This window comes from Ruegeria sp. SCSIO 43209, assembly GCF_019904295.1.
Lineage (GTDB): Bacteria > Pseudomonadota > Alphaproteobacteria > Rhodobacterales > Rhodobacteraceae > Ruegeria.
Map to the genome: position 1 here is coordinate 3,008,072 of NZ_CP065359.1, position 54,921 is coordinate 3,062,992.

General features: G+C 57.6%; 65 protein-coding genes (2 of these 65 only partly in view). 34 read left to right on the forward strand and 31 right to left on the reverse strand.

Features of this window, described 5'->3' with window-relative positions:
- The 6 genes from I5192_RS15075 to I5192_RS15100 form a co-directional block, all read right to left on the reverse strand.
- A protein-coding gene (locus tag I5192_RS15075; RefSeq protein WP_223117189.1) for a pitrilysin family protein crosses the window boundary here: on the reverse strand, positions 1-760 show its 5' portion. The gene continues 581 nt to the left of window position 1, outside the view; 760 of the gene's 1,341 nt are visible here — the first part of the coding sequence; its start codon is at positions 758-760; its stop codon lies off the left edge, out of view.
- Between the two features lie 85 nt (positions 761-845).
- Entirely contained in the window at positions 846-1,361 is a 516-nt protein-coding gene (locus I5192_RS15080) for a DUF3035 domain-containing protein (protein ID WP_170466572.1), read from the reverse strand.
- 50 nt (positions 1,362-1,411) lie between these two features.
- Entirely contained in the window at positions 1,412-1,882 is a 471-nt protein-coding gene (gene lspA, locus I5192_RS15085) for a signal peptidase II (RefSeq protein ID WP_170566969.1), read from the reverse strand.
- On the reverse strand, positions 1,882-3,471 hold the full coding sequence (gene purH / locus I5192_RS15090; protein ID WP_223117190.1) for a bifunctional phosphoribosylaminoimidazolecarboxamide formyltransferase/IMP cyclohydrolase: 1,590 nt from the start codon (positions 3,469-3,471) through the stop codon (positions 1,882-1,884). The genes lspA and purH overlap by 1 nt, the downstream gene beginning before the upstream one ends.
- A 22-nt stretch (positions 3,472-3,493) precedes the next feature.
- On the reverse strand, positions 3,494-5,233 hold the full coding sequence (locus tag I5192_RS15095; RefSeq protein WP_223117191.1) for a heparinase II/III family protein: 1,740 nt from the start codon (positions 5,231-5,233) through the stop codon (positions 3,494-3,496).
- Positions 5,234-5,321: 88 nt separating this feature from the next.
- Positions 5,322-6,581 carry an RsmB/NOP family class I SAM-dependent RNA methyltransferase gene (locus I5192_RS15100; RefSeq protein ID WP_223117192.1) on the reverse strand — a complete coding sequence of 420 codons (1,260 nt, stop codon included), beginning with the start codon at positions 6,579-6,581 and terminating at the stop codon, positions 5,322-5,324.
- 90 nt (positions 6,582-6,671) lie between these two features.
- On the opposite strand from I5192_RS15100, the gene I5192_RS15105 reads away from it, so the two are divergent.
- Positions 6,672-6,854 carry a DUF1674 domain-containing protein gene (locus tag I5192_RS15105; RefSeq protein ID WP_223117193.1) on the forward strand — a complete coding sequence of 61 codons (183 nt, stop codon included), beginning with the start codon at positions 6,672-6,674 and terminating at the stop codon, positions 6,852-6,854.
- On the opposite strand, the gene I5192_RS15110 is transcribed toward I5192_RS15105, so the two are convergent.
- Positions 6,855-7,715: a LysR family transcriptional regulator gene (locus tag I5192_RS15110; protein WP_223117194.1), complete on the reverse strand. Its 861-nt coding sequence runs from the start codon at positions 7,713-7,715 to the stop codon at positions 6,855-6,857. It abuts the gene before it with no gap.
- A 99-nt stretch (positions 7,716-7,814) separates the two neighbouring features.
- Between I5192_RS15110 and I5192_RS15115 the strand changes: the two genes are divergently transcribed.
- Positions 7,815-8,951, forward strand: coding sequence for a gamma-butyrobetaine dioxygenase (locus I5192_RS15115; RefSeq protein WP_223117195.1), 1,137 nt, complete (start codon positions 7,815-7,817; stop codon positions 8,949-8,951).
- Positions 8,948-9,538 carry an HD domain-containing protein gene (locus I5192_RS15120; protein WP_223117196.1) on the forward strand — a complete coding sequence of 197 codons (591 nt, stop codon included), beginning with the start codon at positions 8,948-8,950 and terminating at the stop codon, positions 9,536-9,538. Before I5192_RS15115 ends, I5192_RS15120 begins: the two co-directional genes overlap by 4 nt.
- Before the next feature lie 72 nt (positions 9,539-9,610).
- Here the strand turns inward: I5192_RS15120 and dapB are convergent, their stop codons facing one another.
- The gene (gene dapB, locus I5192_RS15125) at positions 9,611-10,420 is read right to left on the reverse strand and encodes a 4-hydroxy-tetrahydrodipicolinate reductase (protein ID WP_170737218.1); all 810 of its coding nucleotides are present in this window, start codon (positions 10,418-10,420) and stop codon (positions 9,611-9,613) included.
- A gap of 90 nt (positions 10,421-10,510) precedes the next feature.
- Between dapB and rbfA the strand changes: the two genes are divergently transcribed.
- The 3 genes from rbfA to truB are packed head-to-tail and all read left to right on the forward strand — an operon-like array spanning position 10,511 to position 12,606.
- Positions 10,511-10,906, forward strand: a complete 396-nt coding sequence (gene rbfA / locus I5192_RS15130) for a 30S ribosome-binding factor RbfA (protein WP_170408494.1) — start codon at positions 10,511-10,513, stop codon at positions 10,904-10,906.
- Entirely contained in the window at positions 10,903-11,643 is a 741-nt protein-coding gene (locus I5192_RS15135; RefSeq protein WP_223117197.1) for a phosphodiester glycosidase family protein, read from the forward strand. Before rbfA ends, I5192_RS15135 begins: the two co-directional genes overlap by 4 nt.
- Before the next feature lie 54 nt (positions 11,644-11,697).
- Positions 11,698-12,606: a tRNA pseudouridine(55) synthase TruB gene (gene truB, locus I5192_RS15140; RefSeq protein ID WP_223117198.1), complete on the forward strand. Its 909-nt coding sequence runs from the start codon at positions 11,698-11,700 to the stop codon at positions 12,604-12,606.
- A gap of 7 nt (positions 12,607-12,613) precedes the next feature.
- On the opposite strand, the gene I5192_RS15145 is transcribed toward truB, so the two are convergent.
- Complete coding sequence (locus I5192_RS15145) at positions 12,614-14,062, reverse strand: pyridoxal-dependent decarboxylase (protein ID WP_255611958.1); 1,449 nt, start codon at positions 14,060-14,062, stop codon at positions 12,614-12,616.
- Positions 14,063-14,168: 106 nt separating this feature from the next.
- On the opposite strand from I5192_RS15145, the gene I5192_RS15150 reads away from it, so the two are divergent.
- From I5192_RS15150 to rpsO, 3 genes are all read left to right on the forward strand, one after another.
- Positions 14,169-14,672 (forward strand): DUF1643 domain-containing protein, encoded by a 504-nt coding sequence (locus I5192_RS15150; protein WP_223117199.1) that lies wholly within the window; start codon positions 14,169-14,171, stop codon positions 14,670-14,672.
- Between the two features lie 96 nt (positions 14,673-14,768).
- A complete protein-coding gene (locus tag I5192_RS15155) occupies positions 14,769-15,803 on the forward strand; it encodes a calcium-binding protein (protein WP_223117200.1) in 1,035 nt (344 codons plus the stop codon).
- 143 nt (positions 15,804-15,946) lie between these two features.
- Entirely contained in the window at positions 15,947-16,216 is a 270-nt protein-coding gene (rpsO, locus tag I5192_RS15160) for a 30S ribosomal protein S15 (RefSeq protein WP_050605082.1), read from the forward strand.
- Positions 16,217-16,602: 386 nt separating this feature from the next.
- Here rpsO and I5192_RS15165 read toward each other — a convergent pair whose 3' ends face one another.
- Complete coding sequence (locus tag I5192_RS15165; RefSeq protein ID WP_170598398.1) at positions 16,603-17,850, reverse strand: MFS transporter; 1,248 nt, start codon at positions 17,848-17,850, stop codon at positions 16,603-16,605.
- A gap of 491 nt (positions 17,851-18,341) precedes the next feature.
- On the opposite strand from I5192_RS15165, the gene I5192_RS15170 reads away from it, so the two are divergent.
- Positions 18,342-18,509 carry a hypothetical protein gene (locus I5192_RS15170; protein WP_223117201.1) on the forward strand — a complete coding sequence of 56 codons (168 nt, stop codon included), beginning with the start codon at positions 18,342-18,344 and terminating at the stop codon, positions 18,507-18,509.
- A gap of 116 nt (positions 18,510-18,625) precedes the next feature.
- Here I5192_RS15170 and I5192_RS15175 read toward each other — a convergent pair whose 3' ends face one another.
- Positions 18,626-20,227, reverse strand: coding sequence for a BCCT family transporter (locus I5192_RS15175; RefSeq protein ID WP_170394697.1), 1,602 nt, complete (start codon positions 20,225-20,227; stop codon positions 18,626-18,628).
- Positions 20,228-20,495: 268 nt separating this feature from the next.
- On the opposite strand from I5192_RS15175, the gene I5192_RS15180 reads away from it, so the two are divergent.
- From I5192_RS15180 to pnp, 4 genes are all read left to right on the forward strand, one after another.
- On the forward strand, positions 20,496-20,849 hold the full coding sequence (locus tag I5192_RS15180; protein WP_170426150.1) for a helix-turn-helix transcriptional regulator: 354 nt from the start codon (positions 20,496-20,498) through the stop codon (positions 20,847-20,849).
- Positions 20,830-21,252 carry an SRPBCC domain-containing protein gene (locus tag I5192_RS15185; protein ID WP_223117202.1) on the forward strand — a complete coding sequence of 141 codons (423 nt, stop codon included), beginning with the start codon at positions 20,830-20,832 and terminating at the stop codon, positions 21,250-21,252. The genes I5192_RS15180 and I5192_RS15185 overlap by 20 nt, the downstream gene beginning before the upstream one ends.
- Positions 21,249-21,617 carry a DUF1761 family protein gene (locus I5192_RS15190; protein ID WP_170802591.1) on the forward strand — a complete coding sequence of 123 codons (369 nt, stop codon included), beginning with the start codon at positions 21,249-21,251 and terminating at the stop codon, positions 21,615-21,617. Before I5192_RS15185 ends, I5192_RS15190 begins: the two co-directional genes overlap by 4 nt.
- 224 nt (positions 21,618-21,841) lie before the next feature.
- Positions 21,842-23,992, forward strand: a complete 2,151-nt coding sequence (gene pnp, locus I5192_RS15195; protein WP_170394709.1) for a polyribonucleotide nucleotidyltransferase — start codon at positions 21,842-21,844, stop codon at positions 23,990-23,992.
- Between the two features lie 292 nt (positions 23,993-24,284).
- Here the strand turns inward: pnp and I5192_RS15200 are convergent, their stop codons facing one another.
- Together I5192_RS15200 and I5192_RS15205 are read right to left on the reverse strand one after the other, a co-directional pair.
- On the reverse strand, positions 24,285-24,785 hold the full coding sequence (locus I5192_RS15200) for a LuxR C-terminal-related transcriptional regulator (protein ID WP_170394711.1): 501 nt from the start codon (positions 24,783-24,785) through the stop codon (positions 24,285-24,287).
- A gap of 36 nt (positions 24,786-24,821) precedes the next feature.
- Positions 24,822-25,403, reverse strand: a complete 582-nt coding sequence (locus I5192_RS15205) for a hypothetical protein (protein ID WP_223117203.1) — start codon at positions 25,401-25,403, stop codon at positions 24,822-24,824.
- A gap of 250 nt (positions 25,404-25,653) precedes the next feature.
- Here I5192_RS15205 and I5192_RS15210 point away from each other — a divergent pair, with 250 nt between their 5' ends.
- Positions 25,654-26,283 carry a TIGR02466 family protein gene (locus I5192_RS15210; protein ID WP_170394716.1) on the forward strand — a complete coding sequence of 210 codons (630 nt, stop codon included), beginning with the start codon at positions 25,654-25,656 and terminating at the stop codon, positions 26,281-26,283.
- A gap of 316 nt (positions 26,284-26,599) precedes the next feature.
- Positions 26,600-27,595, forward strand: a complete 996-nt coding sequence (locus tag I5192_RS15215; RefSeq protein ID WP_223117204.1) for a Hint domain-containing protein — start codon at positions 26,600-26,602, stop codon at positions 27,593-27,595.
- A gap of 39 nt (positions 27,596-27,634) precedes the next feature.
- Here the strand turns inward: I5192_RS15215 and I5192_RS15220 are convergent, their stop codons facing one another.
- Positions 27,635-28,285 (reverse strand): peroxiredoxin, encoded by a 651-nt coding sequence (locus I5192_RS15220; RefSeq protein ID WP_170408508.1) that lies wholly within the window; start codon positions 28,283-28,285, stop codon positions 27,635-27,637.
- A 218-nt stretch (positions 28,286-28,503) separates the two neighbouring features.
- Between I5192_RS15220 and I5192_RS15225 the strand changes: the two genes are divergently transcribed.
- Complete coding sequence (locus tag I5192_RS15225; protein ID WP_223117205.1) at positions 28,504-29,943, forward strand: aldehyde dehydrogenase family protein; 1,440 nt, start codon at positions 28,504-28,506, stop codon at positions 29,941-29,943.
- A 55-nt stretch (positions 29,944-29,998) separates the two neighbouring features.
- Here the strand turns inward: I5192_RS15225 and I5192_RS15230 are convergent, their stop codons facing one another.
- Both I5192_RS15230 and I5192_RS15235 read right to left on the reverse strand, forming a co-directional pair.
- Entirely contained in the window at positions 29,999-30,433 is a 435-nt protein-coding gene (locus tag I5192_RS15230; RefSeq protein ID WP_223117206.1) for a glyoxalase superfamily protein, read from the reverse strand.
- Positions 30,434-30,608: 175 nt separating this feature from the next.
- Positions 30,609-31,460: a bifunctional helix-turn-helix domain-containing protein/methylated-DNA--[protein]-cysteine S-methyltransferase gene (locus tag I5192_RS15235; RefSeq protein ID WP_170394731.1), complete on the reverse strand. Its 852-nt coding sequence runs from the start codon at positions 31,458-31,460 to the stop codon at positions 30,609-30,611.
- Positions 31,461-31,580: 120 nt separating this feature from the next.
- On the opposite strand from I5192_RS15235, the gene I5192_RS15240 reads away from it, so the two are divergent.
- The 5 genes from I5192_RS15240 to I5192_RS15260 all read left to right on the forward strand — a co-directional run bounded on the left by I5192_RS15240 (position 31,581) and on the right by I5192_RS15260 (position 35,821).
- Positions 31,581-32,030, forward strand: a complete 450-nt coding sequence (locus I5192_RS15240; protein WP_170426131.1) for a MarR family winged helix-turn-helix transcriptional regulator — start codon at positions 31,581-31,583, stop codon at positions 32,028-32,030.
- A gap of 1 nt (position 32,031) precedes the next feature.
- Entirely contained in the window at positions 32,032-32,673 is a 642-nt protein-coding gene (locus I5192_RS15245) for a cysteine hydrolase (protein ID WP_170426129.1), read from the forward strand.
- Between the two features lie 96 nt (positions 32,674-32,769).
- A complete protein-coding gene (gene nth / locus I5192_RS15250; protein WP_170426127.1) occupies positions 32,770-33,414 on the forward strand; it encodes an endonuclease III in 645 nt (214 codons plus the stop codon).
- Entirely contained in the window at positions 33,411-34,400 is a 990-nt protein-coding gene (locus I5192_RS15255; RefSeq protein ID WP_170466608.1) for an adenosine kinase, read from the forward strand. The genes nth and I5192_RS15255 overlap by 4 nt, the downstream gene beginning before the upstream one ends.
- A gap of 83 nt (positions 34,401-34,483) precedes the next feature.
- Positions 34,484-35,821, forward strand: a complete 1,338-nt coding sequence (locus I5192_RS15260) for a serine hydrolase (RefSeq protein ID WP_223117207.1) — start codon at positions 34,484-34,486, stop codon at positions 35,819-35,821.
- 6 nt (positions 35,822-35,827) lie between these two features.
- Here the strand turns inward: I5192_RS15260 and I5192_RS15265 are convergent, their stop codons facing one another.
- Complete coding sequence (locus I5192_RS15265) at positions 35,828-36,313, reverse strand: RNA pyrophosphohydrolase (protein ID WP_223117208.1); 486 nt, start codon at positions 36,311-36,313, stop codon at positions 35,828-35,830.
- Between the two features lie 137 nt (positions 36,314-36,450).
- Between I5192_RS15265 and I5192_RS15270 the strand changes: the two genes are divergently transcribed.
- From I5192_RS15270 to I5192_RS15280, 3 genes are all read left to right on the forward strand, one after another.
- Positions 36,451-38,478: an NADPH-dependent 2,4-dienoyl-CoA reductase gene (locus I5192_RS15270; RefSeq protein WP_223117209.1), complete on the forward strand. Its 2,028-nt coding sequence runs from the start codon at positions 36,451-36,453 to the stop codon at positions 38,476-38,478.
- A gap of 96 nt (positions 38,479-38,574) precedes the next feature.
- Complete coding sequence (locus I5192_RS15275; protein WP_170394756.1) at positions 38,575-38,826, forward strand: hypothetical protein; 252 nt, start codon at positions 38,575-38,577, stop codon at positions 38,824-38,826.
- Positions 38,823-39,212, forward strand: a complete 390-nt coding sequence (locus tag I5192_RS15280) for a hypothetical protein (protein ID WP_223117211.1) — start codon at positions 38,823-38,825, stop codon at positions 39,210-39,212. Before I5192_RS15275 ends, I5192_RS15280 begins: the two co-directional genes overlap by 4 nt.
- A gap of 26 nt (positions 39,213-39,238) precedes the next feature.
- Here I5192_RS15280 and I5192_RS15285 read toward each other — a convergent pair whose 3' ends face one another.
- Entirely contained in the window at positions 39,239-39,679 is a 441-nt protein-coding gene (locus I5192_RS15285; RefSeq protein WP_223117212.1) for a DUF4399 domain-containing protein, read from the reverse strand.
- A gap of 228 nt (positions 39,680-39,907) precedes the next feature.
- Here I5192_RS15285 and I5192_RS15290 point away from each other — a divergent pair, with 228 nt between their 5' ends.
- Positions 39,908-40,813, forward strand: coding sequence for a LysR family transcriptional regulator (locus I5192_RS15290; protein WP_170394766.1), 906 nt, complete (start codon positions 39,908-39,910; stop codon positions 40,811-40,813).
- 67 nt (positions 40,814-40,880) lie between these two features.
- Here I5192_RS15290 and I5192_RS15295 read toward each other — a convergent pair whose 3' ends face one another.
- The 5 genes from I5192_RS15295 to I5192_RS15315 all read right to left on the reverse strand — a co-directional run bounded on the left by I5192_RS15295 (position 40,881) and on the right by I5192_RS15315 (position 44,753).
- The gene (locus I5192_RS15295) at positions 40,881-41,696 is read right to left on the reverse strand and encodes a DUF2189 domain-containing protein (RefSeq protein ID WP_170515081.1); all 816 of its coding nucleotides are present in this window, start codon (positions 41,694-41,696) and stop codon (positions 40,881-40,883) included.
- A 148-nt stretch (positions 41,697-41,844) separates the two neighbouring features.
- Positions 41,845-42,744, reverse strand: coding sequence for an OmpA family protein (locus tag I5192_RS15300; protein ID WP_223117213.1), 900 nt, complete (start codon positions 42,742-42,744; stop codon positions 41,845-41,847).
- Positions 42,741-43,298, reverse strand: coding sequence for a peroxidase-related enzyme (locus tag I5192_RS15305; protein ID WP_370644325.1), 558 nt, complete (start codon positions 43,296-43,298; stop codon positions 42,741-42,743). The genes I5192_RS15300 and I5192_RS15305 overlap by 4 nt, the downstream gene beginning before the upstream one ends.
- 25 nt (positions 43,299-43,323) lie before the next feature.
- Positions 43,324-44,034, reverse strand: coding sequence for a GNAT family N-acetyltransferase (locus tag I5192_RS15310; RefSeq protein ID WP_170426109.1), 711 nt, complete (start codon positions 44,032-44,034; stop codon positions 43,324-43,326).
- Positions 44,031-44,753, reverse strand: a complete 723-nt coding sequence (locus I5192_RS15315; protein ID WP_223117215.1) for a molybdopterin-binding protein — start codon at positions 44,751-44,753, stop codon at positions 44,031-44,033. The genes I5192_RS15310 and I5192_RS15315 overlap by 4 nt, the downstream gene beginning before the upstream one ends.
- Positions 44,754-44,804: 51 nt before the next feature.
- Here I5192_RS15315 and sfsA point away from each other — a divergent pair, with 51 nt between their 5' ends.
- Together sfsA and map are read left to right on the forward strand one after the other, a co-directional pair.
- Positions 44,805-45,506, forward strand: a complete 702-nt coding sequence (gene sfsA / locus I5192_RS15320; RefSeq protein ID WP_223117216.1) for a DNA/RNA nuclease SfsA — start codon at positions 44,805-44,807, stop codon at positions 45,504-45,506.
- A 109-nt stretch (positions 45,507-45,615) separates the two neighbouring features.
- A complete protein-coding gene (gene map, locus I5192_RS15325; protein ID WP_170394785.1) occupies positions 45,616-46,428 on the forward strand; it encodes a type I methionyl aminopeptidase in 813 nt (270 codons plus the stop codon).
- Here map and I5192_RS15330 read toward each other — a convergent pair.
- From I5192_RS15330 to I5192_RS15345, 4 genes are read right to left on the reverse strand one after another with little or no spacing between them, the layout of a single operon-like run.
- Positions 46,416-46,595: a hypothetical protein gene (locus tag I5192_RS15330; protein WP_170394788.1), complete on the reverse strand. Its 180-nt coding sequence runs from the start codon at positions 46,593-46,595 to the stop codon at positions 46,416-46,418. The two genes, map and I5192_RS15330, sit on opposite strands and share 13 nt — an antisense overlap.
- A gap of 25 nt (positions 46,596-46,620) precedes the next feature.
- Positions 46,621-47,256: an HAD family phosphatase gene (locus I5192_RS15335; protein WP_170598341.1), complete on the reverse strand. Its 636-nt coding sequence runs from the start codon at positions 47,254-47,256 to the stop codon at positions 46,621-46,623.
- Position 47,257: 1 nt separating this feature from the next.
- The gene (rsmD, locus tag I5192_RS15340) at positions 47,258-47,815 is read right to left on the reverse strand and encodes a 16S rRNA (guanine(966)-N(2))-methyltransferase RsmD (protein WP_223117217.1); all 558 of its coding nucleotides are present in this window, start codon (positions 47,813-47,815) and stop codon (positions 47,258-47,260) included.
- Positions 47,812-49,023, reverse strand: a complete 1,212-nt coding sequence (locus I5192_RS15345; protein WP_223117218.1) for an NAD(P)/FAD-dependent oxidoreductase — start codon at positions 49,021-49,023, stop codon at positions 47,812-47,814. The genes rsmD and I5192_RS15345 overlap by 4 nt, the downstream gene beginning before the upstream one ends.
- 99 nt (positions 49,024-49,122) lie before the next feature.
- Here I5192_RS15345 and I5192_RS15350 point away from each other — a divergent pair, with 99 nt between their 5' ends.
- The 4 genes from I5192_RS15350 (at position 49,123) to I5192_RS15365 (ending at position 50,653) form a co-directional block, all read left to right on the forward strand.
- Positions 49,123-49,608 (forward strand): peroxiredoxin, encoded by a 486-nt coding sequence (locus tag I5192_RS15350; RefSeq protein WP_223117219.1) that lies wholly within the window; start codon positions 49,123-49,125, stop codon positions 49,606-49,608.
- 103 nt (positions 49,609-49,711) lie between these two features.
- A complete protein-coding gene (locus I5192_RS22705) occupies positions 49,712-49,957 on the forward strand; it encodes a glycine zipper 2TM domain-containing protein (protein WP_170466621.1) in 246 nt (81 codons plus the stop codon).
- Positions 49,958-49,968: 11 nt separating this feature from the next.
- Positions 49,969-50,316 (forward strand): EF-hand domain-containing protein, encoded by a 348-nt coding sequence (locus I5192_RS15360; RefSeq protein ID WP_170394805.1) that lies wholly within the window; start codon positions 49,969-49,971, stop codon positions 50,314-50,316.
- A 28-nt stretch (positions 50,317-50,344) separates the two neighbouring features.
- Positions 50,345-50,653: a hypothetical protein gene (locus tag I5192_RS15365; RefSeq protein WP_170394808.1), complete on the forward strand. Its 309-nt coding sequence runs from the start codon at positions 50,345-50,347 to the stop codon at positions 50,651-50,653.
- Here the strand turns inward: I5192_RS15365 and I5192_RS15370 are convergent.
- From I5192_RS15370 to I5192_RS15385, 4 genes are read right to left on the reverse strand one after another with little or no spacing between them, the layout of a single operon-like run.
- Positions 50,636-50,941: a 4a-hydroxytetrahydrobiopterin dehydratase gene (locus tag I5192_RS15370; RefSeq protein ID WP_170394812.1), complete on the reverse strand. Its 306-nt coding sequence runs from the start codon at positions 50,939-50,941 to the stop codon at positions 50,636-50,638. The two genes, I5192_RS15365 and I5192_RS15370, sit on opposite strands and share 18 nt — an antisense overlap.
- Positions 50,938-52,125: a GNAT family N-acetyltransferase gene (locus I5192_RS15375; protein ID WP_223117220.1), complete on the reverse strand. Its 1,188-nt coding sequence runs from the start codon at positions 52,123-52,125 to the stop codon at positions 50,938-50,940. Before I5192_RS15375 ends, I5192_RS15370 begins: the two co-directional genes overlap by 4 nt.
- A 45-nt stretch (positions 52,126-52,170) precedes the next feature.
- Complete coding sequence (locus I5192_RS15380; RefSeq protein ID WP_170408532.1) at positions 52,171-52,941, reverse strand: glycerophosphodiester phosphodiesterase family protein; 771 nt, start codon at positions 52,939-52,941, stop codon at positions 52,171-52,173.
- On the reverse strand, positions 52,938-53,393 hold the full coding sequence (locus I5192_RS15385; RefSeq protein ID WP_170394820.1) for a RidA family protein: 456 nt from the start codon (positions 53,391-53,393) through the stop codon (positions 52,938-52,940). The genes I5192_RS15380 and I5192_RS15385 overlap by 4 nt, the downstream gene beginning before the upstream one ends.
- Positions 53,394-53,690: 297 nt before the next feature.
- Between I5192_RS15385 and I5192_RS15390 the strand changes: the two genes are divergently transcribed.
- Complete coding sequence (locus I5192_RS15390; RefSeq protein ID WP_170394822.1) at positions 53,691-54,506, forward strand: VacJ family lipoprotein; 816 nt, start codon at positions 53,691-53,693, stop codon at positions 54,504-54,506.
- Positions 54,496-54,921 carry the 5' portion of a phospholipid-binding protein MlaC gene (locus tag I5192_RS15395; RefSeq protein ID WP_170408534.1) on the forward strand. 183 nt of this gene lie beyond the right edge of the window, so only the first 426 of its 609 coding nucleotides appear in the window; the start codon lies at positions 54,496-54,498; its stop codon lies off the right edge, out of view. Before I5192_RS15390 ends, I5192_RS15395 begins: the two co-directional genes overlap by 11 nt.

The window sequence follows — 54,921 nt, forward strand, 5'->3', positions numbered from 1 at the left end:
GTTCGGCAGTCTGGGGTGGTTCTTGCGAGCGTACCCGCTCGGGCAAATCAGGGTTGGCTGGGATAACACCGTAGTACTGATCGGCCAACGCCCTGACTTCGTCGGGGTCAACATCTCCGGTGACGACCAATATGGCGTTATTGGGTGCATAATGGGTCTGGTAGAAGGACAGGGCGTCGTCCATATCCAACGCTTCCATCTCGTGGCGCCAGCCGATAATCGGCGCTCCGTAACGGTGGTTCAAATATTGCGCTGCATTCATCTGTTCTCCGAACAGAGCGCGTGGATTGTTTTCGGTCCGCTGATTACGCTCTTCCAGAACCACGTCGCGTTCGGTGATGATATCATTCTCGGTCAGGCGGATGTTGCGCATACGATCTGCCTCCATCCGCATCATCAGTTCCAGCCGGTCAGCGGCGACGCGCTGAAAATAGGCGGTGTAGTCGTAAGAAGTGAAAGCGTTGTCATTGCCGCCATTGGCCGCGACAGTGGCTGACAACTCGCCCGCTTCCATTGTGTCGGTGGCTTTGAACAGCAGATGTTCCAGGAAATGTGCAACGCCAGAGGATCCGATCGGTTCATCGGCGGATCCGGCCCGGTACCAGACCATATGCTGAACAACAGGCGCGCGATGATCCTCGACCACCACGACGTCCATGCCGTTTTCAAGCGTAAATGTGGTGACAGCCTCTTGCCCCTCTTTCGCGAACAAGGGGGTGGCGGCGATCAGGGCAGCCGACAGTGCCAGGGCCCGAACCATGGGGCATCCTCCGTTTCATTTCTGATATTCAAACTACGGTGGTGCCGCCGGGGTTCAAGGCCAATGACGGAAAGTTAAGAAGAATTCATTCCAGCGGCGGGGCCGACGGCGTTTCGATCCCACGACGACGCGCCGCTTCATTGGTCGCGTTCGCATCGATTGACTGACGTTCATAGACCTGCGAGTACCGATCAACCGGGAACAGGCGCAGGCGGGTCCAGCGACCGCGATTTTTGCGGAAAGCCGCATCCTCTTCGGCCGTTACCTGACGCGTATTGGCAGGAACGCCATATCTGCTTGAGGCCGTCACAAGCGCCGCATCGCTGGCCGGTATTGCGGTATTCGGGTTCAGCGCTGCCTCACTACCACCCAGCGCCACAACGGCATCCGCTTTGGGGTTAGGATCGGTCAGGTTTGCACCGCCGGGAGTCGGCGCTGGAAGAAAGGCGTAGTCCTTGGGCTGGGTCAGCGGCTTGACGGGCAATACCGAAAATTCATCCGGCCCCGCTCCGGGCGGATCAAGATTGCGCAAACCAATATCGGAACAGCCCGCAACGACAACGGCGAGTGTCAGAACAAGAATGGCGCGTGGCATACGCATCAGTGTCTCCAGCCAGTTTCAGGCGCTTTTATCGCATATCGTCCGGCAGGTCACGAGGGCTTTTTGCCATCGAACAGGACCAATCCCAAAGCTCCCGCAAATATGAACACATCCGCCAGATTGAACACAAAAGGGTTGCTGATCCCGCAGCAGGACATGTTCAAAAAGTCGAGAACATAGCCGTAAAGCACCCGGTCCACGACATTTCCCAGCGCACCGCCGATCAGGAGACCCCCGCAGAATTGTTGAAGCTTCGTAGGAGCGATGCGGCCCAGCCAGATCAGGACGCCCAGGCAGATCGCCACGGAAACCCCGATCAACACCCAGCGGGCGGCCTCACCGTCGCCCTGAAATAGGCCAAAATTGATGCCGCGATTCTCGCCGTATCTGAAAACCAGAAGCGGTGGCAGCACGTCGATATCGCCCTGCGCCACGCGCATTACGTGGACGACCAGATACTTACTGATCTGGTCGATCAAAAACGCCGCCAATCCGGCCCAAAGGATGAACGAACCGCGCATCAGTGACGGAAATGCCGCATGCCGGTGAAGACCATGGCCAGACCGGCCTCATCCGCCGCCGCGATCACTTCATCATCACGCATCGAACCGCCGGGCTGAATAACGCATGTTGCGCCTGCCTCGGCGGCCTCCATAAGCCCATCGGGGAAGGGGAAGAATGCATCAGAAGCTACGGCCGAACCGATGGTCAGCGGCTGGGGCAAGCCCAGCGCATCAGCCATACGCTCGGCTTTCTTTGCCGCGATCAGTGCCGAGTCAACGCGGCTCATCTGCCCCGCGCCGACACCCACGGTCGCGCCGTCTTTGACATAGACGATGGCGTTGGATTTGACATGTTTCGCCACTTTCCACGCGAACAGCAGGTCGCGCATCTGCTCCTCAGATGGCGCTTTTTTGGTGACCACCTTCAAATCATCCATACCAACAAAGCCGTTATCCTTGTCCTGCACCAGCAGGCCACCGGCCACCTGTCGCACAGTTTTACCACCGGCGGTCACATCCGGCAGAGCTTCGGTCGTCAGCAGGCGCAGGTTCTTCTTGGCGGCGAAGATCGCCTTGGCCTCGTCTGACGCCCCCGGAGCGATCACAACCTCGGTGAAAATCCCCGTGATCTCCTGCGCGGTTTCCGCGTCCAGCGGTTGATTCAACGCCACGATACCGCCGAATGCCGACGTCCTGTCGCAGTCGAACGCGGCTTTATAGGCCTCAAGCAACGTCGCACCTTTCGCTGCACCACACGGATTGGCATGCTTGATAATCGCACAAGCTGCCCCTTCGGCCGGGTCGAACTCAGCGACCAGCTCAAAGGCGGCATCGGTATCGTTGATGTTGTTATAGCTCAGTTCCTTGCCCTGATGCTGTACCGCCGTCGCCACGCCCGGACGACCCGAGCCATCTACATAGAACGCTGCCGACTGGTGGCTATTCTCGCCATATCGTAAGGTCTGTTTCAGTTCACCGGCAAAGGCGCGGCGTTTGGGCGCCTCAAGCTCCAGCGCATCGGCCATCCAGTTGGACACGGCTGTGTCATAAGCGGCAGTGCGGGCATAGGCCTTTTGCGCCAACCACTGACGGAAGCCCAGAGAAGTCTTACCGTAATTCTCTTCCAGCTGATCCAGCAGCGACGAGTAGTCTTCGACATCCACAACCACGTTTACAAAAGCATGGTTCTTCGATGCGGCACGGATCATGGCTGGGCCGCCGATATCGATGTTCTCGATACACTCATCATAGGCAGCGCCCTTGGCCACGGTCGCTTCAAATGGGTAGAGATTTACCACAAGCAGATCGATTGCGCCGATACCATGTTCGTTCATCGCGGCGACATGGGTGTCATTATCGCGCAGAGCCAGCAGCCCGCCATGGACCATCGGGTGCAGCGTTTTGACCCGGCCATCCATCATCTCAGGGAAGCCGGTGATCTCGCTGACATCTTTCACCTCCAACCCCGCATCGCGTAGCGCCTTCGCGGTACCGCCGGTCGAAAGCAGTTCAACCCCGCGTTCGGCCAACGCCGTTCCCAGCTCGATCAGCCCGGTTTTGTCGGAAACGGAAAGCAACGCGCGGCGCACGGGGTGAAGGTCGGTCATGGGTCCAAAGGTCCTTTTGGCGTCAGTCGAAAACGGGCTCGTCCCGGTGCGTATCCCGCACGGCATAGGCTGTATCCTGAGCCTTGCTGAGCGTCCACCGGATGCGCGTCGCATACTCCATTGCGCGCCCAGATAGAACGATCTGTTTTGTCGCGCGTGGCTTTAATCGGCCTTTTTCAAGGTAAACGCTTGGTTCAACTGACAACTTTCCAACGCCATCATGGCGGAAAACCCATATCTCACCGCTTTTGAGCGCCATCGACACCGCAGCGCCACCCAGATCAAGTGCCGCATCAACGTCAGGATGCAGGTGAAACCGGATGTCAAAGGCTATCCCCTGCAGACCTGCCCCGTCCATCGCGCGATCGAACTGCCGTTTGGCTTTGTCGGTTGCGGTCAGCAGAATATCCTCGCCCACCAGCTCACGCCCGTCAAAGCGCAGTTCAAGCGTGCGGGCATGGGTCAGGCCAAACACTTTGGCGTAGCCGTCATGACCCACCATAAAGCGGGTGCCTTCGAATGCATCCTCGAAATCCACGGGCACATCCTGCGGGCCATCCACCAATGCTTCCTGCGACGACCCATTTGCGCCTTCTGCAAGCCGGGCGCTGGAATACCCTTCGACGCATAGGGTCGAATGCGACGGGGTCGCGCGCCCTGCCCTGCGCCATTCCTGCCCAAAACTGCCGCCTGATCCACAGTTCACGATCAGAGGACGGCGCCCCGAGGTCAGCTCAAACGCAAGCGAGGATGCGTGGGCGTTGAACGACGCAGCAGCTTTGGGAGGCGCGCTGGCATCCACCAGAACCGTGGTTCTCGAGGCGGCAAGCCGTGCATAACCCATTGACAGGTCCGAATGCTGCTGCGGCTTGACACCGCTTTGTGCCAGTGCCTGATCCAGCCGCCCTTCAAGCCCACGCCCGCCCCCGTGAAATCTGGCCAGAGATCCATCTGCATGACGCAGATTTCGCAGAGTAGGTGCAATGCGCTTGATCGCCCCGGTCTGAGAGGCAGGCGTGCCTCGGCCAACTTCACCAAGTGCAGCAGAGGTCCAGGCCAGCAGAGTGAAGACCTCCAGCAATTCCTCAGGGTTGCGGGTGAGAATGCCGCCCTCGGCATCGATCTGGCGGTCGCATTCCCGGGCCAGTGCGCGCAATGCGGGATCAGCCAGTTGCTCCAGCCCCTCCAGGGCCAAACCAGCCTGAACCAGCCCTGCGAGCGCTTCGAATCTCGGCAATCCCGGTGTTGCTGCTGTCCAGCGTTTGGAAAGAAACCATGTTTGTTGTGCCAAGGAGCGGAAGAAAGCTCTGCTTTGCGCTCCGTCAGCGCCGCGCAGCAGAAATTGCGCGTGGTTGATCCAGCGCATCACCCGACGCCCGGTCAGATCCGGTGCCCAACCGGGGCCCTTCCCACGCCCATGTGCAGCGATCCAGCCCCAGACCCATCGCTGCGCCTTTTCACGGGCGCGCATATCGCCGACGGCTGCCAGATCATCCAGCCAGATGAAACCGTGGCGTTCATCATCGAAATCCGGACTGGGTGCAGCAACATCCCAGAGATCGGTGTCATCCGCCTCGACCAGATATCCTGCGAAAAGGAGATTCCCGGCCACCAGTTGTCGCCCGCGTGCAAACGAACCCACGGTGCGCGGCTCAGGCTGGCTGACGAATCCCGAAACCGCCTTCCGCCTTTGGCTCAGGCGCGCGTAAAGGCGGTTCTGAAACCGCATCCAGCGATTGGCCATTGTGTCCGATTCTGACATGACGCTTGCGACTCTGCCCCTTGCGCTCTGCGGGCGCTTGAACACACGATAGACCGGTCCGCGCGTCAAGTCATCGAAAAGCGTCGTCTCAAGCGGATTTGTTCAGACAGGCGATATAGAACCCGTCTATGCCACCCTTGTCCGCCCAGAAATCCGGGCGCACACGCAAGCCACCTTCTTCTGTAATCCAGTCCGGTTCAACGCCCGCAATCTCAAGCGCCGCACGGTCAATCTGCATATCCGGGTATTGATCCAGCGCCTCTTCGATCTGCACCTCTCCTTCGTCCGGCAACAAGGAACAGGTGCAATATACCAATCGGCCTCCGGGTTTGAGCAGGGTCCAGGCATGGGCCAGCATACGGGCCTGTAGCTCGATCAATCCCCCGAATTCCGAGCCATCCTTGGCGAAGGGTAAATCAGGATGGCGGCGAATCGTGCCCGTGGCCGAACACGGCGCGTCGAGCAGGATGGCATCATACTGGCCCTGATGGTCCAGCGCATCACCAGCGATCACCTTAGCCTTCAAACCTGTCCGTTTCAGGTTCTCGCGCACCCGCTCCAACCGTGTTTCGGAGATATCCAGCGCCGTGACCTCTGCCCCTACCACAGCCAATTGCAACGTCTTGCCACCGGGCGCGGCGCAAAGGTCCAACACCTTTTCCCCGGCTTTCGGGGCCAGCACGCGCACAGGCAGCGCCGCTGCCGCATCCTGAACCCACCAGTTTCCACGCTTGTAGCCCGGCAAAGCCGACACCTGCCCCGCATCCTGCAAACGGACTGAGCCGGTGGGCAGGGCTTCTCCGCCCGGCGCCTCGACGCCCGGTTTCAGCGTCACGTCCAGCGGTGCACCATTGAAATGGGCCTGTTCCATACCCTTTACCGCGTCATCACCCCACGCCATGATCAGAGGATCGCGCAGCCAGTCGGGCAGACGGGGCACGCGCATCTTGGGCCAAGCATCCGGCCCATCGGCGGCAATCTTGCGCAAGACTGCATTCACCAACCCCTTGAGCCGCCCATGCTTGCGCGAGCGTCCCACGATCTCGACCATCGAATTGACCACGCCATGCGCGGCCTCGCCCTGACACAGCTCGACCGTTCCAAGCCGCAGCGCGTTGTGCACAGTCAGCGCGGGCGTCTGCCGCAAGTGATCGGCCAACAGCCGGTCGGCACGCTCAAGCCCGCGTAGGGTTTCAATCGTCAGACGCTGCGCGCGCGCGCGATCCTCGGGTACCAGACGATCCAATGCGCCCGCCGCCAGACATTCAGGTAACAGCCGCCCCTCGCCCAATATCTGATCCAGCAGATAGATTGCACTGCGCCGCGCGGCGGTTGCAGAGTTTGACATGATGCTGAGTGCCTCTCGTGACCTTTGCCGCATTGCCTTGGGCGGACGAGGGCGTATATCAAGGCCCTGAACAGAAAGGAACCCGATGTCATGAGTGACGAGCGCAAAGACCTGCCCCCCGCCGCGCAGCGCGCATTGGCCGAGGCTGAGGAACGTCGCAAAAAGGCCGAAGCGGAAGCCAAGACGCAGCCCAAGGAACTGGGTGGGCGCGACGGTCCTGATCCGGCCCGCTATGGCGATTGGGAGAAAAAGGGCATCGCCATCGACTTCTGATCAGGCCCCGCCCCGCAGCGCTTGCAGAAAGTCGTCTATCAACGCCCTTTGCCGTTTCGACCTTGCCCGATCCTCGGGCCATGTCAGCCAATAGCCATCCTTTGTCCTAAGCTCGGGCATATCCAATCTGTGTAATTGACCAGTCTTTAAGCTGCCCGAAGCCAACGGTAGTGAACCCAACGCGATCCCCATGCCCTGACGCGAGGCCGTGATCGCGTGACCTACCGAGTCAAAACTGATCCGGCCAGCCGGTAATTCATCAACCCCCGCGACCTGCGCCCAGTCCTTCCAACCGGGGCGTTCTCCGCGCAAATCAATCAGCGGCGCACCCCACTTGATGCCAGATGCGGCCATCGGTGCCAGAACTTCAGGCGCAATTAGCTTTGCCTTTCGTCCAGGCCAGACACCTCTGCCATAGCGGATCTGCAGCCAGGTACGCTCTTCCTCCAATGAGGCCCGGCGCGCCATGGAATCTGTCATCACACGCACATTGGGCTGCGCCTCAAGGAACTTGGGCAAGGCTGGCAGAACCAGCGCGTGGATATGCGACGAAAGTCCCGCGACCCGAAGCTCGCGCGGGGATTTGCCGAACAGATCCTCGGTATTGCGTTCCAGTGCTTGCAGGCTGTCCTGCACCAATGGCAGATAGCTTTCGCCTTCGATGGTCAGCGAAACACCGCGGGCTTCGCGCACAAACAATGACCGGCCCAGCCACGCCTCAAGATTGCCTATCCGTTGACTGACCGCCGCCTGCGTCAAACCAAATTCGCGCGCAGCAGCAGAAAAACCACCCAGCCGCCCGGCGGCTTCGAACACACGCAGCCAGTCCAATGGAGGTAGTCCAATCTTCTTCTTATCCATAAGATTTTCCAAGTCTCAGAGGCAATAAGGTTTAATTGTAGTAATGTCACGAAGCGCATATCTCCTCAAGCAAAGCCCGCGCCGAACAGGAGAGACCCCATGCTGCGCTCAGCCACTTTCGACCCATCTGTGGTCACTATCGCGTTTTCCGATGGTACCCAGGCCCGCTTCCACGCCATTTGGCTGCGCGACAATGCGCTGGACCCCGAGACCCGCGCCCCCGGCAACGGGCAGCGCCTGATCACAATCGGCGATATCCCCTCCAATATCTCGGTCAGCGCTGCCGAGATCCGAAATGGCGATCTGAGTGTTACCTTTCAGCCCGAAAACAAATCCGTGATGTTCCCTGCCGATTGGCTGGCCGATCACGTTTATGACCGCGAACAGGCGCAAGACGTTGGCCGCACCGCATCCGGCGTCACCACATGGGAGCGTGGTATCAGCGCCCCCAGCGGTGACTGGGAAATGGTGCACACCGACCCGGAGGCCAAGCGCAGCTGGCTGGCTGCCGTCGCGGAGTACGGCTTTGCCAAGCTGACAGGTGGCCCGACCGAGCCGGAATCGCTGCTGAAAGTGGCCGATCTGTTCGGCTACGTGCGCCAGACAAATTATGGCCCCTATTTCGAGGTTCGGACCGAGGTGAACCCGACCAACCTCGCCTATACCGGGTTGGGGTTGCAGGCCCATACCGACAACCCTTATCGCGACCCGGTGCCGACACTGCAAATCCTCTACTGCCTTGAGAATTCGGCCGAAGGCGGCGATTCCATCGTTGTCGATGGTTTCCGCGCGGCTGAGCGTCTGCGCGATCTGAACCCCGAGGGCTTCGCCTTGCTTGCAGGCTATCCGGCACGGTTCGAGTATAAAGGTTCGGACGGGGTCTGTTTGCGGTCACGTCGCCCGATGATCGAGCTTTCCCCCGATGGCGAGTTGATCGGCATTCGCTTCAACAACCGCTCGTCTGCGCCGTTCGTGGATGTACCCTTTGACAAGATGGAAGCCTACTATACAGCCTATCGCCAGTTGGGTGAGATCATTGACGATCCCGCTATGGGCGTGTCTTTCAAGCTGGAACCGGGCGAAAGTTTCATCGTCGACAACACTCGCGTAATGCATGCACGGCTGGGCTATTCCGGGGCCGGGTCTCGCTGGTTGCAGGGATGCTATGCTGACAAGGATGGGCTGCTTTCGACACTGGCCGCCATGCAGATGACACAACCGGAGGCGGCGGAATGAAACCCGATTTCTCAACCCTGAACTGCGACAATATCGTGGCTTTTATCGGTGACATCTTCGATCGTCGGGGGGGTGAGGAATATCTGGGGGAACCCGTCACCATGGCCCAGCACATGCTGCAGGGTGCCACGATTGCGGAACAGAACGGACAGTCTGAAGAAATCATCGTCGGTGCGCTGTTGCACGACATTGGCCATTTTACGTCGGAATTCGGCACTTACCATCCGGACGATACCGAGGACCGGCATCATGAAGATGCAGGTGCAGAGGTGTTGGAGCAGTTCTTTCCGTCGGTCATCACCGATTGCTGCCGGTACCACGTGGCAGCCAAGCGATATCTCTGCGCCACCAAGCCGGAGTATTTCAATCGCCTGTCCGCAGCCTCGGTCCATACGCTGGAACTGCAGGGTGGTCCGATGAGTGCCAAGGAGATAGCCGAGTTCGAGGCAAATCCGAACCTGAAAGAAATCATTCAGGTCCGTTATCTGGACGAAGCGGGAAAACGCGCTGATATGGAGACCCCGGATTTCGCCCATTTCGCACCGATGGTACAACGGATGGTCGACCGGCACATTCAGGCAAGCTGAGACAACTTTCATCTGCCCGATCGATAGAGCCAAGAAAATTCGTCGAATTTTCTTGGCTCTTGATCCTGAAGCCTACAGCCCCAGAACATCCACCATGTCATACTGGCCCGGCGCCTTGCCTTGACCCCACAACGCGGCTTTGAGCGCCCCACGGGCAAAGATCGCACGGTCAGTAGCCAGATGGCGCAACACGATACGCTCACCGGGTGCCGCGAACAGGACATCGTGTTCGCCGACAATGTCTCCGCCACGAATCGCGTGGAAGCCGATATCGCCGCGTTTTCGCGCACCGGTAATACCGTCGCGGCCCCGATCGGCCACATCCGCCAACTTGACACCACGTCCCTCGGCGGCAGCTTCGCCCAGCATCAAAGCCGTGCCCGAAGGCGCATCGACCTTGTGATGATGATGCCCCTCGATGACCTCGATATCGAAATCCTCATCAAGCGCGGCGGCGACCTTCTTGGTGAGCTGCACCAACAGATTTACCCCAAGACTCATATTCCCAGCCCGCACGATCACGGCATGGCGCGCGGCAGGTTCCAGCGCGGCGATCTGTTCGTCACTCATGCCGGTCGTGCCAATCACGTGAACGCACCGCGCCTGCGCGGCCAGTGCGGCAAATTCCAGCGTCGCCTCGGGCGCCGTAAAGTCGATGACGGCCTGCGCCTGCGCAAATGCCTCCAGCGGATCGTCAGTGACAGTGACACCGAGCGCCTGCCCGCCCATCGCCTGACCCACATCCTGACCGATCCAGTCATGGCCCTTACGCTCGACCACACCGACCAGACGCGCCTGATCGCTCTCAGACACGGTCTTGATCAGCATCTGCCCCATACGGCCCGAAGCCCCTGTGATAACGATCCCCGGAATATGGGTCATTGCGCTGGTCCTTTCTAAAGTCGGCTCAAAGCCTCCTAACCCGTTCGCGCCCGCTTGGCAAAGCCCCGCTTTGGGCTTAGATCGGGGGGCATGGCAAAGAACAAATTCCACGATGGCCCCGGCCCTTCCCAACGACAGCTGCGCGTCGGCGAACTGATCCGCCGCACCCTGTCCGAAGTTTTGGCGCGCGGAGATGTCCACGACCCCGACTTGAACCGCATGTCGATCACCGTGGGTGAGGTGCGCACCTCGCCCGATCTGAAGATCGCCACCGCCTACGTGCTGCCCTTGGGCGGCAAGGGGCAGGAGGACGTGATCGAACTGCTCGCTCGAAACAAGGGTGAGCTTCGGCGCGCAGTGGGCAAGAAGGTGGGCCTGAAATTCTCACCCGACCTGCGGTTCCGTTTGGACGACACGTTTGATCGACTGGACGACACCCGCCGTATGTTTAATCAGGACGCGGTACGCCGCGATCTGGACGAGTGATCCGTACCCTTGTCACGCTGTGTGTTGTCCTTTGGGCCGCGCAAGTCTCTGCAGTCACTTGCGAGAAGCTGACTCATGAGGACAAGCGATATACGGTTTGCGAGGTGGATACCTCGGAAGATTTGCGCCTGTTTCTGAACGATGAAAATGGCGATCTGTTGGGTCATTTCTCTTCAGTGAATGAGGCGTTGGAGCCTCAGGGGAAAAGGCTCGTCTTTGCGATGAATGCGGGCATGTACCATGACGACCGCTCGCCCGTCGGCCACTATGTCGAAGACGGGGAAGAGCAGATGCGCGTGATACCGAATGCCGGACCCGGCAATTTCGGCCTGCTGCCCAACGGTGTGTTCTGCATCCGTGAAAACCGTGCCGATGTGTTCGAGACTTTGGATTTCGTCGATCAGGCGCCGCAGTGCCGCTTTGCGACACAATCGGGCCCCATGCTGGTGATCAACGGAGAGTTACACCCTCGCTTTCTGCCGGATTCAACCTCGCGCTACACCCGAAACGGAGTGGGCACCAGCGCCGATGGCACGCGTGTGGTGTTTGCGATCTCGGACGATTACGTCACTTTCTATGAATTCGGCAGCCTATTCCGCGATGTATTAAAAACACCGAATGCGCTGTTTCTAGATGGCAACATTTCCCGCATGTATGATCGCGCCAGCAACCGGTCGGATATCGGGTTTTCGCTGGGACCCATCGTGGGTGTCGTCGAGGACGTTCCGGCAAATTGACAGCATCGAAACGATCCGCTAACTCGCGCGCCTCAGCAAGACTCAAGGTGTAGAATGGGACGCAAACGCAAGGGCCGCGACATTTCCGGTTGGCTGGTGGTGGACAAGCCCGCTGGCATGACTTCGACCGCGGTGGTCAACAAGGTGCGTTGGGCGATGGACGCCAAGAAAGCCGGCCATGCGGGCACGCTGGACCCCGAGGCGACCGGCGTTCTGGCCGTTGCGCTGGGTGAGGCAACCAAGACCGTCCCCTACATCACCGATGCGCTGAAGGCCTACACCTTCACCGTGCGGCTGGGGCAGGCCACCAACACCGATGATACTGAGGGTGAAGTCATCGCTGAGAGCATTGCGCGCCCCTCGGATGAGGATATCAAACAAGCGCTCGGCCCGTTTCTGGGCGATATCAAACAGGTGCCGCCCAAGTTCTCGGCCGTGAAAATCGACGGTCAACGCGCCTATAAGCTGGCCCGAGATGGCGAGGATGTAGAACTGACCGCCCGCCCTCTTTGGGTAGAGGAACTGGTGCTGATCGACCGCCCCGACGAAGACCACGTCGTGCTGGAGATGACCTGTGGCAAAGGTGGCTATGTCCGTTCCATTGCGCGTGATCTGGGTGAGGCGCTCGGCTGCCACGGCCACGTGAAAAAACTGCGCCGCATCTGGTCCGGCCCGTTTGAGGCCGAGGATGGCCTGACCATCGAACAGATCGACGAAATGGCCAAAACCACCGCACTGGATAATTATCTGCATCCGCTGGAAACCGGCTTATCAGACCTACCCGAGCTGAAATGCACCTCTGAAGGAGCCACCCGTCTGCGGAATGGCAATCCGGGCATGGTGCTGGCCTCTGACGTGGAATACGGCGACGAGGCCTGGGCCTCGCTGGATGGCAAGGCCGTGGCCGTAGGAATTTACAAGTCGGGCGAATTGCACCCAAGCCGCGTCTTTGCCGCCAACTGACGACTGTTCAGGCGGCGATACGCAATTTGTGACCCAGTCGAAGTATCTCGGACACCAGTAGATCCAGATCCTGCTTTTGCGTGCGGTGATTGTTAACCGCCACCCGTAGGCAATGCGCCCCATGAACCGTTGTATCCGATAAAACCGCTGTGCCTTCCTCTTGCAGGCACAACATGATTTCGCTGTTAATCGCACGTAGAGTTTCGGGGCTGAGACCGCCCGGGTCATAGCGGAAACAAACGATGTTTATATTGGTGGGGAACATCAAGGTGAGGTCATCCTCCGCCTCGATCAGCGAAGTCAGATAACGCGCCTTTTCGATATCCTGATCAATGAGCCTGCCGAATTTCTGAACGCCGTGCTCCTTCAAGGACATCCAGACCTTGAGCGCTCGAAACCCACGCGAAGTCTGAATGCCGTAATCGTGCAAAAACGCCGCCCCGGCGACGCCTCGGGATTGCGGTTCCAGGTATTCCGGGGTCAGAGTAAATGTCGCGTGGTGGGCATCATGGCTTCGCACCAATGCGCAACCCACTTCGAAAGGCGCATGTAACCATTTGTGTGGGTCGAGCGCGACGGAATCCGCGCGTTCGATGCCGGACACGCGCCAACTGTTATCATGGGCGATTGCAATTAACGCACCGATACAGCCGTCAACATGAAACCACAGGCCTTCCTCGCGGCAGAAATCGGCAATCGCCGACAAGTCGTCGATGGCGCCTGTGTTCACGGTTCCGGCGGTAGCAATCACACAAGCGGGGTTAAGGCCGTCTGCGCGATCCTGCGCGACCATGCCGGCAAGCGCTTCAAGATCCATCGTCAAATCGTCTTGCGTAGGAACACGCCGCAGCGCCTTGTTGCCCAGACCCAGTGTTTCGAGCGACTTTTGGTGACAACTATGCATCTGATCCGATCCGTAATACCGCATCGGCTTATCCATGGCGGCGATGCCCTCTTCGCGCATGTCGATCCCGGATTTGACGTTGCGGGCCACCGTCAGCCCGATCAAGTTTGCCACGCTGCCGCCGCTGACCAATGTCCCACTGGCCCCTTCCGGCAGACCGATCATCTCGCGTAGCCAGTCGACGACTTGTCGGTCGATCAGGGCTGCCGCATGATTCCCTCCCCCTAGGTTCGATCCCTGAACCGCAGCCAGAAAATCCGCCATCGCGCCAGTGAAATTGCTCGCGCCCATATACCAGCCCCAAAACCGGGGATGAATATTGCCCATTGGATACTGCATGACCTGAGACTGGACATCATCCATCAAATCACCCAACGGCATACCCTGCTGAGGTGCAGGCGTTTCGAACCCGTTGCGTATGGCAGTCGGCATATCTTTCCAAATCGACCTATCACGCACATCACGCGTATGATCCAACGCCATATCCAACATTTCATGTGCTAACTTGCGGGTCTGCTCCCAATCCGCCGGATCCAATGTCTCGAATGTCATGTCTTCCCCCAGAATAAGCCGTTCAAATGAAGGCAGGTATAGCACAAGTTAAGGATCAGGACATCGCCCCTTGTAAACGGGCCTAATTCCAGCCAAACCCGACTGCATGATCACCCGTTCTCATACCAAGGGCGACGCGCCCTCGACTGCCATCTACTCCGATTGCGAAAAATACCGCTATAGCCTGACCCGTGTCTGGAACCCGGCGGGCCGCAAGGCGTTGTTTGTGATGCTGAATCCGTCGACGGCGACCGAGGTGCAGAACGACCCCACGGTGGAACGTTGCGAGCGTCGCGCACGCACACTGGGTTTCGGAGCTTTTCAGGTCACCAATATCTTTGCCTGGCGCGACACTGATCCGCGCAAGATGCGAGCATCTGCAGATCCGGTGGGGCCTGAGAATGACGCAGCCATCCTAGACGGCGTGGAATGGGCGGATCAGGTCATCGCCGCCTGGGGCACCCATGGCGCACATCTGGAACGCGGCCCCGCAGTTGAGGACTTGCTGCGCGGCACGGGCCAGCCCTTGTTCCACCTTGGGCTGACCAAGGACGGGCATCCGAAGCATCCTCTCTACATTGCGTACACTCAGCAGCCCGAACCCTGGTGATAAAGGGTTAACCACGCTCTCAGCTTCGCTTTGACCAAGCCATTGTTTGCATGAGATGTTTTACACTCGGAGCCATTGTGCTTGCGGAGGGTAGATATGTTTCTGATCGGATTATTCGGAATGGCCGCCATGGGTGGTGCCGCCTACGCAATCAGCGACGTACTTGTGCCAGAAGACAAAGGCGATGACGAGGAGGAAGACGATCGCATCGAGGAAACGGCCGACGACGACCTGTCGGAAGGCAATTTGCTTGACGCGGACGAGAATGTCGACGAGCCCAGCTCTGCCGAGGAAACCGACTCTGACACTGGTGAGATTGTGTCCGAGTATGAAGGCGATCTGGTCATTGCGGGCGATGAGGATGCGGATGTTGTGACCGGGCAGGAAGGCAACGATCAGATCAACGGATATGGCGGGGACGACTGGATCGACGGCGGCGCTGGCAACGACGTGTTGTATGGCGGTGGTGGCGGGGACGTCCTGTTTGGCAACCTCGGGAATGATGTGCTCCATGGTGAATATGGTGACGACGCGCTGGACGGAATGTCAGGAAATGACGACCTGTATGGTCATTTCGGAACAGATGATCTGAGCGGCGGTGATGGGAATGACCGGCTTTTTGGTGGTCAGGGCGATGACACGTTAAGCGGCGATGACGGCGACGACGCGCTACAAGGCGGAGATGGCGACGACTACCTTGTTGGGGGTGCCGGTGAAGACGCCCTGTTTGGCGGAGATGGTGATGACATCTTGTCCGGAGAAGATGGTCCGGACGAACCTGCGCGCGACTTCCTAAACGGGGGCTCTGGGGGCGACGTCATTCTTGCCGAAGACGGCGATGTGGTCACAGGTGGAGAGGGTGAGGACGAGATCGTTGTGCAGTCCGACCCCGAGCAGGAAGCCACGACAATCATGGATTTCCAGATCGGTCACGACAAGCTTCTTATCACCTGGGACAACCCGGAAGAACCGGAATTGACGATCGAACAGGACAGTGAAAACAACAGCTTGACCCATGTTCGGGTCAATGGCGAAGACGTCGCTCAGCTTTTTGGCGCAGAGGGTCTGACTGTTGAAGATATTCAGTTTGTGACCGAAGCCCAGTTGGAGCAGTACGCCTTCACCAGTTGAGCCTGCAGAATCCCTTTGCCATTTGCGGTGAATGCGCCTATACGCGCCCATCCGCATCGGAATCGGTGCGGTTTTCTCCATGGGCCTGTGCTGGACGACATCCCGGCCTGCGCCATCAACTCTAACCTTTAAAGGAGACCCCGATGTCGATTACTGCCGCTGATAAAGCACGCGTCATGAAAGAATTCGCAACCAAGGACGGCGACACTGGTTCGCCTGAAGTCCAGGTTGCTATCCTGACCTCGCGCATCAACACCCTGACCGAGCACTTCAAAACCCACAAGAAAGACAACCACGGTCGTCGTGGTCTGCTGAAGATGGTTGCTCAGCGCCGTAAGCTGCTGGACTATCTGAAGGGCAAAGAAGAAGCACGCTATCAGGACCTGATCAAAAAGCTGGGCATCCGCCGCTAAACGCGTTTTGTTCATGTTGTACAGGCGCTGAGGCCCTGTTCGTACAAATTGTACATCTTGTACGCCCGCCATTTGGTGGGCGTATTTGTTTTGGTCACTGTCTAATCTAGTGAACTGTGCGGCGCGCGAATTTCCCGCCATGTTCATGAGAGACGGCACACACATACCTGCGGCCCAAACCTTACCGCTACGCAAAGAAGCGCAAACTTTTTTAACTTCCTGTGAACCACTTCACTGAACGCGGTCAAAGATTGCGCCATTCTGAGGATGTTAGTGAGTAGGCGCTTCTTTTGTTTCGAGCGTCAGGTTTTTCATAGTCCTCCCTTTTTTACTGGGCGTGCCTGTAGCGGGCGCGCCCATTTTCGTTCGGGACACACTGATGAAACCTACTTGCCCTTGGTATCAAGCGCCTGAACGCCGGGATGGCGAAACAGTTTCGCCATCGCAATCAATGCCAGTACACCGCAGATGACCGCGAGCACGAAAGGCATCCGCAAATTGATAGCCATGAGGGACCCGCTGAGGGCCGTAATGGTCCCGGAGCCCAACGCGTAGATGGCGACTGTCACACCCATGACCCAACCTTGCTCGGTTGGGCCGACGCTCGCGGAAAACAACGAAAGCATGGTCGGGTACATGATCGCGAACGCGATGGTTATCGGAACAATCAGGACATAGGTCAGATCGGCCATGGGGTTCAGCATGAAGGCCAATATCCCAAGTGCCATCGCTGCAATGGAGACATACAGAATCGGAAACTTTTTGTACCGCTCGTGCAGCGGCGCGGTGAGGTAGGCACTGCCAAAGGCCATGGAGCCTCCGAACACGGCGAGGGCCATGCTGTTTTGAAGCGTACTGAACTTGAACCGGGTCAGCAGATACGTGTCGATGAAGAAGAAAAACGCATTCAGGCACATCAGCGAGAACAACATGACGACCGAAAGCCGCAAAACGACCGGGTTCGAGAAGACTTTCCACAGGTTCAAAACAACATCTAAAAGCCCGAAGTCAATTTTTTGTCTTTTGAAACCGGGTTCGGAGAAGAAGAACAGAATCAGTGCCATGTTGATCAGGATCAGGGCAATGGCGACGTAGAAAGGCAGTTCCAGTGACGCAAATGATCCCATCAGGTTTTGGTCGCTGAGCAATCCTGAAATCAGTGGCCCCCCGAGCAGGCCCAGCGCGGATGCCGCAACAATCATCCCGAGGTTTTTTGATTTCTCCTGATCGTCATGGCTGATGTCGATCAATGCGGCCTGCGCAATGGGTTGGTTGGCCGTCGTAAACCCGGAAATGGCTCGCCCCAAAAGTAACAGCCAATAGCTGGACGTCATGATCGCGGCCACAGTCAGAACATAGCCGATCAGGGCACCGGTAAGGCAGATCATGATGCCTGTTTTACGCCCGATATAATCCGACAACTTGGCGATAAAGGCCGCCCCGAAAAAGTAGAACAGAAAGAAGACGACAATCAGAATCGTATAGTCGAGCTGGCGGATATTCGTCGCTGTTCCATGTGCGAGGAAAGCCTGGTGTGGATCCAGCAGGATCGTGTTGAAAATCGGCACGATCAATCCAAAACCCATCACGTCAATGAATACGACCAGCAACAGAGACAATCGTGAAAGGTTCATAACAGCATCCTCATTACGGTCCCGTAATAATCCAATTTCAAAACGTCGAGGAGGTCGGCCACATCACAAGAAACACGCGCTGCGCCAAGATTTGCCCGTAGTCAGGGTATGGGCTCTTTTGTTTTCTGTCCAATTTGGCGCGGCGACGGGCGGTATCCGGGTGGCTGACCTTGGGTTTCGAATTGTGACGCCGCGTCGCGAAAGCCGGGCCCTAGGTTAGAAGGTTGACGTAAGCGTAAGCAGTGCCGTGATTTTTTTCCAAGCGGTCAAAAAAATGATGCAAACAGCAGATTTCTTCCCCCTTTCTCGGCACCCTATTTTTCTTACATGGACGGTGTCGCTGCGGGTTCACACTCACGGAAGTTGGTCTTTGAGCCCTTCCCTCAAGTGGCTTGGACCTGACCCGCAGCGGCAAGGATTTGATGACCATATGTTGCGGGAGTTGAATGATGCCATTGAAGTCAATTCTGAGCCGGGTGTTTGCAACCAAGATGTCTGAGACGTCCAACGCCACAAATGCGCGGTCGATTTTGAATAATCCCTACGACCATAAGAAGGCAATTTCGAAGGTTGAGACAGCGGCGGTTCTTCGCGGGATCCTAGAAGATGAAAAGATGGAATATCCAACCCAAGGCAAACGCAAGGATTCGCTGCACTGACCGCCGTTTGGTACGCTCCTGACGACTTCTGCATGGGCACGCGCTACAGGGGCCGCTCCGGACCAAAAACGCCCGCCGAATTGGCGGGCGTTTCGGTTTTCTCAGGATAATCCCAGTTACATCTTGGCCTTTTCTGATTTAAGCGCCAGCCACAGGCAGTAGCACATGATCAGAACCACCAAGGTAAACGGAATTCCAGTCGACACCGCTGCCCCTTGCAAGGCAGAGAGACCTCCGCCCAGCAGCAGTGCGATTGCAACAAGGCCTTCAAGCGTGCACCAGAACACGCGTTGCACAACTGGTGCGTCCATCTTGCCGCCTGCCGTGATCGTATCGATCACCAGCGAGCCTGAGTCCGACGATGTGACAAAGAACACAACGATCAGGATCAGAGCGATCGGGGCAATGATGCCGTAAAGCGGCAGCTCTTTCAGGAAGCCGAACAGCGCGCCCTCGGGGGCATAGCTTTCGATCACTGTGGCGCGGACGCCCTCTGCTCCGCCTGCGTTCAGCATGTCAATTGCGGCGCCACCAAAGGTCGACATCCACAGGGCGCAAACCGCAGTGGGTGCCAACAAGGCGCAGATCACGAACTCACGCACCGTACGACCTTTGGAAATGCGGGCGATGAACATGCCCACGAAAGGTGACCACGCAATCCACCAGGCCCAGTAGAAGGTTGTCCAGCCGTGGAAGTAGCTGGTGTCTTCCCGACCGAACGGATTGGACAGGGCCGGTAGATGGGTCACGTAATCCACCATAACGTTGAAGTACCGTGCAATGGCGGTTCCGACACCGGTAACTACGATGACGAAGATGAACAGTCCTACGGCCATGATCATGTTGATCTCACTCAACCGTTTGACACCTGCATCCATGCCCATCAGGACCGAGCCCAGTGCGATCATCGTAATGCCTATGATCAGCAGGACGGTGACGGTGGGGCTGGGTTCGATGCCAAAGACCTCATACAGCCCGGCGGCCACCTGTTGTGCGCCCAAACCCAATGATGTGGTCAGGCCGAAGAGGGTCGCGAATACTGCCAGAGTATCGATGATGTGGCCCCACCAGCCCCAGACGCGCTCGCCCAGGATCGGATAGAAAGCCGAACGCAGGGTCAATGGTAGCCCGAGATTATAGCTGAAGATTGCAAGCGCCAGACCAACGGCCGCATATACCGCCCAGCCTTCGAGACCCCAATGATGGATCGTGCCGACAATGCCGATGTATTCGTTACCCGGCACAGCGATATCGATGCCCAGCGGGCGGGCGTTGCCGTCTTCTGCAAAGTTGTAATAGACCGGCTCCATCACGCCGAAGAACAACAGCCCGATGCCGATCCCGGCCGCGAACATCATCGCGATCCATCCGGCGTAGGAATAGTCGGGTTTGGCGTCCTTGCCGCCGATCCGCACCTTGCCCACCGGCAAGATGATCAACACCAGACAGAACAGGGTGATTGCGTCAACCGACAGCACCAGAAACCAGTCAAACGTGCTGGTCAGCCATGGTCGGAGCCAGCCAAAGAACGTGGCTGCGGATTCCTGATTTGCCAGCGCGATCAGGACGAACGCAAAGATCAGGATACTAGAGATCAAAAAGACCGGGTTATGGATGTCCAGACCGAAAGGCCGGACATTGTCCTGCCCCAGCTCATATTCGGTCTCAAAGTCATAAATCCGGGGATCCGGATCCAGCATTTTCTTGGTTTGTGCCATGCGTCTGCCCTTCTGTTCGCTACGTGCAAACGCCAAGGTATTCGACCGGCGGACGGAGGTGATATTCGTATTCCCTTGGCGCGTTTCCGTCGTTTCGACCGCAGGTATGGTGGTTTCAGCCTATACGGATACTAAATTTTCACCAAATATATTCGATTTCGCGAATAATTAGGCGGTGGGAGCGACCGAATTAGCTTTCAGAGCTGCAAATATCCTGTTATTCAACCAAATGGTTGACTGAAGCAGAAAAGGCATGTAATTCATCCAAATGGTTGAACGAGAGAATCGCTATGACCTAAGCGCTATATTGAAGGCCGCGTCCGACCCAACCCGCCGCGTGATCCTAACGATGCTCGCGCAGCAGGGCCCCTTGCGGGTGACGGATATTGCGCGGCAATTCGATATGAGCCTCAACTCGGTTTCCAAGCACATCAAGGTGCTCGAGAATGCCGGGCTGGTGCGGCGTCGGACGGAATGGCGCGAGCATCTGATCGAGGTGCAGATGGCCCCCTTGTCAGCCGTGGATGACTGGTTCGCCGGGCTGCGTTCGATCTGGGCGCTTCGGCTGGACGCCTTGGAAACTGCTTTGGAGGACCCAGAAGATGACGGAACTGTCCCTTGAAATAACCCGCGCCATTCCGCACCCGCCGGAAAAGGTTTTTGATGCTTGGCTAGACCCGGAAATGCTGGCCAAGTTCATGCTGCCCGGTCCCAACATGTCAGTGCCCGAAGCTTATTCTGACGCCAAGGTAGGGGGCCGGTTCAAGATCATCATGCGCGCGCCCGAGGCCGGGGACCTTCCGCATGAGGGCGAATACAAGGTGATCGACCGGCCCAATCGGCTGCAATTCACTTGGAATTCTCCTTACAGTCAGGACGATTCCACCGTGACGCTGGATTTCACTCCAACCGATAAGGGCACGGAATTGCGCCTGCACCACATCCGCTTCCCTTCGGAAGAAAGCCGAGACAATCATGAAGGCGGCTGGACCCGAATCCTTGAGACGCTGGAGGGTGCGCTGTGATCAACTGGCTTGCCCTTGGCGCGGGAGTCACCGCCGCCTTTCTGCTAGGGTGGCTGGTCTACGGACCTGTGGGATTTCAGAAACGTTGGGCCGAAGGTACTCGGATCGATCCGACACCGCCTGACACCCCACCTCTGCCTCAACTGGCAGCCCAGATCATATTTCTGATCCTGCTGGCTGCTGTGATCGCCGTGACCGAGACCACCAACAGCCTTGGCGTTGCAGTTCTGGCCATCCTCGCGGTGGCTGCTCAGGCCGCATCGGTCGGGGCATGGGCGCAGAAAAGCGGCTTCGCCATCGCAGTCGACACCGGATATGCGCTGGGCTGCGGCGTGGTGATGATATTGGCGCACGCTATCCTTTGATACATCGGCCGCTGCCCAGCTTGGGCGGGGGTTAGGCAATCCCCTGCCCCCCAAAAACTCCCGACTTTCCAAAGCTTGCAAACTGATGTATGGGCCTGTCATCTGAGACGTTGTGCCCTGACCCCGGCACTCGAATGGAAGATAAAGTGGGGTCGGCGGCAATGGGGCCGCCATGCAAACCGGAGACCCGCAGGGGCGGGAGTGCTCCGTTCTAGGATACGCATATGTTTGATGTAACAAAGAAATCGATTCAGTGGGGCGAAGAGACGCTGACACTGGAAACCGGCAAGGTTGCCCGTCAGGCCGACGGCAGCGTGATTGCCACGCTGGGCGAAACCAGCGTCATGGCAAACGTGACCTTTGCCCGTGCTCAAAAGCCCGGTCAGGATTTTTTCCCGCTGACCGTGCACTATCAAGAAAAATACTATGCCGCCGGTAAGGTTCCGGGTGGCTTCTTCAAGCGCGAAGCGCGCCCGACCGAGAAAGAGACGCTGACCGCGCGTCTGATTGACCGTCCGATCCGCCCGCTGTTTGTTGACGGCTTTAAAAACGAAGTTCTGGTGATGTGCACCGTGCTGAGCCACGATCTGGTCAACGATCCCGACATCGTTGCAATGATCGCTGCTTCGGCTGCCCTGACCATCTCGGGCGCGCCGTTCATGGGTCCGATCGCCGGTGCCCGCGTTGGTTTCGAGGATGGCGAATACGTTCTGAACCCGACCGTCGACGACATGCAGGACCTGCGCCTGAACCCTGAACAGCGTCTGGACCTGGTTGTTGCCGGTACCAAAGACGCCGTGATGATGGTGGAATCGGAAGCGTACGAACTGTCCGAGGCAGAAATGCTGGGCGCGGTAAACTTCGCGCATGAGCAAATTCAGCCCGTGATCGACCTGATCATCTCGCTGGCCGAAGAAGCCGCGAAAGAGCCGTTCGAATTCGTCGCCCCCGATTACTCGGAGCTGTCCGCCGCTGTTTCGGCTGCCGGTGAAGAGAAGATGCGCGCCGCGTTTGCGATCACCGACAAGCAGGAGCGCACCGCCGCTGTTGCCGCGGCCCGTGAAGCGATCAAGGAAGCGCTGACCGAAGAGCAGCTGGAAGACGGCAACCTCGGTTCCGCAATGAAGAAGCTGGAAGCAGGCATTCTGCGCGGTGACGTCGTCAAAGGCGGCAAACGTATCGACGGTCGTTCGACCACCGATATCCGTTCGATCGTCGCAGAAACCTCGATGCTGCCGCGGACCCACGGTTCTGCCCTGTTCACCCGTGGTGAGACTCAGGCGTTGGCCGTGACCACGCTGGGCACCGGTGACGATGAGCAGTTCATCGACGCGCTGCACGGCAACTTCAAATCGAACTTTCTGCTGCATTACAACTTCCCCCCCTACTCGGTTGGCGAAGTTGGCCGCGTGGGTGGTCCGGGCCGTCGTGAGATCGGCCACGGCAAGCTGGCATGGCGTGCCCTGCAGGCGGTTCTGCCTGCGGCGACCGACTTCCCCTACACGATCCGCATCGTGTCGGAGATCACCGAATCCAACGGCTCGTCCTCGATGGCGTCGGTCTGCGGCGGTTCGCTGTCGATGATGGATGCGGGCGTTCCGCTCAAAGCACCGGTTGCCGGTGTGGCCATGGGTCTGATCCTGGAAGATGACGGCGAATACGCCATCCTGTCGGACATTCTGGGTGACGAAGACCACCTGGGCGACATGGACTTCAAGGTGGCGGGTACCGAAAACGGCATCACCTCGCTGCAGATGGACATCAAGGTTGCGGGCATCACGCCCGAGATCATGGAGAAAGCCCTGGCGCAAGCCAAGGACGGCCGGATGCACATTCTGGGTGAGATGGGCAAAGCCCTGTCCGAGACCAACGAATTCTCGGTCCACGCCCCGCGCATCGAGACCATGAACATCCCAACCGACAAGATCCGCGAAGTGATCGGCTCGGGCGGTAAGGTCATCCGCGAGATCGTCGAGGTTTCGGGTGCCAAGGTCGACATCAATGACGACGGCGTCATCAAGATCGCGTCGCCCGACGGTGAATCGATCAAGAAGGCCTATGAGATGATCCACTCGATCGTTGCTGAGCCGGAAGAAGGCCAGATCTACACCGGTAAAGTGGTCAAGATCGTCGACTTCGGTGCCTTCGTGAACTTCTTTGGCAAGCGCGACGGTCTGGTGCACGTGTCCCAGATCGAAAACCGACGCCTGAACCATCCGTCGGATGTTCTGAAAGAAGGTCAGGAAGTAAAGGTCAAGCTGCTGGGCTTTGACGATCGCGGCAAGGTGCGCCTGTCGATGAAAGTTGTCGATCAGGAAACCGGCGAAGAGATCGTTCCCGAGAAGAAAGAAAAGAAAGAGGAAAGCGCAGAGTAATCTGCCTCTTTTGCAAGAACGAAGGCCCCGGTAATCCGCCGGGGCCTTTCTCTTTGGGCGAATGTCGAGTGCCGCAGCGATGCTGTGGAATGTGCCGACCATCTGCTTGCTGGGGTAGGCTTCAATTTTGATGAGGCTACAATTCTGATTGTTGAGTGCATTGCCCTGAAACAGAGCCTCACAACCACTTAAAACGTTGGCTTTACAGGCCCGGGGCATCTACTTGGGCATTCTTTTCTACTCATTGCCGATAAATGAATGAATTTACGACGATATCCGATCGTTTCTTGGTTTATTTCTTTTCTTCGATCAAAAGCTCTTCTATGAGCGCGCCTAACAGTTGCGTCCTCGATTTGACCTTGGCTTTTTTGTAGATTGAATTGTTCTGGGACTTGATTGTTCCCTCGCTGGTCTCGCGCAGTTTAGCTATTTCTGCGAGGGACAGGCCCTTTACGGTGAGAAGTGCAACATCTCGTTCCGCAGCACTAAGGCCCCAACGGTCGAACTGTAGTTCCAGCATTCGAAAAAACTCGCCTTGAGCCTTCCGCAGGTTCTGTTTGACTTCTTGGTGACGTCGCAAAAACAGCCTGTGGCTTTGCCAAATCAAAAGCCCCCCAAGAATAAACCCAAATAGGGTGATGAGAGCCGTGATTTCATGGACCACCCAACTCGCGGAAAAAATGTAGTACCCTGTTATTTCGCCAATCAATTCGATCACAAACGTCAAAGCAGAGATCGCATATACAGCGATCCCCGCTTTGAACATGGCTTCTTTTTTAAACCATTTGTTCAAACCCCAATCTCGCTTGGGCTCAAGTTGGAAGCTGAATTAATCATCGTCGCCTTCGTCATCCCCTTCGCCATCGTCACCTTCACCGTCGCGCTCGCCATCGTCGCCTTCGCTATCGCGTTCGCCGTCATCGCCTTCGCTATCGCGTTCGCCATCGTCGCCTTCGCTATCGCGCTCGCCATCGTCACCTTCGCTGTCGCGCTCACCATCGTCGCCTTCGCTGTCGCGTTCACCATCGTCGCCTTCGCTATCGTTTTCCCCATCGCCTTCGTCATCGTCACCTTCGTCATCGTCACCTTCGTCATCAAATCCTTCGTCGTCATCTTCGTCGTCATCTTCGTCATCAAAATCTTCGTCGTCATCTTCCTCATCGTCGAACTCATCGTCTCGCTCTGAACGATCCCGAACGATGGTTCCGTCTTTCCCCAGCACCACTTCTCTCTCGATTCCAGGTCCAGTTGCTTCAAAGCGAAGATTCCCAAACAGCGTGTTGGTTATTTCGATTCGTTGGAAACCTTGTTCTGTGAGTTCGTCGATGATGTCTTGCTTGGTGGTTTGCGAAAGCGCCGTGGTGGCCATCAGAACGAAAGTTGATGTCAGACCGATAGTTTTCTTGTTCATGTTCCCATCCTCAAAGGAATTGCCAATTGAACTAAAACATCGGCGCTTTGCGATGGGAATATAACTTAGGTTGGTTAGGCCAGACTTGAACCAAAGAACTATATCCTCAACGGTACTGGGTAATGCGCGCAATGTGCGGGAACGTGGATTTGGAGAGCGCCGAAAAATTTTTCAGGAGCAAATTCCTGAATTTGATCTCGGACCGATCTGAATTTACAGCCATGTAGTTTTTGAAGGTGACACCGAGGATATGCCCGAAGCCAAGAAATTCGAAAAGCTCTTCTCTACTCCAATGATGCGATTTGTGGTGCCTAACAGTGCAGCGCTTAATGCGGCGATTCTGTTTGAGGCCGAAAAGATGCGTGAGGAAGACGAGGGTGCCTCAAAATCCAATCGCGGCGGATGGCACTCAAACGGAAACCTCTTTGATCGCGATACGCCCGCTATTCAGAATTTGCGAGACGCGGCCGAAGATGCGGTGTTTCAAATAACACGAAAGGTCTCAGACAAGGTTGAACCGGATAAACTTCGCCTGAAACTGTTCGGGTGGATAAACGACAATCCTTCCGGCGGGTACAATGCGCCGCATACTCATCCCGGCGCGCATTGGTCTGGAGTGTACTATGTTTCTCAACCCGAGATCGAAGAAGGTTCGTCTGGAATGATTGAGTTTCTCGACCCCCGAAACGAGTTGCCTCACTGGCGCATACTTCAGGCGAGTGCGTTTCGGAACAAAAAGAAGCTGCGCCCGGCAGCCGGCGAAATGATCCTTTTTCCATCCTATCTGACCCATTGGGTCCACCCAAACCAAAGTATAGAAAGCCGCGTCACGGTTGCCTTCAACGCAACCTTTCGACGTCCAAAATCGAATCCCAGTTAATCGCCTCGAGATACGCAGCCTCTGTGGTATCGAACATCATGGCAATGTTTCGCCTGGTCAGCGCAGTCAGCGCGGCTTTCAGTTTCCATCAGAAGATACAATCCTTTGGCAGCGAGACCGCGTTCAACTGACGTATCCGATCCCAACCACCGCCTCGGCAGGCGTGCACACAGTCGATCCAACCATAGCCAATCTGCCTTTTTCGATCAGTGCCGCTTTCGAGCCCTGCGCGTCACGGTAAACGATATGTTAACACTTCTAAGTTGAGTTAGCTCAAAGTTAAGGAAATCCAAATCATCTGGGACGTCGCCGCGCTTTGGCCTCTATCACCATCTTTGAGATCGACGGAGATCCGTTTGGCAACCCCAGTGTGACGGTGACCCAGGGGTTTCAGGTCACCATTACTGATGATGATAATTTTCTCGAAAATCCGGACAACAACGGCAGCCAACAGTTCGATACCCTCCCAATCCCCGGGCTGAACAATTCCGGCAGCTTTCAGATATTTGAAGGCTACAGCGCGACGGTCGGAGGTGCACCGGTCACCTACACACTGCTGCAATTCTCGGGTACGCAATACATCGTTGTGACCTCGGGAAACGTTGCTGTTAACGATGTACTGACAGGCAACTCACTGGCCCAGAGTACTGCACCTGCGGTCGAATATGATAACCTTCCCAGCTTTGTCTGCTTTACTTCGGGGTCACATATTCTGACACCATCGGGCCAGCGTCTGATCGAAGAAGTCAAAGCAGGCGATCATGTGATCACCGCAGATGGCACCGGTCGGGCCGTGCGCTGGGTGGGTCGGCGACGGCTGACTGAGGCGGATCTGAGACAGACCCCTAAGCATTGCCCGATCCGGATCAGTGCGGGCAGTCTTGGGCCGCAGACACCATCGCGAGATCTGCTGCTGTCACCTCAGCATCGGGTTGTCGTGTCCTCACCTGCATTGGAATTGCATCATAGTCACCCGATGATGTTGGCGACGGCCAAGTCTCTGCTCAACGGCAAGTCTATCACGCAAGTTCCGCCAAGCGGGGGCGTCGAGTACATTCACATTCTATTCGACCAGCATGAGCTGGTGAATGTCGAAGGATTGTGGTCGGAATCGTTTTATCCCGGCGGATATACGCTGGACGCGATGAGCAGTGCAGTGAAGGAGGAACTATTCGAGCTGTTCCCTGAGCTTCATTCCGATACAGGCGGCTATGGTGATACGGTGCTGCCGGTTCTGAAACCGTACGAAGTGCAGATGCTGCGCCCGGAGCTATCTGCCCCTTGCGGCGCAACCTCGGCGTTTGCGCATTAGAAGAAGGCGGGGGCTTTCGCCCCCTGCCCGTTGATCCGATTACGACGGCGCTTTGGTTTTGCGCAGATAGGGGAAGATCGTCTCGAACTCGCCGAACTTCTCTTTTGCCTCATCGTTGGAGACCGCAGGTGGAATGATCACATCCTCACCCGGCACCCAATTTGCGGGGGTTGCCACGCCCTTGGCGCTCATCTGCAGGCCATCCAGCGCACGCAGAATCTCGGCAAAGTTGCGGCCCACGGTCATCGGGTAGGTCATGGACAGTTTCAACTGCTTATCGGGTCCGATGATAAAGACAGAGCGTACAGTTGCGCTGTCGGCAGGCGTGCGGCCGTCGGGCAGATAGGCCTCGGCCGGCAGCATGTCGAAGGCTTTGGACACAGCCAGACCGTCATCGGCGATGATCGGGAAGCCGGGGTTGGCGTTGCCATAGGCCTCGATATCTTTTTTCCACTTCTTATGATCTTCGACACCGTCCACGGACACGCCGATCACTTTGGTGTTCCGCGCCGCCCATTCATCGTTCAACTGCGCAACTGCCGAAAACTCGGTCGTGCAAACAGGAGTGAAGTCCTTGGGGTGTGAGAACAGGATGGCCCAGCTATCGCCAATCCAGTCATGAAACTGGACGGTGCCCTGATCTGTCTCTGCGGTGAAATTCGGGACCGTATCATTGATGCGCAAACCCATTGGGAAACTCCTTTCCTGTGAAAAATCGCGAGTCGATTGCTGCCAACCTAATCACTTTGCGCAGAGGTTAAACCATTCATGTTGCGCTGTCAGAAGATTCAGTAGGTAGATAATTTGATCAAATTATGTTTTACCCTTGCCCGACACCCGGGTGGGTGACAGAGTGCGAATGAAAACCGACCGTTCGGTCGATTGATTCCTGATCCGGAGGATGAGCCATGATCGAAAAACGCGATTTCTATATCAACGGCAAATGGGTCGCCCCATCAGAGCCGAATGATTTCGAAGTGATCGACCCGTCGACCGAAGAACCATGCGCGGTGATCTCATTGGGGTCAGAGGCTGACACTAACGCAGCGGTTGCTGCGGCCAAAGCTGCTCTGCCTGGTTGGATGGCAACCCCGGTGGACGAGCGCATCGCTTTGGTAGAGAAACTGGTCGATATTTACGCCACCCGCTCAGAGGATCTGGCCCAGGCGATGTCGATGGAGATGGGTGCACCGATCGAAATGGCGCGCAGCCAGCAATCGGGCGCGGGGATCTATCACCTGAAAAACTTCATCCGTGCCGCCAAGGCGTTCCAATTCGAACGTCCGTTGGGCGATCATGCGCCGAATGACCGGATCATCTATGAAGCGGTGGGTGTGGCAGCCCTGATCACCCCATGGAATTGGCCGATGAATCAGGTCACGCTCAAAGTCGGGGCCGCCGCGATTGCGGGCTGCACGATGGTTCTGAAACCGTCCGAGCAAAGCCCGCTGAACGCGATGATCTTTGCTGAGATGATGGATGAGGCTGGCTTCCCGGCTGGTGTTTTCAACCTGGTGAATGGCGATGGCGTGGGCGTGGGCTCTCAGCTCTCGGGGCACGCAGATGTTGATATGGTCAGCTTCACCGGTTCGACCCGCGCGGGCACGGCGATTTCCAAGAATGCGGCGGATACACTGAAGAAAGTGCATCTGGAACTGGGTGGCAAAGGGGCCAATGTGGTCTTCGCCGATGCCGACGAAAAGGCGGTAAAACGCGGCGTCCTGCACATGATGAACAACACCGGTCAAAGCTGTAACGCGCCCAGCCGGATGCTGGTGCAGCGTCCGATCTATGATCAGGCGGTTGAGACAGCCGCCGAGGTGGCAAACAATGTCACCGTCGGCAGTGCCGCCGAAGAAGGCCGACATATCGGGCCGGTGGTAAACGAAGTGCAGTGGACCAAAATTCAGGACCTGATCCAGAAAGGAATTGATGAGGGCGCGCGTCTTGTGGCAGGCGGTACCGGTCGCCCTGAGGGACTGAACAAGGGCTACTATGTGCGTCCTACGGTCTTTGCAGATGCCAACAACCAGATGACCATCGCGCGCGAGGAGATCTTTGGCCCGGTTCTGACCATGATCCCCTTCGATACCGAAGAAGAAGCCATCGAGATTACCAATGACACACCTTACGGGCTGACCAATTATGTTCAGACCCAAGACGGTGCACGCGCCAACCGAATGGCTCGCGTCTTGCGGTCGGGCATGGTTGAGATGAACGGCCAGTCGCGCAGCGCTGGGTCCCCGTTTGGTGGGATGAAACAGTCCGGCAATGGCCGCGAAGGCGGGGTTTGGGGCTTGGAGGACTTCCTTGAGGTCAAGGCCGTTGGCGGTTGGGCCGCCGAATAGTCAATCTTGGCGCTATCAAAATGTGAGGCACCCTAAGGGTGCCTCGCTTTGTTTCTTAGGCAGGTCGAACGATAAGCTGCGGCTCTCCGTCCGACGTGTGGCGGGTGGATCGACCATCCCAGCCAATCTCACCTGTCACCCGCTGGCGAAGGGACGAAAAACTGTCGAACCGGACCACATCTACGGGCACGTCGAACTGCAGGGTCACCCGGCGATGTCCGCCATCCCCAATCATGGTCAGACCGCGGATTTCGGCGGTGAAGGGCTGACCCAGATATCGGCCCTCAACCCGATCACCAACGCGCAACTGCACTCGATTTCCTGCCATCGCGTGCAACGTGTTCCAATCCCGCGAACCGTGTTGATGCGCCAACAGTTCCAGCGCCTCGCTATGCGATAGCTTCACTCCGGCGTCCTGCAGGCGTTTGCGCAGGCGTTTTGCCTGCTCTTTCAGCTCCGCAACCGGAGCGATGTTCTGAGTATGTGTCATGGTGTGCCTCGTTTCCTGAAACGGGCGCGAAATCTGGACGGGGTTCGCATTGCCATCCGCGCGCCTGGAAAGGGCAACAGATGTGATTCAATCGGGTTTCACCAAAGCCTAAGGCCGCGAACGGCAGGGGACCCGAACCTGCCGTGCATATGGCAACGACGCGCCAGAATGTCAATCAGGCGTCGGCCTGCGCCGCCTCATAGGCCAGCATGGCGCGCTTGACGGGCAGCCCCCAGTGGTAGCCGCCTAAGCCGCCCGATTTGCGCAAGGCACGGTGGCAGGGGATCAGCCAACTGACCGGGTTGCGCCCAACTGCGGTGCCCACGGCGCGCACCGCTTGGGGTGAGCCGACCCGCTGCGCGATCTCGGAATAGGTGGTGACCTGGCCCGAAGGGATGTGCATCAGCGCTTCCCATACCTTGATCTGCAGTGGTGAGCCGATCAGGTAGAGCGGGGTCGGCTCCAACCGGTCGCTGGCCGCACCGAAGGCGCTGAGCACCCAAGGCCGCAGGCGCATGGGGTCCTCGACAAAATCAGCATTGGGCCAACGAGAGATCATGTCTTCCATCGCCGCCTCCTCGCCTGTCTCGGCCCCAAAGGCGATTCCACAGATTCCCTTGTCAGTTCCCATAACCAGCGCAGGGCCAAAGGGGCACTCGAACCAACCCCAGTAGATCGTGAGACCTGCGCCTTTGCGGGCGTATTCACCCGGGCTCATGGATTCCCATTTCAGGAACAGGTCATGAAGCCGCCCACTGCCGGACAGCCCCACATTATGAGCGGTTTCCAGCGTGGTGAAACGCTCGTGCAACAGAGCTTTGGCATGGCCGAGAGTCAGGTATTGCTGGTATCGCTTCGGTGAGACCCCGGTCCAGCGTGAGAACAGACGCTGAAAATGGGCAGGGCTCATATCCATCTGGCGAGCCAACTCATCAAGACTGAGACTCTCTCCGCCTTGATCGATTAATTCGATCGCGCGCCGCATGACGTTATAATGATATCCGCTTTCTGCTGTCTGGACGTTCATCGGTCACCTCATCAGTTACCGGAACAGTAACTTGCCCCTGTCGATCTTGCGACCCGGAACCTGCGCTTTATCTTGTCAACTGAGTTGACGAATCAAATCGATTTCTCCTACCATTCAGGTATGGGACACAGGTTGGATCAGCTTTATCAGGCAGTTCAGGCCACCCGGCCTTTGCTGCGGAACATCACGGCAGCGGTTGAGCAGGGCAGCCAGCGCAAAGGCGTGACCGTCGGGCAACGTGCCCTTTTGGAAGGTCTGTCGCTATCTCCCGGCGCGACAGCCCCGTTGCTGTGCGCCGAGTTGCAGCTGAAACGACAATATGTCTCGCGCATCTTAAAAGAGCTGATGGGCGCACAGCTGATCGAAAGCCAGCCCAATCCCAAACGTGCAGGCACCTACTGCTACCGGCTGAGCCCTGCGGGCGAAGAGACGATCACGGCAATCAGAGCGGATGAGATGGCCAAGCTGACACGCTTTGCACAGGATTTTTCTGCGTCAGAGCTTGTCGCCTATCACAAGGTTCAGCTGGCCCTGACCCGCTATTTCGCAGAACTCGCCAAGGAGGCCTGACATGACCGTCCTTTGGATAATGGCGGCAAGCATCATGATCGCCGTGTTGTACATCCTCTTGCAAATCCGAAAGATTGGCACTCCGACAACCGGAGCCAAAATAGACCTGGCATCGCGGCCTGAAACGGCGCTGCTGGTGATTGATATGCAAACAGATTTTACCTCGATACCCACCTGGGATGACGCACAAATTGAGGGTGCCTTGTCGACGATCCGGTCAACGACGGACAGCGCCCGCCAGTCTGACTGGTCCGTGATTGCCATCCGTCATGAATTCAAGGGACGGCTGGCGAACTTGCTGAACGGGTGGTTCAATCAGGGGCGCGGCAACGCAGGTTCCGACGGAGTTGGGTTGGATCCGCGTCTTGCGCTGAATCCCGATGCCGAGTTTGTAAAATCCGTAGGTGACGCCTTTTCTTCGCCGGGCTTTGAACGGTTCCTGCAAGACAAACGGATCGGAACGCTGGTTCTGACAGGGTTGGACGGGTGTCATTGCGTGAATAAGACCGCGCAGGGCGCGCTCAATCGAGGATACCGGGTTCAGATCAATTCGGCAGCCGTTCTGGCGGCTGATCCGAACCGGTGGCAGGGGATCAGGGATCAACTTGCAACGGCGGGGGTGGATTTCCGACTGCAGAAGTGAGGCATAGGGATAAATCGACCAAGACCCGCGCCTAGGCAAAACCAAAACGCACCTTTTCAATTGCGACCGCTTGTCTGGCAGGGCATTAAGGCTCGGATGGCCAAACAACTCGGATACCACAAGATCCGCGAGATCTTTACGCGTTTTCACGACGCCGACCCTGAACCCAAGGGCGAGTTGGAGCATGTAAACGTCTATACTCTGGTCGTTGCCGTCGCACTGTCAGCGCAGGCGACCGATGCCGGCGTCAACAAGGCTACGCGCGCGCTATTCAAGATCGCCGACACGCCGCAGAAGATGCTGGATCTGGGCGAAGAAGGTCTGATCGAACACATCAAGACCATCGGCCTGTTCCGCCAGAAGGCCAAGAACGTAATCAAGCTGAGTCGCATTCTGGTCGAAGACTATGGCGGTGAGGTGCCCAACTCCCGCGCGGCGCTTCAATCGCTACCGGGTGTGGGGCGCAAGACAGCCAATGTTGTCCTGAACATGTGGTGGCGATATCCGGCGCAGGCCGTGGACACGCATATCTTCCGCGTCGGTAACCGCACCGGCATTTGTCCGGGCAAGAATGTGGACGCCGTCGAACGCGCCATCGAAGACAACATACCGACCGACTTTCAGCTGCATGCGCATCACTGGCTGATCCTGCATGGCCGCTATCACTGCAAGGCACGCAAACCGCAGTGCCCTACCTGTATCATCCGCGATCTCTGCGAATTTGAGGACAAAACCGAATGAAAACCTACCAACTGACCGGCATCGGAAACGCCGTTGTGGACGTGATTTCCCAAGCCGATGACAGTTTCCTTGAGCTGATGGGCATCGAAAAGGGCATCATGCAGCTGATCGAACAGGAGCGCGGCGAGGTACTGTATGCCTCGATGGAAGGCCGGGTGCAGACGCCGGGCGGCTCGGTTGCCAATACCATTGCGGGTGCGGGTGCACTGGGTCTGGATTCGGCGTTTATCGGGCGGGTGCATGATGATGCGCTGGGGCGGTTCTATGCGGATGCGATGAACGAGGATGGGGTGGATTTCGTGAACCCGCCGGTGCCGGGGGGCGAGCTGCCAACCTCGCGTTCAATGATCTTTGTCTCACCGGATGGCGAGCGGTCGATGAACACCTATCTGGGTATTTCGTCCGAGCTGTCTTCTCGGGATGTCTCGGAAGACGTTGCGGGCAACAGCCAGATCATGTTCCTCGAGGGCTATCTGTTCGACAAGGAAAAGGGCAAGGCGGCATTCCTGGAGGCCGCGCGCAACTGCCATAAGGGTGGCGGCAAGGCGGGCATCGCCATTTCTGACCCGTTCTGTGTAGAACGGCACCGGGTCGATTTCCTGCTGCTGATCGAGAATGAGCTGGATTTTGTAATCGGCAACGAGGCGGAGATCAAATCGCTGTTCGAAACCGACGATCTTGAGGAGGCGCTGGCGAAAACGGCCGAGATTTGCCCTCTGGTCGTTTGCACCCGGTCGGGCGACGGGGTGACTGTTCTGAACGGCAACGCGCGCATCGATGTACCGGTTGAAAAGGTCGTACCCGTGGACGCGACCGGCGCGGGCGATCAATTCGCCGCCGGATTCCTGTTCGGCATGGCGACGGGCCGCGATTACGAGACCTGCGCAAAAATTGGCAACGTCTGCGCACGCGAAGTCATCAGCCATATCGGCCCCCGGCCCGAGGCGAATATGCAGGAATTGCTGCGGGCTGAGGGATTGCTCTGATCCCGCGAAACGCAACGTAACGCTGGTGCGTCACATTTCGGGATGGCTACCCTTTTTTTTGGATGTAAGGGGGGAGCCAATTCATGTTGGGCAGAGCACTCAGGATCACCGCAGGAACATTGGCGTTGGGGCTTGTGGCCGGCGTTGGGTACCTGCTGATCTCTCCGCCCGACCTGTTGCGAGTCGGGACCAACTATTCGGCCAAGATCGTCTGTTCTAACGTGTTCATCGCCGGGCGGGATGCGCAGGAGGTACTGGCGGTTGATGTGCAGGCGCCCGGGCATCCGTTGCTGAAACACGTCTCGGTCTCGGTTGACCCCGAGGCGCAATCAGTATCTGCAAAGCTACTCGGGATCTTCGCCCCTGCGACCAGCCAATATCGCGAGGGGCTTGGATGTGCGAATACGCATGAGGCCCAACCGGTCAACGCCCAGCTAAACACTCTGCCCGCGCTGTCTGATGCACTTTGGCCGGAAGGCACCACCGTGGCCCCAGCGCAGAACTCCAAATTGGCAATGGTTCTGTCGGACCCGACCATTCTGGGAAAGGGCTTCCGCGCCGTAGTTGTGGTGCATGATGGCCGGATCATTGGTGAGGCTTATGCGGATGGATTCGACGAAAATACCCCTCTTCTGGGCTGGTCAATGACCAAAACCATAACCTCTGGATTGATTGGAACGCTGATAAAATCCGGTCAGATGAAGTTGACGGATACACTGGTCGATTCATTTCCCGATTGGGCAGAGGACAACCGGCAGCACATTACCGTCGAGGATATGTTGACCATGTCCAGCGGCCTGCGATGGAACGAAGGCTATGGTGACGTCTCGGACGTGACTCGGATGTTATATCTGAGCGACGACATGGCGGGGTTTGTCACTTCGCTTGAGGCCGAGGCTGAGCCAAATACTGAATTCAACTATTCGTCGGGCACATCCACCGTCTTGGCGCGGGTCTGGCAGGATCAGGTCAAAGATGACAGCTTGTCCTATCCGCAGCGCGCACTCCTGCTGCCACTGGGCATGACCTCGGCCATACTTGAAACTGATGTTTCTGACACCTTTGTCGGCTCAAGCTATATGTACGCCACAGCGCGGGATTGGGCACGATATGGGCAATTCCTGCTGCAGGGCGGCACATGGGACGGGCAGCAAATTCTGCCCGAAGGGTTCACTGACTGGATGTTCGAACCGGTTGCTGTCTCGGGCGGGGCATATGCCAAAGGTCACTTGTGGCGCGACGTGCCGGGTGGAGAACCCCCGTTCGAAGATGCGGTCTGGATGGCCGGACACGATGGGCAATCGGTCGGGATATTCCCTTCGCGTGATCTGGTGATCGTGCGATTGGGGCTTACACCGTCCGATACCGGTTATTCCCCGCTGCCGCTGGCCAAAGCGGTGATTACGGCGCTTGGTTCCTAACCCGAACTACCCGAGATGCGGCTGAAACGCAGAAAGCACCTGCTGGTAGACGTCCTTTTTGAACGGCACGATCTCATCGACCAGCCGCGTCGTGGTCTGCCATTTCCAGTGGGTGAACTCGGGGTGCTCGGTTGCGATGTCGATCTGATCATCCCGGCCCAGAAACCGCATCAGGTACCATTTCTGCTCCTGCCCGCGATACCGGCCCTTCCAGATTTTCGGCACAATGTCATGCGGTAGGTCATAGGGCAGCCAGCCGTCGGTCTCGGCGATGATTTCCACAAGATCAGCGGGCACTCCAGTTTCTTCCCAAAGCTCGCGCAGGGCCGCATCGCGCGGGTCTTCGCCCTTGTCCACGCCGCCCTGCGGCATCTGCCAGGCGTCCTTGTGACGATCATTGCGCTGACCGACAAAGATTTTCCCCTCGGCATTCATCAACATCAGTCCCACGCAGGGGCGATAGGGCAGTTTGGCGATTTCATCAGGGGTCATGCGCGGCCTCGTGATTAAGCTTTGCTGCGTCTCTAGCAAGCGCCGCAGTAAAGGCAAAGGGAATGACGTTAGGTTTCGCGTGACAAAGGTGACGCGAAGGTCAATCTGACGGTCAAAGTCGGGAGGGAGAGTTTGCCATGACTGCGTACCCAAACATGTTGGCCCCGCTGGATCTGGGTTTTACCACGTTGAAGAACCGCGTGCTGATGGGCTCGATGCATACCGGTCTGGAAGAGACCGGCGACTGGATCCGTGTCGCCGAGTTCTACGCGGATCGCGCGCGCGGTGGTGTTGCTTTGATGGTGACGGGTGGGATTGGCCCGAACCTTGAGGGCTCGGTGCTGCCCGGGGCCTCGATGATGACCAATGATGAAGAGGTGGCGAACCATTCCATTGTGACCAAACGTGTGCATGAGGCAGGCGGCAAGATCGCGATGCAGATTCTGCATGCGGGGCGCTATGCCTATGGTCCGAAATGCGTGGCCCCCAGCCCGGTGAAATCCCCAATTTCTCCGTTTCCGCCGCATGAGTTGGACGAAGAGGGTATCGAGAAGCAAATCAGCGACATCGTCAACGCGGCTGTTCTGGCCCAGAAGGCGGGCTATGACGGGGTCGAGATCATGGGCTCCGAGGGGTATTTCCTGAACCAGTTCCTCGTGACCCACACCAACAAGCGCGAGGATCGCTGGGGTGGGTCATACGAGAACAGGATGCGTCTGCCCATTGAGGTGGTGCGCCGCACGCGGGAAGCCGTGGGGAGCGATTTCATCATCATCTATCGCCTTTCGATGATTGATCTTGTGCCCAATGGGTCGACCCATGACGAAGTCGTTGAACTTGCGCAGCGGATTGAGCAGGCCGGGGCAACGATCATCAACACCGGTATCGGTTGGCATGAGGCGCGGATTCCGACGATTGCTACCAGCGTTCCCCGTGCTGCATTTGCGTGGGTTACCAAGAAGCTGATGGGTAAAGTCGGGATTCCGGTGATCACCTCGAACCGGATCAACACGCCTGAGGTTGCCGAAGAAGTTCTATCGACCGGTTGCGCCGATATGGTGTCTCTGGCGCGGCCGATGCTGGCCGATGCGGATTTCGTGAACAAGGCGATTGCGGATGAAGCCGCGAAGATCGCCCCGTGCATCGCATGCAATCAGGCCTGTCTGGACCACACTTTCAGCGGCAAGCTGACCTCATGCCTGGTCAATCCGCGCGCCTGTCATGAGACTGAATTGGTGATCGGCAAGGCCGAGACACGCAAGACAGTGGCCGTTGTCGGCGCTGGCCCTGCAGGTTTGTCCACCGCGATGACAGCTGCCCAGCGCGGCCATGATGTAACCCTGTTTGATCGCGCCGCCGAGATAGGCGGGCAATTGAACATGGCCAAACAGGTGCCAGGGAAAGAAGAGTTCTGGGGACTGGTTGACTGGTATCGCACCATGATGGACGACCTAGGCGTGACGGTCGAACTGAACCGCGAGGTCAGCGCGGATGATCTGACCGGTTATGATGAGGTGGTCATCGCCACCGGTGTCACTCCTCGTGATCCACAGATTCCCGGCCAGGATCGGGACAATGTGCTCAGCTACATCGACGTGCTGCGCGACAAGGCCGAGGTCGGCAGCACCGTTGCCGTGATCGGGGCCGGAGGCATCGGGTTCGATGTCTCCGAATTCCTGCTGGAAGACGGTCACAGCCCAACCACGGACCTTCCATTGTGGATGAAGGAATGGGGCGTGACCGACCCCGCAGAACACCGCTCGGGCCTGGCCCCCGAGGGCCCGCAGCCCGAAGCACCAGCACGGCAGGTCACGCTGCTGCAGCGCAAGGCGCAGCGTCACGGCAAGGGGCTAGGAAAGACAACGGGCTGGATCCACCGCGCGACATTAAAGATGAAGGACGTCAGTTTCGTTGGTGGTGTAAATTATGAGCGCATCGACGAGGACGGCCTGCATGTCAGCTTTGGCGAAACCCGCGATGATCCAACCGTCATCGCAGCCGAGTCGATCGTCCTATGTGCCGGGCAGGTCTCGGACCGGTCGCTGGCGGATGAGCTGATCGAACGTGGAATGACCCCGCATGTGATTGGTGGCGCAGATGTGGCAGCTGAGCTGGACGCCAAACGTGCGATCAATCAGGGCACACGTCTGGCGGCAGCGTTCTGACGTTGTAATGCCAGTGCGCTGGAGAAAGCCGCCCCGGAAGAGGCGGCTTTTTTCGTTTTCCTTGACTCAATTGTTATCGATATACATATGTACCACATGAGTCAGAAAATAGAACGCACCCAAACAGGAATTCGAATCGAGAAGCGGCTTCTGAAAGTTCTCAAAGGGCTGGCAGAATCGCTGGACATGACCCTTGGCGACCTGATTGAGGGCATTGCGCTGCACAGCTTTGAGAACAAGCCAGCCTTCTCTGAAGAGACGCTGAAGAAGATCAAACAGCTCAAAAGTGTCTACGACTTCGATTGGACAGCTGAAGACAGCCACCGTTTCAAGGAGGATGAAGAATGAGCGCATCGCGATACGCCGACGTCACCATCGCATTTGAAGCACACGCAATCGACAACGCAACGTTCGGACACGCCGAACATGTGCAAGTCGCTTATGACCTGCTACACAAGTATGATTTCATCGATGCCGCAGCGATCTACGCCAAGGTAATTCGCACGTTAGCAGCGAACGCAGGCGCACCGGACAAGTTCAATCTGACAATCACCTACGCATTCATGAGCCTGATCGCAGAGCGGCTGGCCAACACGCAAGCTACTGACTTTAAGAGTTTCGCACAGGAAAATTCCGACCTGATGGCCAAGTCAGTACTCAACCAATGGTATTCTGCGGAACGTCTCAACATGCAGCTTGCGCGCGATATATTCCTGCTGCCTGCCGACGCATAATCGTGTTTTGCGGCGAAGGTGAATTGTTACTCTACAGTGATCGTAATCACCTCGGACACAATGGGCGTCGCATGAGGGACGTGGCCTGCATCCCCAAGCACCAGCTGCAAAGTATGCTCACCCGGAGCAAATTCCAAAGTCACCTCGGTCTGACCGCCACCGAAATGAATGTGATTGTCGTCTGCGGGCAGACCGTATGACAGTTCGTCCGCACCGTCTTCTCCCTGCCCAAGTGGTGGGCGATCAATCAGGAGGTGATGGTGCCCTGTATTTTCCTTCTCGGTTCCTGCAGGGGCAACGCCCATGCCGCTGAGGCCAAAGACTACGGTCACAGGTGATTGCACGGTGTCCCCGTCAGACAAGTTCACGAAATAGACCTTCGCATCTGGATTCGATGGTGTTTCCCCCCCGGCCCACACGAGGCTGGCGGTCAGACACAGGGTAATGACAGCAAATAGGGCTTTCATAGTCTCCTCCGTGGTCACAAAAATGCCATTCTCATCATAGCACGATTGGAAAAAAGTCCAGAAAACGGGGTTTTGCATCGAAAGGCATGGTCCGCGGCATATAGGCCCGGGCGTTTCCTAGTTGCAAACGATCCGATTCAAAACCCTGATATTATCCCATGTCTGCCCAGTTCTTGCCCAGATTGATCGCGATAAAGAGACAACGAACGGAAGACCTGGGGAACGAGAATGGATCGACTAACTGAAATGGAGGCCTTTTCCAACGTGGTGGACCAGGGTGGTTTCACCGACGCGGCCAAGAAAATGGGCATCTCCAAATCAGCCGTGTCTAAACACGTCTCGAGCCTCGAGGCGCGGTTGGGGGCAAGGCTATTGAACCGGACAACGCGCCGGGTTTCGCCAACCGAGATCGGGTTGGCCTATTATGATCGCGCCCGTCGCGTGCTGAACGACGCAGGCGAAGCGGATGCGCTGGTGACTTCGATGCAATCTGCGCCTTCTGGTCTGCTGCGGATCTCTGTGGCAACAGATTTTGGCGTCAATCACCTGTCACCGGTCCTGTCGGACTTCCTGTCGGCCTATCCGGACATCACCGTGAACATGGTTCTGAACAACCGCTATGTTGAGCTGATTTCCGAAGGCTTTGACGTGGCCGTGCGCATTGGCGAGCTGGAAGACAGCACGCTGCGCGCCCGTAAGCTGACCGAAACAGTGAAACGCATGGTCGCGTCGCCGAGATATATCGAGCAGTTCGGACGCCCGCAGAAGATCGACGATCTGAACGAACACAAACTGCTGCATTACTCCAGCCAATCCTCGGGCAGCGTGTGGAAGCTGACGGCGCCTTCGGGCGAGAAGCGTCAGGTCCGCACTGCTGGCTGGCTGAGCGTGAATGACGGGCAGTCGCTGCTGAACGCCGCGATCTCGGGGCTTGGGATCGCGCATCTGCCCAGCTATCTATATGCCGAAGCACTGAAATCGGGCGAGGTGGTAGACGCCATGCCATCGCTACCGGATGAGGTTCAGGGCGTCTATGCAGTGTACCCGCCGGGCCGGTTTACCCAGCCCAAGGTGCGGGCATTCATTGATTTTCTTGTCGAATCCTTTGCTGAAAAGGGTCCGATGGACTGGTAGAATTCTCCCTGTGGCACCTAAACGGCCCGTGCTGAATGGCACGGGTCTTTTTTTGTTTAGCGATGCATCAGTTAGTCTCTGGTGATACGGCCCGCTGATACAGGTGCCACGTGGTGTGGCCCAGGATCGGCAGCGTGAAAATCAGCCCCAGAAACGCCGGAACCAGCGACAAAAGCATGGTGACCGAGATGATCGCCGCCCAACTGAGCATTACCACCGGGCTTTCAGCGACCACGCGAATGGAAGTGAGCATGGCGGAAACAAAGTTGGTTTCCCGATCCAGAAGCATGGGCATGGCCACCACAGTCACCGAGAACAGGACCGCAGACAAAAACGCGCCGATGCAGGTGCCGACCGCTAGAAAGATCCAGCCTTGCGATGTGAAGAAGATGGTGTTCATGAACCCTTCGAAATCCGAGAAGGACGCCTTTTGCAGGATGATCGCCAGCCAAAGGCGGATTTGGTAGGTCCATACCCAGAAAATGAACAGGGTGACAAAGGCCATCCAACCCATCTCGCGCTTGCGTTGATGGGCCATGACGCTGAGGATTTCGGACCAGCCGAAGCTTTCCCCTTTCTGCATCCTACGGGACATTTCATAAAGCCCGGCGGCCGCAAATGGGGCAACCAGCGGAAAGCCTACGGCGGCAGGAATGATCATCCAGATCTTGCCAAGCCCGACCAGGCACCAAACGAACAGGATGCCGAAAACCGCGTAGAACAGGCCGAAAAAGCCGCTCATGACCGGGTGTGCGAGGAAGTCGGAAAACCCGGCCTTCAGCGATGCGGTAATATCCTCGGCCGTCAGCCTGTTAACCTCGGGCATGGATTGCTGTGGGACCGTGTTATCCGGCGGAGTGGTATCTTCGGTTTTGGATGCCATGACGCATTCCTCCCAAAGCATGGTGACTGGTGGGACTGCCTGCCAACAGGCCTGATGGCAAGACAGACGCACCGATTAGCTGCAAGTGTGCATCAGGCCGCGCCATCAGGGCAAGGGGGACACAGGGCGTCCGCGGTGCTCGCGCCTGTTAGTTGACCAGCAACACCGCCTCGACCCGTCGATTGAGATCGCGGCCCTCGGGCGTAGCGTTAGAGGTGATGGGCGCAAGATAGCCTACGCCCTGCGCCTCGATCCGGTCGGCGGCAACACCGTGCGCTTCGATCAGGCGCGCACGCACGGCTTCCGCCCGTTTGGTGCTGACCGCAATATTGGCCTGCAATGCGCCCGTATCATCCGTGTGCCCTACCAGCGCCAAACGGGTCGAAGGATTGTCGGCCAGATAGCCCGCAAGCAGCGCAAGCGAGGCAAACGGCCCTTCGCCCAGCGCGACTTCGCCGGTGCGAAAGTGCAGGTCATCAAGGATGACATGTCCGGTACTGCTGAGATCGTTTAGCAACCCGGCAGGGCCCTCAACAGTTTCCTCGATCACAAGTGGCTGCGCAGGCTGCGTACCTTGCGGGGTCACCCGGATCATCTGCACATAGCCATCCGGCGGGTTGCGGCTGACCAGCAGGCTCAGCACTTCGTCACTGCGGGAGGCGGATAGAAAACGGTAATCGTGGATCGCCACATACATGTCAGGCGTCGGCACCACTTCGGTGCCAAAGCGGAAATCGAATCCGCCACAATTGCGTGCCTCGCATTCAAACGCGATCTCGAAACCTTGCGCCTGAAGCTGTTCCCGAAGCGGTGCAAGAATTTGCAGCGTCGTGCTGGACCCGGCCTGCAGACGCCATGTTAGCCGCTCGACACGCCCTTCGACAGTGCGGGATGGAACTGCGCCGTCGGCAAACACGCCGGTTGGCAGGTCGTAGCTGTCCAATGCACTGGTGCGATCCGAAATCTGCCGGGCGCTGGCGGGCAACGTCAGTTCCTGCGCCTGCACAGGCACGGCCAAAAGGAGGCTAAGGAACAGGAAACGGATCATCGGAACTGCGCGTGATACTCTGGGTTCGGGACCATGGCAGTGGCACTGGCCACGCGGTTGGTCATATTGAAGAAACCGGTGACATTGGCAATGTCCCAGATATCGCGATCCGAAAACCCGACATCACGTAAAAGCTGGCGATCGGGCTCTTCGATTGTGGTGCTGGCGGTGGTCATCTTGGCTGCGAAATCCAGCATTGCACGTTGGCGCGCGTCCAATTTGGCGACGCGGTAGTTCATGACCAGCACCTCACCCAGCTGCGGATCGCCCGAAAGCTGCCGCACCGCTGCGCCATGAGCCACGAGGCAGTAGAAGCATTTGTTGATCGAAGACACCACGACCGCAATCATCTCGCGTTCCAGCTTGGTCAGCCCGCTATCGGCCAGCATCAGATCATTATACATCGAAGTGAAGGCATTCAGCTTGTCGATATCGAAGGCATAGGCGCGCAGGACATTCGGCACCATTCCCAGTTTCTCGACACAGATATCAAAGTATTTCTGCGTCTCTGACGGTAGTGGGTCCACCATTGGCAGATCCAGGGCAGTGGGCATGTCCTGTTTGGTCAATTCGTCCTCCTCAGACGCGCTGGCGATAGTGGTATTCTCCGACGATCTTCATCCCAAGCGAGTGGTAGAGGCCATTGGCCCCCGCGTTCGCCTTGGTACAGATCACGCTAAGCGTCTGCGCGCCATTGTCCAGCGCCCAAAAGGCCGCGGCGCGCATGGCCCACTGGCCCAACCCCTTGCGGCGGTGATCCGGTAGGATTTCTAGCGCGTGAACCATCGCGATACCTTCATGGATCGCCACGAAGCCGGTTCCTGCGGGCTGATCGCTGTGGCGCAACAAAAGGCCGGTCTTTGGGCCCGGTGCCCGGTACATGATCGCAATCCGTTCGGGGCCGATACCGCCCTGCGTCCAGATCTCACGCATGATGGCCAGCGGTTCCCAGATGTTGAAAACAGTCACGCGCGGGATCGGGATATCGGTCAACTGCTGCGCCGGGCAGGAATAGATATTAACCGGATCAAGGATGTCGTAGCCGCGTTGCGCAAGCATTGCATCCAGCGCCTCATCTCCGGGCCGCAGGCAGAAGATGCGTTTTTGACCCATCGCCTGCATGGCGCTTTCGGCCGCATCGATATCGGCGCTGGTGACGTCCCCGGTGCGATTGGCGGCAGAAACGCGTGAACCTCCGCCCTGTCCTTGCCGCAGTCGAAATGGGCCTTGCGTTTGATAGCCGGCGGCAGGCCATGTGCCATCGACAACGGCGGCCCAATCGGGATTCAAAGCTCGATCTCTTTCGCAAGGCGGGTCATGGCGGCATCGATCCGTCCACCCTCGGTGCCGCGCACGACGACGTTGGCTCCGAAGACGCCATTCGTCTGAAACGGATAACAGCCGATCGAAAGATCGCCGAAGTCTTTGGCCAGTGCAGCCAAAGTTGCTGCAATATCGCCTTCACCCCGATCCACACGCAGCGTCTGCGACAAAAGCGGGCTACCTCCGATGAGCGAAGGCAGAACACTTGCAACCATGGCCTGAAAAACCAAAGGCACCCCGGCCATGACATGGACGTTGTTGATGGTAAAGCCGGGCGCGGTCGAGACCGGGTTGTCGATCAATTCGGCCCCTTCCGGAATACGCGCCATGCGCAGGCGAGCGTCGTTCAGCTCCAGCCCGGATTTCTCGTAATGCGCCTCAAGCAATGTACGCGCGTCGTCGCGAACATCGATATGCACACCAAAGGCACGGGCGATGCAATCGGCGGTGATGTCGTCATGGGTCGGACCAATACCACCACTGGTAAACACATGGTCATGGGCCTCTGATAGCGCCCTTACGGCTGCCTCAATCGCGGGTGCATCATCGCTGACAATGCGCACCTCTTTCAGGTCAATGCCGTGTTTGGTCAGCTCTCCAGCCAGATAATGCATATTGGCATCGCGGGTGCGGCCCGAAAGGATCTCATCCCCGATCACCAACATTGCAGCGGTTGGATTGGCCATGACGCGCCCTCCCTCTTGATCGACCGTTAGGGCAGGTATAGGCCCTTGGCCATGCGATTTGAAACCCCCCTTGTCCCCGCTCGACTGATCCGCCGCTACAAACGCTTTCTGGCAGACTGCAGGCTGGAAGACGGGCGCGAGGTGACAGCCCATTGCGCCAATCCGGGCTCAATGATGGGGCTGGCAGAACCGGGTGAGAAAATCTGGCTGGAGCCCAACGACGATCCGAAGAAAAAGCTGAAATACGGCTGGCGGCTGGTCGATCATGAGAACGGGCATTTCACAGGGGTCGACACATCAGTCCCCAACAAGGCGCTTCGGTTGGCGCTCGAGGCGCGTGAAATCCCCGAGCTGGCCGCCTATGAAACCGTGCGCCCCGAGGTCAAATACGGTGAAAACAGCCGTATCGATTTCCTGCTGACTGGGCCGGGCCTACCCGATGCTTACGTCGAGGTCAAAAGCGTCACCCTCTCTCGCCAAGCGGGCCTCGCTGAGTTTCCCGACAGCGTCACCGCACGCGGCACCAAACATTTGGGCGAACTGGCAAAGATGGCCGTACAGGGCCACCGGGCGATCATGCTTTATTTGGTGCAAAGGACCGATTGCGATCGGTTTGCACTGGCCGATGATATTGACCCAGCCTATGCGGCGGCGTTTGAGGCGGCGATAGGGGTTGAACGCTTTGTCGTTGGAACTCGGATCACGCCCGAAGGCGTCTGGGTTGAGCCCGCTCGGCAATGGGGCACGGGCTAGAAACTTCTTTGATAGACCCTATTTACTAGTTGAAAACCGAGCCCTCTGGTACTTTCTGCACAAGCAGCGTAAAAGAAGTGCTGCGTGAAATATTTGGAGTCCCGCACCGATGAAAGAACATCGTGGCCGTCTGACCAAAGACGGTATCCGCATCTATGAACAGAGTGACTTTGCCGGCATGCATGCGGCAGGGGCGCTGGCTGCGCGGATATTGGATGACATTGCTGAACATGTTTTTGTCGGCCAGACCACCGGTGCGATTGACGGGCTGATCACTCAGATGGTCGAGGATGCAGGCGCGGAATCGGCAACCATTGGCTACAAGGGTTATCAGCACGCCAGCTGCATCAGCGTGAACCACGTGGTCTGTCACGGCATTCCGGGTGACAAAAAGCTGAAGGATGGCGACATTCTGAATATCGACGTGACCGTCATCGTTGATGGCTGGTTCGGTGATACGTCGCGCATGTATGTGGCGGGTAAATTGCCGCGCAAGGCCGAACGGCTGATTCAGGTGACCCACGACGCGCTGTTCAAGGGTATCGAGATGGTCAAGCCGGGCAATACCTTCGGCGATATCGGCCACGCCATTCAGGCCTATGTCGAGGCGCATCGGATGAGCGTTGTACGCGATTTCTGCGGCCACGGTCTGGGCAGGGTGTTCCACGCGCCACCAAATGTCCTGCACTATGGTCGTCCGGGTACCGGAGCTGTGTTGGAAGAGGGCATGTTCTTTACCATCGAGCCGATGGTCAATCTGGGGCGTCCTGAAACCAAGACACTGTCCGATGACTGGACTGCCGTGACCCGCGACAAATCGCTGTCGGCGCAGTTCGAGCATTCGGTCGGTGTGACCGCAGATGGGGTTGAGATTTTCACCTTGTCACCGGGCGGCAAATATCACCCGACCTATTCGTCCTGATCGGTCGCCTGATCGCGTAATAGCTTCAGCAGCAAGGTTTCATCCCGCCACGGGATGACCGCGTCGTGAATGAACACCGGCGCGCGCATCGGTTTGGGCGGAGGCCCAGTTGTGGTGTCGGCGTCTTTCGAAAAAGCCCAGAGCGGAGGTGTGATAGCGCGGTCCATGGACCAAGCATAACACGTTTATGGCTCAAAGTCCCAAAAGCTTGGGCGCATGTAACATGTCGGAGAACACTTCGGCCCCTAGTTCTTCCAATCGCGCACCATCATCATGGGCCGCGTAGCCCAGGCAGCGCATATTGGCGCGGATTGCTGCGGTGACACCGTTTTCGCTGTCTTCGATCACAACCGGCACCGTTGCGCCGAAATGCTGTGCAGCGGTCAGGAACAGGGTCGGGTCGGGCTTGCCCGTTCCAAGCACCTGCGCCGAAAACATCACATCTTGAAAACGCTCCCAAAGACCATTCTGGCCCAAAGTGATCTTCATTTTCTCAGGCCGCCCATTTGAGGCGACACAGTAGGGAATGTCACTTGCATCCAGTTGCGCCAGCAATTCACGGATACCCGCGACCAGAGGCGTGCCTGCTTTCAGCGTCTCGTAGATTTCCGCATAGATTTGATCAGTCCAGTCATCCGGCAGATCAGCCCCCAGCTCGCGCGCCTTGTCGCGCACACCGGTCATGGTGCCGCCGACAAACAGGGACATGCATTCGGCTAAGGACAAGTGCAGACCATGGCCAGCGAGATTGTCGACCATGACCTGATTGGACAAAACCTCGCTATCGACCAGAACGCCGTCGCAATCAAAGATAACCAAATCGTGCATCTCAGCCCCCTGTGCGCCACATCAGCGAGATATGCGTGTCGCCATATTTCCGCGCGTCGTGCAGCGTGAAGCCCTCGGGCGCAGTCATTGGGGTGCTTTCTTCCCAGACGATCAGAGCGTCATCAGACAGCCAACCACCTTGGGTGGCGGCGGCCAGTGCCCTTTGACCCAGAGCTTTTCCGTAAGGCGGATCCAGAAAAACCAGATCACAAACAGCGCCCGGGTTTTCGCCCAAACGGATCGCATCCCGCCGGATCAAAGTGGTCTGGCTGGCACTGCCAGTTAGGGCGATATTCTTGCGGATCAGACTCTGCGCGACCCTCCCATCATCGACAAACGTGACGTGGGACGCGCCGCGAGACAGCGCTTCAAGTCCCAATGCACCGGTGCCCGCAAACAGGTCGAGAACCTGCAAGCCGTCGAAGTCGATCTGATGATTTAAAACGTTGAACAGGCTTTCCCTTACCCGGTCAGTGGTCGGGCGAAGATGCGCACCGGCATCGCCTTTGCCAACCGAAGTCAGAGCCCGGCCCCGGAAGTCTCCGGCGATGATCCTCACGCTTTGAGCAGCGGTTTCAGGTCCGCTTCTGGGTCGGCAACAACAGCCGGATCAGCGGTCTTGCCGGCATCAATCAGGCGTTTGCCAACCATATAGGCGCGCGGGTCATTCATCGCGTCGACCGCGATCAGCTGATCTCCCTTGTAGTACCAGAAAGACACCGTCGCGCCCTCACCCTTGCGAGTCACCACACGGTCATAGCCGGTATTCAGCCCGGCGATCTGCAGCTTGACGTCATACTGATCGGACCAGAACCATGGCGTTGCAGTGTAATCCTTAGCCGCGCCCAACATGTTCTGGGCCACGATCTCGGCCTGATCAATGGCGTTCGGCACGCTTTCCAGGCGGATACGGCCTTCGCCATGCGGGAACGACGCGCAATCGCCCGCCGCCCAGATCGACGGATCAGAGGTGCGGCCATGGGCGTCGGTCTTGATGCCGTTATCCAGCTCTAACCCGGCTATTTCAGCCAATTGAATCGACGGCGCGATGCCGACGCCAACCACGACGAAATCCACCTCAAGCTCGGTGCCGTCGGTCAGAATAGCACCCTTCACTTTGCCGTTTTCACCAACCAGACGATCCAACCCGACGCCCTCACGAATGTCGGCCCCGTATTCGGTGTGCAGCGTGCGAAAGTAGTCGCTTGTCTCTTTCGCCGCAACACGCTGAAGGATGCGGTCGGCCATCTCGACCAAGGTCACCCTGACCCCGCGCTTGGCACAAACGGCGGCGGCTTCAAGCCCGATATAGCCGCCACCAACGATCAGCGCGCGGGCGCCATCCGATACCCGAGGTTCCATCTCGTCGATATGGGCGAGATCTCGCACCACATGGACACCCTCAAGATCGCCCCCGATCGCTGCGGGCAGGCGGCGTGGGTCGGACCCAGTGGTCAGCGCCAGTTCATCATAGGTGATCACCTCATCGCCGAGGGTCACCGTCTTGGCCTTTGGATCAATCGCCGTCACACGTTGACCCAACCGTAGGGTGATATTGTTTTCGGCATAGAAGCTCTCGGGCCGCAAGAACAGGCGCTCCAGTTCCATCTCGCCCAACAGGTAAGCCTTGGACAAGGGCGGGCGTTGGTAGGGCAAATGCGGCTCGGCTCCGATCAGGGTGATGTCACCTTCGAACCCGTCCTTGCGCAGCCGTGCTACCAAAGAAGCACCGGCCTGCCCTGCCCCGATCACGACAATATGGCTCATGTTTCGCTCACCCTGCAGAATTCACGTGGTTACTTTGTTTCGACCACCTATATTGCGGCAAAGCCCGACTCTGCAAATCCAAATGACAGGAGCGTAAAAATGATTGCAACAGGTGACATGCTGCCCGAGGCCACGCTGATCCAGATGGGTGCCGAAGGCCCCGTGGAGGTTCGGATTTCAGACAAGACCAAAGGGCGCAAGGTTGTGATCTTCGCTGTACCCGGTGCGTTCACCGGAACCTGCACAACCGCTCATGTACCAAGCTTCATGCGGACCAAGGACCAGTTCGATGCCAAGGGTGTAGAAGAAATCATCTGTATCTCGGTCAACGACCCTTTCGTGATGGGCGCCTGGGGAGAAAGCACCGGTGCAACAGCGGCCGGGCTGACCATGCTGGCCGATGCAGCGTCCGAGTTTACCAAGGCCATCGGCATGGATTTCGACGCCCCGCCCGTAGGCCTGATTGCACGCTCCAAACGCTATGCAATGCTGGTTGAAGACGGCAAGGTTGTGGCGATGAATCTGGAAGAAAACCCCGGTGTCTGTGAGGTCTCGGCTGGTGAAGGCCTGCTTGATAGTATCTGATCCCTGTCGGCCCCGGTTTGACCGGGGCCACGTGAAACGCATTTAACTTGATGCAACGCCCCGATGCGCCAATACTTGGCCCATACAACTGGGGAGTTCATTGATGCGACTGAAATTTCTTACATTGTTTCTTGGCACCGCCGGGGCCCTGGCGGCGTGCGGACCTGCACCCACACCCCAACAACAGGCTGCGCGACAGCACGAGATCGCCTGCCTGAGTGGTACCATAGGCGGCGCCCTGATCGGTGGAGTGATCGGCAATCAATTTGGCGGTGGTTCAGGCAAGACCATCCTGACGGCGGCGGGCGCCGCTGCGGGTGGCGTGTCTGGCGAACGTTACGCGTGCTGAGGAGATTTGAGATGAAACGAGTATTGATTATCACCACCGCATTCCTGATGGCTGCTGCTGCAAACGCCGAGACTGTCGCAGAACTGCACGAGGCCGAGTTGAATAACATCGACACCAACAATGACGGCTTCCTGTCCAAGGACGAATTCAACGCCTTCTCGGACTATGCATTTCAGGCAATGGACGAAGACAAGAACGGCACTCTGGGCCTGAGCGAAGCAAAACCGTTCTTGGATATCAAACAGTTCGAAGCCGTTGACCGGGATGGCGACAGTCTTATCTCAAAGGCAGAGTATGTCAGCCAGATGCAGAACGATTTTGACGCTGCGGATAAGGATGGCAACGGTCTCTTAGATTAAACGCCAACTTGGTTGGCAGGAGCATGTCATGAATAAATGGATCTGCCTCGGTAGCCTGGTGGCTTTGGCCGCATGTGACGTACAGCAATCCCCGGTGATCAGCGGCCCTGATGGTCAGGTGCAGATTCAGATCAATACCAGCGGTCTGACCTGTTATGAAAATCGGTGTCTCGACATCAATCCGTCGGCCCGTAGCGTGCGGTCCGTCGGCACCCGTACGATCAGAATTCCGGGCAATATCAATGTCAGCGACGGCACAATCACCCCGGCAGAATTCAAGCAGCTGGGAACGGCAACATTGCTGGCCGGTGGGACGGGTTCACGCGGAGACCGTTAGCAGGCTGTCCATCTTACGCGCCAGCTTGGCGTCTTGTGCAGACAGACCGCCAACATCATGGGTCGACAGGACCACCTCTACCGTGCGGTAGACATTCGACCATTCGGGGTGGTGGTTCCATTTCTCGGCCCAGATCGCCACCTGCGTCATCCAGCCAAAGGCGGCGACAAAATTATCGAAGATGAAGGTCTTGGTGATCGCATCGCGGTCTTCGACCATGGTCCAGCCATTTCTGAACAGCGGGTCCAGCAGCGGGCCGCGGGTCTCGGTTGACAGAAGTTCGGTCATTGCTGTTCCTCCGGGTTCGATTTCCTGAACGGGCCATAATCCGTCAGAATCTCGATCTCTTCTCCCACTGCGTGGGACTCGGCGTCCAGATATTTCTGAACCGCATCAGCAAAACCCGGATCGCCAACCCAGTGCAAGCTATGCGTGCGGGTTGGCAGATAGCCGCGCGCCAGCTTGTGCTCGCCCTGCGCACCGGCCTCAACCCGCGCCAGACCTTCCGCAATGGCAAAGTCGATCGCCCTATAATAGCACAGTTCGAAATGTAGACATGGGTGATGTTCGACACAGCCCCAATACCGGCCATACAGCGTTTCCCGCCCGACAAAATTTAACGCACCGGCGACGGGGTATCCATTGCGTTCGGCCAGCACCAAGGCGATGTCATCCGTCATGGTTTCCTGAGCGATATCAAAGAATTGTCGCGTCAGGTAGGGCGAGCCCCATTTTCGCGCGCCGGTATCCTGATAGAACCGCCAGAATGCGTCCCAATGCTCGGGTCGCAGATCATCGCCGGTGATTGTTCGAATCTGCCCACCGAAATCACAGGCCTGCGTGCGTTCCTTCTTGATATTCTTGCGTTTGCGCGAGGACAGCGCAGCCAGAAACTCGTCAAAATCGGCGTAATCATCATTGAGCCAGTGAAACTGCTGCGAGTGGCGGACCATCAGGCCCATCTGCTCACCTGCCAGCGCTTCGGCCTCGGTGCAGAAAGTAGCGTGCAGCGAGGAAATTCGATTCTCGGCGGCCAGTTGCACCGCTCCTTGCACCAGCGCCGAGATCCCGACAGCATCGTAGCCGGGTCGCACCAAAAAACGCCTGCCAGTCGCGGGTGTGAAGGGCACCGCGATCTGCAGCTTGGGATAATATCGCCCGCCCGCGCTTTCATAGGCATGAGCCCAGCTATGGTCGAAGATGTATTCACCTTGGGAGTGCGACTTGGCAAACATCGGGGCTGCCGCAATCAGCATCCCGTCCAGATAGGCTGTTAGGTATTGCGGCTGCCAGCCGGTACCACGCCCGACCGAGCCGCTTTCTTCCAGGGCATGCAAAAACCGATGTGTCGTGAACGGATCAAGCGGTCGCCCGCCATCGGCAACCTCGGGGCAGGCGCAACTGTCCCAGTCGCTCGCGGAAATCTGCGAGATCGATGTCAGAACCCGAACCTCAATCTGTGCCTGATCCATATCCCCTCCGCGCTGCACCTTTATCTGTGATCGCGCGCGCCGGGATCAAGCGGGATGTTCGGCCAGATAGCCTTCGAACGTAACATTATCGGCAACCTTGCGTGCCTCTGCTTCTTGTTCAAGCGAGCGCACGGTCCAGCACAGGATCGGCACACCCTGTGCCTTCAACTCAGCGACCCGGGGGCGGTCAAGATCGATGACTTCATGGCTGATAAAGCTGGCTCCAACGCGGTCGAAATCCGGGATGTTGCGCAGATGATCGCAGACGGCTTGCGGCAGAAGCTCGACTTTGGGCTCGTAAGAACTGGTAACGAGACCGCGCGGCAAATGTGGCGTAAGGCGTGCAATCTCTGCGACTGAATGCGGGTTGAACGACATCAGCGCGACCGGGCCTTCATAGTCTTTCAGTGCGCTTACAACATCTGCTTCCAAAGCGCCGATATCGGGGCCCATTGCACCATCTTGATCCTTCAGCTCGATGAGCAAGGGCACCCGTCCTGCAACAATGGCCAGCACCTCTTCCAGCGAGGGGATACCTTCACCGTCAGAATGCAGAAGCGTCTGGGCCCGCGCTTGTGTTTCGGTGATCTGTTGGATCGGTCCGGGCTGCCCGGTCAGACGTGTCATGTCATAGTCGTGAAACACCATGGCCCGATTGTCACGGGTGCGTTGCAGATCAATCTCGACCCCATAACCGGCGTCTATTGCGGCACGAATGGCGGCCCGGCTATTCTCGGGCCGCTGATCAGAAATGTCATGCAGCGCGCGATGTGCTATCGGGCGCTGCAGGAACTCAGACGGAAGGGACGGTTTCATTGAACCTCGAAAATACCCTCGATTTCAACGGCAACACCCAAAGGCAATGAGGCTGCGCTGACGGCCGAGCGCGAATGACGACCGGCGTCGCCCAGCGCTTCGACCAGGAAGTCGGAGGCCCCGTTGATCACCTTCGGCTGTTCTGTGAAATCAGCGGTCGAGTTTACAAAACCGGTCAGCTTGATCACGCGCACCAGCTTGTCGATATCGCCACCACAAGCCGCTTTGACCTGAGCCAACAGGTTGATGGCGCAGACTTTGGCTGCAGCGGCGCCTGCCTCAACATCCATATCATCACCGAGCTTACCAGTGATCAGATCATCCGCCTTGGAGATCTGGCCCGACACGTAGACAATGTTGCCAATGCGCACGAAAGGAACGTAGTTCGCTGCCGGAGCAGGTGCGTCCGACAGGCTGACACCCAGGCTGTCCAGTTTTGCTGCGATGCTCATATGATTGATCCTCATCTCGTAGTGATTCAGCGCGGACGCTACCCGGGAAAACCTGTTTCCGAAAGCGGGAAAGCGGGATTTTTCCCATTGCCTGCAAACTGGGCAGGTCTTCTCTTATTCAGGAAGTGTTGAATTCGTGTCACTTTACGTCGCCCCATCGGCTGAGGTAAACGCGAGTTGTTGTTTCAAATCCTGCGCGAAACCTCTATGTGAGACCAATTGCGCCACCAAGGGTGCAAAGGCTGTATTGATTGAAGGCCCGGATACCGCTGGGCAATTTTCGGAGTAACGAAGACAGTGCCAAGTTACATTCGTCTGAAGCACCTGATCATATTCGCCATCCTGACGGTCCTATCGGCATGCGCGACGCAGCCTCAGGACGCAGCGGCGCGGGGTGAGATTTTTGACCCCTATGAAGGGACCAACCGGGGCATTCACAAGTTCAATCTGGGTGTGGACCGATTCCTGTTCCGACCGGCCTCGAAAGGCTATGTGAAGATCGTACCAGATCCGATGGTTACCAGTTTCAATCACTTTGCCGAAAACCTGACGATGCCCGGGCAGGCGCTGGACTATCTGCTGCAAGGCAATCTGAAACAGTCCGGCAATGCGCTGCTGCGCTTTCTGATCAACTCGACCGTGGGCGGCTTTGGCCTGTCAGCCCCGGCTGATGAGCTGAACCTGCCGCCTGTTGATACTGATTTCGGCGAAACCCTGCATGTCTGGGGCGTGGGCGAAGGTGCTTATGTGGAACTGCCCTTCTACGGCCCGTCCACCGCGCGCGATGCGGTCGGCGTTGTGGTCAACCTGTTCTCGAATCCGATCAACTTTAGCCCGACCCGCCCGGTCGACAATATTGGTGTCTATGCCGAGGTCGTGCGGCGGATGGGAGATCGCGGTCGGTTCTCGGATACAGTTGATTCGATTCTGTACGAAAGTGCAGACAGTTACGCGCAAGCGCGCACGATCTACCTGCAAAATCGCCGCTTTGAACTGGCAAGGGATGATGAAGACGCCTATCTGGGTCTGTATGACGATCCCTACGCCACCACCGGGACCGACCCTGTCAGAGACCCCTATCTTGACCCGTACGAGGACCCCTATGCCGAATAACCTGTTGAACCGACGCCGTTTTGTGGCCACCGCCCTGACCGGGATGACAGTTGCCGCATTGCCTCTGCCCGCGTTCGCGCTGACCGAAGCGCAGGCCAAACAGCTGGTCAACAGCGTTGTGGCCGATATCACGCGTATCATTGACTCGGGTAAATCCGAAAATGCCATGCTACGTGATTTTCAAAAGATCTTTGTGCAATACGGTGATGTGCCGATCATGGCCCGCTATGCGCTGGGGGCGGATGCACGCACAGCCTCATCCGCACAGCTGCGTCAGTTCACCAAAGCGTTCGAAGGCTATATTTCGCGCAAATATGGTCGCCGGTTCCGCGAGTTCATCGGCGGTGAGGTCACCGTGCGTAACGCGCGCAAGATCAAGACCGGATACGAGGTCAGAACCTCAGTCAAATTGCGC

Coding starts and splice junctions, on each gene's coding strand:
- nth (WP_170426127.1), top strand. CDS start 32,770: ATGGCCAAACAACTCGGATACCACAAGATCCGCGAGATCTTTACGCGT.
- I5192_RS15205 (WP_223117203.1), bottom strand. CDS start 25,403: ATGAACAAGAAAACTATCGGTCTGACATCAACTTTCGTTCTGATGGCC.
- I5192_RS15285 (WP_223117212.1), bottom strand. CDS start 39,679: ATGAAAGCCCTATTTGCTGTCATTACCCTGTGTCTGACCGCCAGCCTC.
- I5192_RS15300 (WP_223117213.1), bottom strand. CDS start 42,744: ATGATCCGTTTCCTGTTCCTTAGCCTCCTTTTGGCCGTGCCTGTGCAG.
- sfsA (WP_223117216.1), top strand. CDS start 44,805: ATGCGATTTGAAACCCCCCTTGTCCCCGCTCGACTGATCCGCCGCTAC.
- I5192_RS15240 (WP_170426131.1), top strand. CDS start 31,581: ATGGGACACAGGTTGGATCAGCTTTATCAGGCAGTTCAGGCCACCCGG.
- I5192_RS15375 (WP_223117220.1), bottom strand. CDS start 52,125: ATGGATCAGGCACAGATTGAGGTTCGGGTTCTGACATCGATCTCGCAG.
- I5192_RS15335 (WP_170598341.1), bottom strand. CDS start 47,256: ATGCACGATTTGGTTATCTTTGATTGCGACGGCGTTCTGGTCGATAGC.
- I5192_RS15270 (WP_223117209.1), top strand. CDS start 36,451: ATGACTGCGTACCCAAACATGTTGGCCCCGCTGGATCTGGGTTTTACC.
- I5192_RS15265 (WP_223117208.1), bottom strand. CDS start 36,313: ATGACCCCTGATGAAATCGCCAAACTGCCCTATCGCCCCTGCGTGGGA.
- lspA (WP_170566969.1), bottom strand. CDS start 1,882: ATGCGCGGTTCGTTCATCCTTTGGGCCGGATTGGCGGCGTTTTTGATC.
- I5192_RS15145 (WP_255611958.1), bottom strand. CDS start 14,062: ATGACATTCGAGACATTGGATCCGGCGGATTGGGAGCAGACCCGCAAG.
- truB (WP_223117198.1), top strand. CDS start 11,698: ATGGGACGCAAACGCAAGGGCCGCGACATTTCCGGTTGGCTGGTGGTG.
- I5192_RS15110 (WP_223117194.1), bottom strand. CDS start 7,715: ATGGATAAGAAGAAGATTGGACTACCTCCATTGGACTGGCTGCGTGTG.
- I5192_RS15365 (WP_170394808.1), top strand. CDS start 50,345: ATGAATAAATGGATCTGCCTCGGTAGCCTGGTGGCTTTGGCCGCATGT.
- purH (WP_223117190.1), bottom strand. CDS start 3,471: ATGACCGACCTTCACCCCGTGCGCCGCGCGTTGCTTTCCGTTTCCGAC.
- I5192_RS15245 (WP_170426129.1), top strand. CDS start 32,032: ATGACCGTCCTTTGGATAATGGCGGCAAGCATCATGATCGCCGTGTTG.
- I5192_RS15185 (WP_223117202.1), top strand. CDS start 20,830: ATGACGGAACTGTCCCTTGAAATAACCCGCGCCATTCCGCACCCGCCG.
- I5192_RS15305 (WP_370644325.1), bottom strand. CDS start 43,298: ATGCCCACTGCCCTGGATCTGCCAATGGTGGACCCACTACCGTCAGAG.
- I5192_RS15170 (WP_223117201.1), top strand. CDS start 18,342: ATGTCTGAGACGTCCAACGCCACAAATGCGCGGTCGATTTTGAATAAT.
- I5192_RS15210 (WP_170394716.1), top strand. CDS start 25,654: ATGCCCGAAGCCAAGAAATTCGAAAAGCTCTTCTCTACTCCAATGATG.
- I5192_RS15155 (WP_223117200.1), top strand. CDS start 14,769: ATGTTTCTGATCGGATTATTCGGAATGGCCGCCATGGGTGGTGCCGCC.
- I5192_RS15150 (WP_223117199.1), top strand. CDS start 14,169: ATGATCACCCGTTCTCATACCAAGGGCGACGCGCCCTCGACTGCCATC.
- I5192_RS15230 (WP_223117206.1), bottom strand. CDS start 30,433: ATGACACATACTCAGAACATCGCTCCGGTTGCGGAGCTGAAAGAGCAG.
- I5192_RS15175 (WP_170394697.1), bottom strand. CDS start 20,227: ATGGCACAAACCAAGAAAATGCTGGATCCGGATCCCCGGATTTATGAC.
- I5192_RS15115 (WP_223117195.1), top strand. CDS start 7,815: ATGCTGCGCTCAGCCACTTTCGACCCATCTGTGGTCACTATCGCGTTT.
- I5192_RS15350 (WP_223117219.1), top strand. CDS start 49,123: ATGATTGCAACAGGTGACATGCTGCCCGAGGCCACGCTGATCCAGATG.
- I5192_RS15255 (WP_170466608.1), top strand. CDS start 33,411: ATGAAAACCTACCAACTGACCGGCATCGGAAACGCCGTTGTGGACGTG.
- I5192_RS15105 (WP_223117193.1), top strand. CDS start 6,672: ATGAGTGACGAGCGCAAAGACCTGCCCCCCGCCGCGCAGCGCGCATTG.
- I5192_RS15290 (WP_170394766.1), top strand. CDS start 39,908: ATGGATCGACTAACTGAAATGGAGGCCTTTTCCAACGTGGTGGACCAG.
- map (WP_170394785.1), top strand. CDS start 45,616: ATGAAAGAACATCGTGGCCGTCTGACCAAAGACGGTATCCGCATCTAT.
- I5192_RS15220 (WP_170408508.1), bottom strand. CDS start 28,285: ATGGGTTTGCGCATCAATGATACGGTCCCGAATTTCACCGCAGAGACA.
- rpsO (WP_050605082.1), top strand. CDS start 15,947: ATGTCGATTACTGCCGCTGATAAAGCACGCGTCATGAAAGAATTCGCA.
- I5192_RS15315 (WP_223117215.1), bottom strand. CDS start 44,753: ATGGCCAATCCAACCGCTGCAATGTTGGTGATCGGGGATGAGATCCTT.
- I5192_RS15260 (WP_223117207.1), top strand. CDS start 34,484: ATGTTGGGCAGAGCACTCAGGATCACCGCAGGAACATTGGCGTTGGGG.
- I5192_RS15280 (WP_223117211.1), top strand. CDS start 38,823: ATGAGCGCATCGCGATACGCCGACGTCACCATCGCATTTGAAGCACAC.
- rbfA (WP_170408494.1), top strand. CDS start 10,511: ATGGCAAAGAACAAATTCCACGATGGCCCCGGCCCTTCCCAACGACAG.
- I5192_RS15165 (WP_170598398.1), bottom strand. CDS start 17,850: ATGAACCTTTCACGATTGTCTCTGTTGCTGGTCGTATTCATTGACGTG.
- I5192_RS15235 (WP_170394731.1), bottom strand. CDS start 31,460: ATGAACGTCCAGACAGCAGAAAGCGGATATCATTATAACGTCATGCGG.
- I5192_RS15180 (WP_170426150.1), top strand. CDS start 20,496: ATGGTTGAACGAGAGAATCGCTATGACCTAAGCGCTATATTGAAGGCC.
- I5192_RS15360 (WP_170394805.1), top strand. CDS start 49,969: ATGAAACGAGTATTGATTATCACCACCGCATTCCTGATGGCTGCTGCT.
- I5192_RS15370 (WP_170394812.1), bottom strand. CDS start 50,941: ATGACCGAACTTCTGTCAACCGAGACCCGCGGCCCGCTGCTGGACCCG.
- I5192_RS15385 (WP_170394820.1), bottom strand. CDS start 53,393: ATGAGCATCGCAGCAAAACTGGACAGCCTGGGTGTCAGCCTGTCGGAC.
- I5192_RS15275 (WP_170394756.1), top strand. CDS start 38,575: ATGAGTCAGAAAATAGAACGCACCCAAACAGGAATTCGAATCGAGAAG.
- I5192_RS15345 (WP_223117218.1), bottom strand. CDS start 49,023: ATGAGCCATATTGTCGTGATCGGGGCAGGGCAGGCCGGTGCTTCTTTG.
- I5192_RS15120 (WP_223117196.1), top strand. CDS start 8,948: ATGAAACCCGATTTCTCAACCCTGAACTGCGACAATATCGTGGCTTTT.
- I5192_RS15330 (WP_170394788.1), bottom strand. CDS start 46,595: ATGGACCGCGCTATCACACCTCCGCTCTGGGCTTTTTCGAAAGACGCC.
- I5192_RS22705 (WP_170466621.1), top strand. CDS start 49,712: ATGCGACTGAAATTTCTTACATTGTTTCTTGGCACCGCCGGGGCCCTG.
- I5192_RS15095 (WP_223117191.1), bottom strand. CDS start 5,233: ATGTCAGAATCGGACACAATGGCCAATCGCTGGATGCGGTTTCAGAAC.
- dapB (WP_170737218.1), bottom strand. CDS start 10,420: ATGACCCATATTCCGGGGATCGTTATCACAGGGGCTTCGGGCCGTATG.
- I5192_RS15225 (WP_223117205.1), top strand. CDS start 28,504: ATGATCGAAAAACGCGATTTCTATATCAACGGCAAATGGGTCGCCCCA.
- I5192_RS15100 (WP_223117192.1), bottom strand. CDS start 6,581: ATGTCAAACTCTGCAACCGCCGCGCGGCGCAGTGCAATCTATCTGCTG.
- pnp (WP_170394709.1), top strand. CDS start 21,842: ATGTTTGATGTAACAAAGAAATCGATTCAGTGGGGCGAAGAGACGCTG.
- I5192_RS15080 (WP_170466572.1), bottom strand. CDS start 1,361: ATGCGTATGCCACGCGCCATTCTTGTTCTGACACTCGCCGTTGTCGTT.
- I5192_RS15295 (WP_170515081.1), bottom strand. CDS start 41,696: ATGGCATCCAAAACCGAAGATACCACTCCGCCGGATAACACGGTCCCA.
- I5192_RS15380 (WP_170408532.1), bottom strand. CDS start 52,941: ATGAAACCGTCCCTTCCGTCTGAGTTCCTGCAGCGCCCGATAGCACAT.